Origin of the sequence: Ignatzschineria indica (assembly GCF_003121925.1) — a bacterium.
In the GTDB taxonomy this organism is placed as follows: domain Bacteria; phylum Pseudomonadota; class Gammaproteobacteria; order Cardiobacteriales; family Wohlfahrtiimonadaceae; genus Ignatzschineria; species Ignatzschineria indica.
In genome coordinates this window covers 1-57,671 of the sequence record NZ_QEWR01000004.1, presented here as the reverse complement: position 1 = coordinate 57,671, position 57,671 = coordinate 1, and the positions used below count along the sequence as shown (strand labels likewise).

The 57,671-nt window shown below is 41.4% G+C and carries 45 protein-coding genes, 1 tRNA gene and 1 other RNA gene (1 of these 47 running past the window's edge); 23 read left to right on the top strand and 24 right to left on the bottom strand.

Going from position 1 to position 57,671, the window contains the following annotated elements; all coding sequences use genetic code 11:
- The 3 genes from DC082_RS07675 to DC082_RS07665 all read right to left on the bottom strand — a co-directional run.
- On the bottom strand, window positions 1-928 hold the 5' portion of the coding sequence (locus DC082_RS07675; protein ID WP_109236484.1) for a TAXI family TRAP transporter solute-binding subunit. It extends 8 nt beyond the left edge of the window; only the first 928 of its 936 coding nucleotides appear in the window; it begins with the start codon at window positions 926-928; the stop codon falls past the left edge of the window.
- Window positions 929-1,109: 181 nt separating this feature from the next.
- Window positions 1,110-1,186, bottom strand: a tRNA-Asn gene (locus DC082_RS07670).
- 108 nt (window positions 1,187-1,294) lie between these two features.
- On the bottom strand, window positions 1,295-2,134 hold the full coding sequence (locus tag DC082_RS07665) for a transporter associated domain-containing protein (RefSeq protein WP_109236483.1): 840 nt from the start codon (window positions 2,132-2,134) through the stop codon (window positions 1,295-1,297).
- Window positions 2,135-2,393: 259 nt separating this feature from the next.
- On the opposite strand from DC082_RS07665, the gene mrcB reads away from it, so the two are divergent.
- From mrcB to DC082_RS07645, 4 genes are all read left to right on the top strand, one after another.
- A complete protein-coding gene (mrcB, locus tag DC082_RS07660) occupies window positions 2,394-4,751 on the top strand; it encodes a penicillin-binding protein 1B (protein WP_229821676.1) in 2,358 nt (785 codons plus the stop codon).
- Between the two features lie 120 nt (window positions 4,752-4,871).
- Entirely contained in the window at window positions 4,872-5,585 is a 714-nt protein-coding gene (locus DC082_RS07655) for a tetratricopeptide repeat protein (RefSeq protein WP_157957422.1), read from the top strand.
- A gap of 220 nt (window positions 5,586-5,805) precedes the next feature.
- Window positions 5,806-9,144, top strand: coding sequence for an Rne/Rng family ribonuclease (locus DC082_RS07650; protein WP_109236683.1), 3,339 nt, complete (start codon window positions 5,806-5,808; stop codon window positions 9,142-9,144).
- Between the two features lie 151 nt (window positions 9,145-9,295).
- Window positions 9,296-9,877, top strand: a complete 582-nt coding sequence (locus DC082_RS07645) for a peroxiredoxin (protein ID WP_094567625.1) — start codon at window positions 9,296-9,298, stop codon at window positions 9,875-9,877.
- 183 nt (window positions 9,878-10,060) lie between these two features.
- Here the strand turns inward: DC082_RS07645 and DC082_RS07640 are convergent, their stop codons facing one another.
- The 7 genes from DC082_RS07640 to DC082_RS07610 all read right to left on the bottom strand — a co-directional run bounded on the left by DC082_RS07640 (window position 10,061) and on the right by DC082_RS07610 (window position 16,209).
- Window positions 10,061-11,038 carry a tyrosine recombinase XerC gene (locus DC082_RS07640; protein WP_109236481.1) on the bottom strand — a complete coding sequence of 326 codons (978 nt, stop codon included), beginning with the start codon at window positions 11,036-11,038 and terminating at the stop codon, window positions 10,061-10,063.
- A gap of 74 nt (window positions 11,039-11,112) precedes the next feature.
- On the bottom strand, window positions 11,113-12,516 hold the full coding sequence (locus DC082_RS07635) for an aspartate ammonia-lyase (RefSeq protein ID WP_109236480.1): 1,404 nt from the start codon (window positions 12,514-12,516) through the stop codon (window positions 11,113-11,115).
- A gap of 43 nt (window positions 12,517-12,559) precedes the next feature.
- On the bottom strand, window positions 12,560-12,934 hold the full coding sequence (locus DC082_RS07630; RefSeq protein WP_109236479.1) for an RNA-binding S4 domain-containing protein: 375 nt from the start codon (window positions 12,932-12,934) through the stop codon (window positions 12,560-12,562).
- Window positions 12,935-13,092: 158 nt separating this feature from the next.
- Entirely contained in the window at window positions 13,093-13,356 is a 264-nt protein-coding gene (gene minE / locus DC082_RS07625) for a cell division topological specificity factor MinE (RefSeq protein ID WP_109236478.1), read from the bottom strand.
- 2 nt (window positions 13,357-13,358) lie between these two features.
- On the bottom strand, window positions 13,359-14,168 hold the full coding sequence (gene minD / locus DC082_RS07620; protein ID WP_094567712.1) for a septum site-determining protein MinD: 810 nt from the start codon (window positions 14,166-14,168) through the stop codon (window positions 13,359-13,361).
- A 760-nt stretch (window positions 14,169-14,928) separates the two neighbouring features.
- Window positions 14,929-15,696, bottom strand: coding sequence for a septum site-determining protein MinC (gene minC, locus DC082_RS07615; RefSeq protein ID WP_094567630.1), 768 nt, complete (start codon window positions 15,694-15,696; stop codon window positions 14,929-14,931).
- A gap of 30 nt (window positions 15,697-15,726) precedes the next feature.
- A complete protein-coding gene (locus DC082_RS07610; protein WP_094567631.1) occupies window positions 15,727-16,209 on the bottom strand; it encodes an FKBP-type peptidyl-prolyl cis-trans isomerase in 483 nt (160 codons plus the stop codon).
- A gap of 144 nt (window positions 16,210-16,353) precedes the next feature.
- Between DC082_RS07610 and rpiA the strand changes: the two genes are divergently transcribed.
- From rpiA to ssrS, 8 genes are all read left to right on the top strand, one after another.
- Window positions 16,354-17,019, top strand: coding sequence for a ribose-5-phosphate isomerase RpiA (gene rpiA, locus DC082_RS07605; RefSeq protein WP_109236477.1), 666 nt, complete (start codon window positions 16,354-16,356; stop codon window positions 17,017-17,019).
- Between the two features lie 231 nt (window positions 17,020-17,250).
- The gene (lptC, locus tag DC082_RS07600) at window positions 17,251-17,877 is read left to right on the top strand and encodes an LPS export ABC transporter periplasmic protein LptC (protein ID WP_109236476.1); all 627 of its coding nucleotides are present in this window, start codon (window positions 17,251-17,253) and stop codon (window positions 17,875-17,877) included.
- Window positions 17,867-18,412, top strand: a complete 546-nt coding sequence (gene lptA / locus DC082_RS07595; RefSeq protein ID WP_109236475.1) for a lipopolysaccharide transport periplasmic protein LptA — start codon at window positions 17,867-17,869, stop codon at window positions 18,410-18,412. Before lptC ends, lptA begins: the two co-directional genes overlap by 11 nt.
- Before the next feature lie 102 nt (window positions 18,413-18,514).
- Window positions 18,515-19,237 (top strand): LPS export ABC transporter ATP-binding protein, encoded by a 723-nt coding sequence (gene lptB, locus DC082_RS07590; RefSeq protein WP_094567635.1) that lies wholly within the window; start codon window positions 18,515-18,517, stop codon window positions 19,235-19,237.
- Between the two features lie 261 nt (window positions 19,238-19,498).
- Window positions 19,499-20,911 (top strand): exodeoxyribonuclease I, encoded by a 1,413-nt coding sequence (gene sbcB, locus DC082_RS07585; protein WP_109236474.1) that lies wholly within the window; start codon window positions 19,499-19,501, stop codon window positions 20,909-20,911.
- A 51-nt stretch (window positions 20,912-20,962) separates the two neighbouring features.
- Window positions 20,963-21,832, top strand: a complete 870-nt coding sequence (locus DC082_RS07580) for an endonuclease/exonuclease/phosphatase family protein (protein WP_109236473.1) — start codon at window positions 20,963-20,965, stop codon at window positions 21,830-21,832.
- A 276-nt stretch (window positions 21,833-22,108) separates the two neighbouring features.
- Window positions 22,109-22,831 (top strand): ComF family protein, encoded by a 723-nt coding sequence (locus DC082_RS07575; RefSeq protein ID WP_109236472.1) that lies wholly within the window; start codon window positions 22,109-22,111, stop codon window positions 22,829-22,831.
- A gap of 39 nt (window positions 22,832-22,870) precedes the next feature.
- Window positions 22,871-23,065: non-coding RNA, 6S RNA (ssrS, locus tag DC082_RS07570), on the top strand.
- 470 nt (window positions 23,066-23,535) lie between these two features.
- Here the strand turns inward: ssrS and DC082_RS07565 are convergent.
- From DC082_RS07565 to ubiD, 8 genes are all read right to left on the bottom strand, one after another.
- Window positions 23,536-24,066, bottom strand: a complete 531-nt coding sequence (locus DC082_RS07565; protein WP_094567638.1) for an OmpA family protein — start codon at window positions 24,064-24,066, stop codon at window positions 23,536-23,538.
- Window positions 24,067-24,333: 267 nt separating this feature from the next.
- Window positions 24,334-26,067, bottom strand: a complete 1,734-nt coding sequence (gene msbA / locus DC082_RS07560) for a lipid A export permease/ATP-binding protein MsbA (protein WP_229821674.1) — start codon at window positions 26,065-26,067, stop codon at window positions 24,334-24,336.
- Between the two features lie 96 nt (window positions 26,068-26,163).
- Entirely contained in the window at window positions 26,164-26,676 is a 513-nt protein-coding gene (locus tag DC082_RS07555) for an OmpA family protein (protein WP_109236471.1), read from the bottom strand.
- 47 nt (window positions 26,677-26,723) lie between these two features.
- On the bottom strand, window positions 26,724-27,992 hold the full coding sequence (gene tolB, locus DC082_RS07550; RefSeq protein WP_094567640.1) for a Tol-Pal system beta propeller repeat protein TolB: 1,269 nt from the start codon (window positions 27,990-27,992) through the stop codon (window positions 26,724-26,726).
- A 29-nt stretch (window positions 27,993-28,021) separates the two neighbouring features.
- Window positions 28,022-28,573 carry a hypoxanthine-guanine phosphoribosyltransferase gene (locus tag DC082_RS07545; RefSeq protein WP_094567641.1) on the bottom strand — a complete coding sequence of 184 codons (552 nt, stop codon included), beginning with the start codon at window positions 28,571-28,573 and terminating at the stop codon, window positions 28,022-28,024.
- A gap of 57 nt (window positions 28,574-28,630) precedes the next feature.
- Window positions 28,631-29,881 carry a glutamyl-tRNA reductase gene (hemA, locus tag DC082_RS07540; RefSeq protein ID WP_109236470.1) on the bottom strand — a complete coding sequence of 417 codons (1,251 nt, stop codon included), beginning with the start codon at window positions 29,879-29,881 and terminating at the stop codon, window positions 28,631-28,633.
- A 615-nt stretch (window positions 29,882-30,496) separates the two neighbouring features.
- Entirely contained in the window at window positions 30,497-31,060 is a 564-nt protein-coding gene (locus DC082_RS07535; RefSeq protein ID WP_109236469.1) for a Slp family lipoprotein, read from the bottom strand.
- A gap of 142 nt (window positions 31,061-31,202) precedes the next feature.
- On the bottom strand, window positions 31,203-32,675 hold the full coding sequence (gene ubiD / locus DC082_RS07530; protein WP_109236468.1) for a 4-hydroxy-3-polyprenylbenzoate decarboxylase: 1,473 nt from the start codon (window positions 32,673-32,675) through the stop codon (window positions 31,203-31,205).
- Window positions 32,676-32,941: 266 nt separating this feature from the next.
- Between ubiD and DC082_RS07525 the strand changes: the two genes are divergently transcribed.
- A complete protein-coding gene (locus DC082_RS07525; RefSeq protein ID WP_109236467.1) occupies window positions 32,942-34,633 on the top strand; it encodes a sulfatase-like hydrolase/transferase in 1,692 nt (563 codons plus the stop codon).
- A 213-nt stretch (window positions 34,634-34,846) separates the two neighbouring features.
- Here the strand turns inward: DC082_RS07525 and DC082_RS07520 are convergent, their stop codons facing one another.
- On the bottom strand, window positions 34,847-36,220 hold the full coding sequence (locus tag DC082_RS07520) for an MATE family efflux transporter (RefSeq protein ID WP_109236466.1): 1,374 nt from the start codon (window positions 36,218-36,220) through the stop codon (window positions 34,847-34,849).
- Between the two features lie 192 nt (window positions 36,221-36,412).
- Here DC082_RS07520 and DC082_RS07515 point away from each other — a divergent pair, with 192 nt between their 5' ends.
- A complete protein-coding gene (locus tag DC082_RS07515; RefSeq protein WP_109236465.1) occupies window positions 36,413-37,339 on the top strand; it encodes an HAD-IIA family hydrolase in 927 nt (308 codons plus the stop codon).
- Between the two features lie 136 nt (window positions 37,340-37,475).
- Here DC082_RS07515 and DC082_RS07510 read toward each other — a convergent pair whose 3' ends face one another.
- From DC082_RS07510 to DC082_RS07500, 3 genes are all read right to left on the bottom strand, one after another.
- The gene (locus DC082_RS07510) at window positions 37,476-38,954 is read right to left on the bottom strand and encodes a Ppx/GppA phosphatase family protein (protein WP_109236464.1); all 1,479 of its coding nucleotides are present in this window, start codon (window positions 38,952-38,954) and stop codon (window positions 37,476-37,478) included.
- Window positions 38,955-39,000: 46 nt separating this feature from the next.
- On the bottom strand, window positions 39,001-39,783 hold the full coding sequence (gene rsmA, locus DC082_RS07505) for a 16S rRNA (adenine(1518)-N(6)/adenine(1519)-N(6))-dimethyltransferase RsmA (RefSeq protein ID WP_109236463.1): 783 nt from the start codon (window positions 39,781-39,783) through the stop codon (window positions 39,001-39,003).
- 296 nt (window positions 39,784-40,079) lie between these two features.
- Entirely contained in the window at window positions 40,080-41,072 is a 993-nt protein-coding gene (locus DC082_RS07500; protein ID WP_094567649.1) for a peptidylprolyl isomerase, read from the bottom strand.
- A gap of 170 nt (window positions 41,073-41,242) precedes the next feature.
- Here DC082_RS07500 and DC082_RS07495 point away from each other — a divergent pair, with 170 nt between their 5' ends.
- From DC082_RS07495 to DC082_RS07455, 9 genes are all read left to right on the top strand, one after another.
- Window positions 41,243-41,827, top strand: coding sequence for a ProQ/FINO family protein (locus DC082_RS07495; RefSeq protein ID WP_109236462.1), 585 nt, complete (start codon window positions 41,243-41,245; stop codon window positions 41,825-41,827).
- A 177-nt stretch (window positions 41,828-42,004) separates the two neighbouring features.
- A complete protein-coding gene (gene argS, locus DC082_RS07490; RefSeq protein ID WP_109236461.1) occupies window positions 42,005-43,723 on the top strand; it encodes an arginine--tRNA ligase in 1,719 nt (572 codons plus the stop codon).
- A gap of 53 nt (window positions 43,724-43,776) precedes the next feature.
- Window positions 43,777-44,523, top strand: a complete 747-nt coding sequence (locus tag DC082_RS07485) for an SPOR domain-containing protein (protein ID WP_109236460.1) — start codon at window positions 43,777-43,779, stop codon at window positions 44,521-44,523.
- Between the two features lie 227 nt (window positions 44,524-44,750).
- Complete coding sequence (locus tag DC082_RS07480; RefSeq protein ID WP_109236459.1) at window positions 44,751-45,320, top strand: single-stranded DNA-binding protein; 570 nt, start codon at window positions 44,751-44,753, stop codon at window positions 45,318-45,320.
- Window positions 45,321-45,494: 174 nt separating this feature from the next.
- Window positions 45,495-46,103 (top strand): 5-formyltetrahydrofolate cyclo-ligase, encoded by a 609-nt coding sequence (locus DC082_RS07475; RefSeq protein WP_109236458.1) that lies wholly within the window; start codon window positions 45,495-45,497, stop codon window positions 46,101-46,103.
- Between the two features lie 103 nt (window positions 46,104-46,206).
- Entirely contained in the window at window positions 46,207-48,393 is a 2,187-nt protein-coding gene (gene yccS / locus DC082_RS07470; protein ID WP_109236457.1) for a YccS family putative transporter, read from the top strand.
- A gap of 133 nt (window positions 48,394-48,526) precedes the next feature.
- Window positions 48,527-49,936 carry a nucleotide 5'-monophosphate nucleosidase PpnN gene (gene ppnN / locus DC082_RS07465; protein WP_229821672.1) on the top strand — a complete coding sequence of 470 codons (1,410 nt, stop codon included), beginning with the start codon at window positions 48,527-48,529 and terminating at the stop codon, window positions 49,934-49,936.
- A 427-nt stretch (window positions 49,937-50,363) separates the two neighbouring features.
- A complete protein-coding gene (locus tag DC082_RS07460; RefSeq protein WP_109236456.1) occupies window positions 50,364-52,019 on the top strand; it encodes an MFS transporter in 1,656 nt (551 codons plus the stop codon).
- Between the two features lie 68 nt (window positions 52,020-52,087).
- Window positions 52,088-53,086 carry a linear amide C-N hydrolase gene (locus DC082_RS07455; protein ID WP_109236455.1) on the top strand — a complete coding sequence of 333 codons (999 nt, stop codon included), beginning with the start codon at window positions 52,088-52,090 and terminating at the stop codon, window positions 53,084-53,086.
- A gap of 169 nt (window positions 53,087-53,255) precedes the next feature.
- Here DC082_RS07455 and DC082_RS07450 read toward each other — a convergent pair whose 3' ends face one another.
- Complete coding sequence (locus DC082_RS07450) at window positions 53,256-53,804, bottom strand: hypothetical protein (RefSeq protein WP_109236454.1); 549 nt, start codon at window positions 53,802-53,804, stop codon at window positions 53,256-53,258.
- Between the two features lie 252 nt (window positions 53,805-54,056).
- Window positions 54,057-57,671, bottom strand: a 3,615-nt coding sequence (locus tag DC082_RS10935) for a type I secretion C-terminal target domain-containing protein (protein WP_109236453.1), incomplete at its 5' end; no start/stop codon positions are given.

The window sequence follows — 57,671 nt, the reverse complement described above, 5'->3', positions numbered from 1 at the left end:
GAGCTTCTGCAGCTAATTCCGCTTGAAGCTCCTCTTGTAACTCTTCGATAATATCATCCCCTACTTCATGAAGCGGCGTTTGTAGATTATTATAGTTCAGAAGAATCGAAGCCTCCGTAACAGGCAGTGAGCGATTATATTCAAGCTCATCGATAAAGCTATTCATCAAAGCTTCTAACTCATCACTGTCATATCGATTATTAACAGCTAAGAGATGCCGGATACTGAGCGTCTCTATATCTTCAGGAATACGCCAGTAGAGCTCTTTCGGAACAACTGTTTTATAGAAATAACGATGTTTTTGAAAAAAGTTTTTCGGGAGTGCCGAAACGATTGAGAGTGGTTCACCGCCACAGAGTGTATTGAGCTGTCGCACAATACGGCTCGGATGCGCGCCCGTTACAAAAGCAACGTTGATCTCAAAACTACAGAAGTAATCGATCAACTCTTGAGAAGAGAAGTGCCGAAGCGGTATTTTTTTGCGATTAATATTCATCGCCCTTAACACATCCGCTAAAACTTTTGTCTGCGTCGGCTGATCTAGAACACCAAAACTTTGACCTTCAGTGAAGAGTTCATCACGCGAAATGCCTCTCGAAACCACAGTAAAGGCCTGATGATAGAGGGGTAATACTAACTGAAAATCATTCGCCAATGATTCATTATAGAACTGCTCCGTAGTGATAATAAAATCATACTCTCGTAATGCCTTCTGATCGAGATCACCTTGATCATAGTAACGTTCTAGACAACGATGATAGGGATGAATCACCTCATAACTCATACAGAGATGATCACTAATTGCACGATCGATCTCTGAAGGCGTCTGTCTTAAGATCTTAATCTCTCGGCGATCATTGTTATCTCCTGCAGCCCATTGTAACGCGCAAAAGGATAACATTAGGATCACTATAAAAAATCGTCTCATCGATCCTCTCTTAGCCTCTTATTTAATTGAGGTTGATATCAACATATTTTGGTCCATACTCTACTTTCTCTCTGTCCAATATATCGATACCGCTCTATACAGTCTAAACTTTTGAATATAAAAAATTTGCGTATAAAAATATAAAAAAGCCCGAATCATATGATCCGGGCTTTCCTTAATTTGGCTCCTCGACCTGGGCTCGAACCAGGGACCCCTTGATTAACAGTCAAGTGCTACTACCAACTGAGCTATCGAGGAATTAAGAATTGTTATTCTAGATAAAGTGCCTCTTTCTGTCAAACAAAATTATGCTGTTGTTAATTAATTGAACAAAAAATATAACAACAGATCTTATCAATGGGAAAGTTATTGCGCCTCACGCTCTTTAAAAGAGAGCTCAACCTGACTGATATAGTTGCCGGAGAAAGGTAGAATCTTAAAGCACATATCATCGATGATCACCTGATCATTCTCTGCCGGAAGACTTCCTGCTGTCTTCATGATCAGTCCGCTCAATGTCTCTACATCCTCCTCTTCAATCTCTCTTTGGAAATAGTGATTAAATTCCTCCAAAGGGATTAAAGCATCAATCACGTAGAGATTATCACTCAATATCTTGACCTGCTCTGCCGGCTCTTCTCGACGATCATGTTCATCATCAATATCACCGACAATCTGTTCTAAAAGATCTTCAATGGTAATCAACCCAGAAACTGAGCCAAACTCATCAACGACGAGTGCCATATGAATCCGCTTCATACGAAAGTCATTGATCAGTGCGGTCACAAACTTGCCTTCAGGAACATACTCTACAGGACGGATGAGGGGTTTAATATCTAGCTCTTTCTCACCAATATAGGGAAGCAGGTCTTTTGAGAGAAGCACCCCAGCGATCTCTTCATGGTTATCTGATAAGACGGGAAAACGGGAGTGACCCGATGCAATAATACGCTCTAAGATTGACTCTGGCGATTCATCAATGGCGATCGTGATCATCTTCGCTCTTGGCACCATAATGTCACGCACAATCTGTTGCGAGCCGGCAATGATAGCGCGAATCATCTCTAATGAGTCATCGCTAATTAATCCTTGATTCTTTGCCTCTTCACAATCTCGAATCAAGCCTTCAATACTAATATCTTTATGTTTATCGAACCCTAGTCGTTGCAACCAAGATTCGCCTTTCCTACTACCTTCTTCAGCCATTATCTCTATTCACCTCTATAGAATTTAAATACTAATAGGCTCATTATTTAACACGTTAAGATTATACCGATATTACTAAAAATGCTACTAAGAAAGTTGATATAAACTATTATTTTTCATTAGAGGGCGGATCTTATATAATGCAAAATCGTAAACAAAAAAGTAGATTGTTAAGATCATCTCTCTGAAGATCAAGATATCTATTGAGCCCACTACTTTTTAGACTACTCCCTATTTCAGAGCTGGTATCCGTTATCTCATGAAAAACAAAAAAAACCATCTAACTACTGGTGAACGTGCTAATCGTGCTGTGGCATACCTTATGCGGCTCATCATCTCTATTATTGTGATCGTGGCACTCGTGGCACTTCCAATCTTTGGCTATTTCATTATCAAAGCCGATCACGAGATTACCCCTGAATTCAAAAATCGCCAGTGGGCCCTTCCTGCTCGAGTCTACGCACGCCCCCTAGAACTCTATGCCGGCAAAGAGCTTAAGCCTAAAGAGATGGAGCAAGAGCTAGAGTGGATTCTCTACCGCTCCTCAAAATCTCTTCGTCAGCCAGGAACCTTCTACTTCGATCAAGAGAACAATCGCATCTCCGTTCATACTCGCCCCTTCACCTATAGCGATGGTACGGAAGAGTCACAGCAGATTGAGGTCACTTTTAAAAATAATCGTATTAGTAACATTAAAAATCGTACCACGGGGGAAGAGATCCCTTTGACACGAATTGAACCCCTCTTAATTGCATCGATCTATCCTACCCACAATGAAGATCGAATCCTTCTAAAGCGTGAAGAGATTCCCCCCATGTTGATCGATACTCTTCTTGCCATGGAAGATCGTGCATACTACCAACATTTCGGGATCAACCCGAAAGGGATTATGCGAGCATTAGTGACCAACTTTAAAGCAGGAAAAAATGTCCAAGGAGGGTCGACACTCACCCAGCAGCTGATCAAAAACTACTTCTTAACAAGCGAAAAGACATTAGAACGTAAAATTCAAGAGATGTTCTATGCGATCGTCCTCGATTGGCGCTTCGACAAAGATGAGATCTTGGAGGCTTATATCAATGAGATCTATCTCTCCCAAGATGGCGACCGCGCAATCCACGGTTTTGGTTTAGCGAGCGAATTCTTCTTCGGCAAACCGGTCAATGAACTCTCAATTGGTGAGATTGCAACCCTAGTCGCCGTCATTCCTAGCCCGAGTAGCTATAATCCACGCCGTAATCCTGAGATCGCGATCAAACGTCGTAATTTAATTATTGATGTCCTCGTTGAACAGAATCTCTTAAGCGAAGAGGATGCCATTATTGTTAAGGCGGAACCCCTCAAAATTTTAGAAAATCCCCCACCGGCAAAGACACGCTTTCCGGCATTCATTGAGCTTGTCTATAAACAGCTCAAAGAGCAGTATAGCGCTGATCAACTCAACTCAGGTGGCTTAAGAATCTTCACAACGCTCGACCCTATCGTGCAAAACTATGCTGAGCAGTCTGTGATGAATACATTAACGCGCATCGAAAAAGATCGAGGCCTTACGCCTAATATCTTACAAGGCTCCATTGTTATTGCGAAGAATAATACCGGCGAGATCGCCGCGATAGTAGGGGATCGAAATGTAAGACAAGCAGGGTTTAACCGTGCGCTCAATACCAATCGCCCTATCGGCTCTTTAGTAAAACCTTTTGTCTACCTAAGAGCATTAGAAGAGCCAAGTCGTTACTCTTTAGCAACACCACTCGATGATGCATCACCTATCAATCTTGTTATTGGTGGCAAAACTTGGAGCCCTAATAACTATGACCGTAGATTGCATGGCTGGGTTCCATTAATTACGGCACTTGCAAAATCATACAACTTACCAGTGATTCGGGTAGGAATGGATATTGGAATCGATAATGTCGTCGATACCCTCTATCGTCTTGGCGTCAATCCAATCAAATACAATATTCCTGCCGTTCCGGCATCACTCTTAGGATCGGTCGATCTTCCTCCAATTGAAGTCGCACAGATCTACTCTACAATCGCCAATAATGGTTACTATACACCGCTTCGCTCTATTCGCGAGGTAACAGATAGTGAGAGTAAGCTTCTTGCACAGATTGAGGTTGATCCTATCCAAGCGATTGAACCTGGCCCTAACTATCTCATTACAGATGCGATGATTGATGTTGTTAATCAAGGGACTGCCGGATCACTGCGAAATAGCCTCGGCAAAAATATTCGCGTTGCGGCAAAAACAGGAACAACGAATGATTATCGAGATAGTTGGTTTGCAGGCTTTACCGGCAATTATACAGCAGTCTCCTGGGTAGGACGTGATGATAATAAACCTATCAGACGTCTAACAGGAACTGCCGGAGCCCTTCCTCTCTGGGCCGGTGCTATGAAGAATCTTCACCTCGAAAGCATCGCTCACGATAAGCCGGCAAATATTGTCGATGTCGCAGTCGACCTCTCAACAGGACTGCTTCCTCCGAGAACATCCTGCCCCGATACTAAAATTAGAACGCTTCCTTTCATAGCAGGCTACCAGCCAACCTATGCAAGTGAATGCTTCTATATCCCAGAATCTCCGGAGTCTGGTGGGTTTATATTTGAGTAACATCCCCCTATATCGGGATGTAACTCTCACTGTATTACAGAGATAATCTGTGGTAAATTATAACGACTATTCATCAGTGATTATTCCATGATGCAACAGAATTTGTTTAAGGATATTTTCGTGAAAAGAAATGCCATTTTTTTAATAAGTCTATTAGTCTTAACGGCCTGTGCTGCCACAGCGCCCGAGGGAGCTCGCGTTCGTCCTATCCAAGGACAACCTTATGAGCCTAGCTTCCCTGACAATAGCGGTGCGGTAAAAGCATACGCGCTACAAGATTCACCGGTTCAAGCTCCTCAAAGTAATGAGGTTGGTTTTTTAGGTTCTCAACAACCACAACAAACACCAATGGAGGCACCTGTATTCCCTGCCCCTTCGTCGTCTAACTGGCCTGCAACCACTGCTGGTACTGCAACTCCACAAGCGACATTCCCGGCAACTACAGCTCCCGCCCCTGCTATTCCTGCACCCAACAGTGGTGTTAAGACAGCAGCGGCAACGCCTCCAGCTCCTGCAACACCTGTAGCGCCGACGCCTCCAGCAGCACCGTCTGGCGGTAATGCTGTTAAAGTTCTCCTCGATGATGCACGCAAAGCAGTTCAAGAGAATCGTCTCGATAAAGCGGCTAGTTCGCTTGAAAGAGCTGTTCGCTTAGAGCCGAGAAATGCAAGTATTTGGTACGATCTTGCACAGATTCGTCTTCATCAGAAAAACTATGCAGCAGCCGAACAGATGGCCAATAAATCTATTAGCTTTACTAAGAACGAAGATCTCATTAAACGAAATCGTCAAATTATCGCGGCAGCGCAAAGTGCTCGCTCAGCGGGTAACTAGATCGCCCAGATAGTTTAATAGTTCATTTAAAACGTAAGCTTGATCTAGCCCATTTGACAAAATGTCTCTTGGGCTATATCTGCATTGAAGAATAATAAATAATAATTTTTGAGCAATAGAGATCTTTCTTTCCTGCGCTTTTATCGAGTGCTCTTCTATTTTTCTATAAGAAGAGCCGGAAGTGCTTGTAAGCAACCTCTATTTCTCTACTGGAGAAAAAATGAAGCGGATGCTAATTAATGCAACTCAACAAGAAGAGATGCGAGTTGCCCTCGTTGATGGACAACACCTATATGATTTAGATATTGAAAATGTGGCCACAAAACAGAAAAAGGCCAATATTTACAAAGGTAAAATCACCCGAATCGAGCCCTCTTTAGAGGCTTGCTTTGTCGATTATGGTTCTGAACGCCATGGCTTTTTACCCTTTAAAGAGATCTCTAAAGAGTACTTTAAAAACCCTCAAGATCATCAGATGGCAGTTAAAGATCAGCTCGAAGAGGGTCTTGAGCTTATTATTCAAGTTGAACGTGAAGAGCGCGGCAATAAAGGGGCGGCCCTCACCACTTATATCTCTCTTGCCGGGCGCTATCTTGTATTAATGCCCAATAATCCTCGCGCAGGGGGTGTTTCACGCCGCATTTCAGGAAAGAGCCGTGCCGAGATTAGAGATGCGATGGCTGATTTAGTTGTTCCAGAAGAGATGGGGCTAATCGTGCGCACAGCAGGAATGGGAAGAACCGCAGAAGAGCTACAGTGGGATCTCGATTATCTCATTATGCTGTGGGAAGCGATTCAAGAAGCAGGAACAAAACATCCAGCCCCTCTTCTAATATTCCAAGAGAGTAATATTATTATTCGCGCACTTCGCGACTATTATCGTAGTGACATTGGCGAGATATTGATCGACGATGAGGAGGTCTTTAAAGAGGCCGAAGTCTTTATCAATACCATCATGCCGCAAATTGGCGATAAGATTAAACTCTATGATGATCAGATTCCTCTCTTTACAAGATTTCAGGTGGAGTCACAGATTCAGACGGCTTATGAGCGCAATGTCCGCTTGCCATCAGGAGGCGCCCTCGTATTTGACCATACAGAAGCACTCGTATCGATCGATATTAACTCAGGCCGCTCAACAAAGGGGGCCGACATTGAAGATACCGCTCTCAACACAAACCTTGAAGCAGCGGAAGAGATCGCTCGTCAATTAAAACTTCGTGATCTCGGTGGTCTAGTCGTTATCGATTTTATCGATATGCTCGATAGCAAAAATCAACGTAAAGTTGAGTCAGCACTCCATGACGCACTCGCATCGGATAGAGCCAGAATTCAGGTAGGACAGATCTCACGATTTGGGCTATTAGAGATGTCTCGCCAAAGATTACGCCCATCACTTGATGAAACTTCACATATTGTTTGTCCTCGCTGTGAAGGGCAAGGAACCATTCGAGATACCAAATCTTTAGCATTGGGCATTCTTCGTCTCATTGAAGAAGAGTGTTTAAAAGAGCGCACTTCTGAACTCGTGATTCAAGTTCCCGTAAATGTCGCGGTCTACCTCTTAAATGAGAAGCGATCTGATGTAGAAGATATTGAATCTCGCCTAAAAGTTCGGGTAATTGTGATCCCTGACACAGAACTTGAGACCCCACACTTTAAGATGACTCGTTATCGCATCAACGATGATGAGACAGGTGCAGATAGTGAATCGCATATCATTAAAGAAGAACTTACAATCGATGATATTCGAAATCAGGCCGTCATTGCCAATAAGAAATTGATGGAAAAGCCAGCTGTTTCAGGAATCTCTCCTATGGCTCCTCCACCAAAAGTTGAGGAAGCGGCGCCCGAAGCAACTGAGAAAAACTTTGTTCAAAAAACTGAAGCAGTTTTAAGCTCAATCTTTAACTATGTCAAAGCACTCTTTAATAAGACAACCCAGAGTGATGATAAAGCTGAAAAGAAGAAAAAAGAGGTAAAAAACCCTCGCGAACAACGCAATAATAATCGTAATCGCGATAACCAACAGCGCAACAATCGTGGACGCAACAATCAACAACGTCAACGTAATCAACGCCATAATCACCCTAGTCGCAATACGATCGAGACTGTTGAACGCGAAGTTGATATAAATGCGGAATTTAATCAAACGACTCAACAAAATGAGCCGAAAGAGAATAATCGTCGCAATAATCAGAATCAACAACAGAATCAGCAGCAAGAGCGTAATAGCCAGAATCAACGTCGCAATCAGCAAAATCGAGCCCAACAAGAAGCACAAAATGGGCAAGAGAGACAGCAGAGAAATGAGCGGAATGAGCGCAATAATGCACACAATGAAGCTGATAATGATAAAAATCAGCAAACCGCCCAAACTCAACAAGCGACCGATAGAAACAATCAAGCTCGCGATAATGAGAACTCTCAGCGCAATAAAGAGCGCAATGAACGACAAAATGAGCGTCAAAATCAGCGCCAAAAACGTCGCGATGAGGGGGGTGATGAAGCAAAAAAAGAGCAAGTCACGGAGAGCAAAGAGCATAGCTCTGAAGAGAAATCGGAAGAGAGAGCGCCTCGTCAACGCAATCGTCGCGATCGAGATCAACGATCTGATTCTAAAAAGTCTGGCAACAGAAACAATAGAGTTCAGGAAGAAGAGATCATCGAAGTAAAAGTTGGTGAAGAAGTTAAACAACGCGTTATTAGAACCGGTCGTCCTAGAATCGCTAAAGAGAAGCAAGAGCAACTCAAACAGGTCGAGGAGAAAGCACAAACCCACGATCAACCTGCTGAAAAAGAGGTCCTAACGACAAAATCAGAAGCTACAAAAAAAGCTGAGGCGCCAAAAAACACTGATGCTGATCATATCGCTCGCGAAAAGGAGATGGGTAAAAAACCATCTAAAGAGCAAGCAGATAAAAGAGTGGCTGAAAGCATTGTAGAGAAAGAGAGAGCGACAGCTGATCAACCAGCACCAAAAGATGAAAAAGCTCAACAGATTGCAGTAGAAACAGCATCTAGAGAGGAGCAAGCTACTCAAAAAAATGGTGCTCAAGAGCCGTCTAAAAGTGAAGCTGACACAATGAAAGCAGATATTAAGCTCTCGGCCTCTGATGATAAGATGCCAGCAACACAAGCAGATGCTAAAGATGAAATGCATCTTCCAAAAGAGGAGCATAATCTAGCGCCGGAGAAAGCAGCTGTCACTACAGAGCAAGCAAAAGAGGGGAATAGAGAGATCACCGACAATCATGATTCTCATGATTCGTCTCACTCTATTCCTGCGACGACATCGAAAGAAGTTAAGGCTGAGACGGCTGTAGCGCAAAATGACAAACAACCAGAACAGAAAGCAGCAATACCACAGGTTGAAAAGTCTATTGTGACAGAGGATCAAAAAGCCGTTGAATCAAACGAGAAAATGGCGATCCAATCATCTGATTCAAGAATGGAAGATCCGGAAGAAAAAGCTGCCGAAACAACAGCTGAAGTAGAAGAAAAAGCGATCGAAAAAATCACCGAAAACGAGGTAAATAGAGCCTCGCCACGTGATTAAGATTATCTATAAGAGCCTTTCGATAATTCAATGAGCCTTTTCATTGAATTATCGAATCAAAGCCCCTATTATAAATAGTGTAACGAGATCGAGGAGATTACTTCTCGAACAAAACGAATTCCGAGTCACTTTCAATATAAAGGAGTTTTCAATGACTTTTGATACAGACTTTACTTACCGCATCCCAAAAACTGTGGGTGATACTTTAGAAGCTTTTGAAGTTGTTGCTGCAAAACCTGGTTTTAACAATCCAGAAGAGAATGGTGTTTCTGCATTTGAAACAATCACAGAAAAATCATTCCCAGGCAAATGGAAAATTATCTACTTCTATCCAAAAGACTTTACTTTTGTCTGCCCAACAGAGATCGTTGAGTTTGATAAAATCGCTAAAGAATTTGAAGACCGTGATGCAGTACTCATGGGCGGATCTACAGATAACGAATTCTGTAAATTAGCTTGGAGACGCGCGCATCCAGATTTAGATAAATTAGGTCACTACTCATTTGCTGACCCAGCAGGTGATTTAGTTGATATGCTTGGCGTTCGTGATGAAGAGTCAGGTGTTTGCTTACGTGCAACATTTATCGTAGACCCACACAATGTTATCCAACACGTATCTGTAAACCCAGACAGCGTTGGTCGTAACGTTCCTGAAGTTTTACGTATCCTTGATGCGCTTCAAACTGATGAGCTTTGCCCATGTAACCGTCCAGTAGGCGGTGAAACTCTCTAATTCCTTTTAGGATTGAAGAGACAAAGCTTAAAGGTTATAGCTTTAATTAAGTGATAACCAATTGATAAGAGGGCTACTCAAATTAAGTAGCCCTCTCTTTACTTTCGCCAATCTCTGATCTATGAATCTCGAATCTATCAAGCTATCAAGCTTATTTTGATCAGGCCCTTGTTTATCAAATCCTTATTTGTCTGACTCTTTTTTACGCTTCGCTCGAGGATGAGCGGCATCAAAAACCTTCGCCAAATGGTTAAAATTAAGATGGGTATAGACCTGCGTTGTTGAGATATCAGCATGCCCTAGCAGCTCTTGCACCAAGCGAATATCTTGACTCGATTCTAAAACATGGGTCGCCATTGAATGTCGCAATAGATGGGGATGAAGATTAATATTAACCCCACTCTGCTCTGCATAACGCTTCACACGGCGGCTAATTTGCCGATCTGAGAGCCTTCCCCCTTTTTGAGAGATAAAGAGAGCCTCACTATCTTGATCTAGCACTGTTGCAGCAGATAACTCCTGACGAATCGAAAGCCACTCCTTAATTGCACTCAGTGCGACCTGCCCTACAGGAACAAGTCGATCCTTCCCCCCTTTCCCATCGATCACGCGCACTAGCTGCTCATTAAGATCAAGATGCGATAGATTAAGGGAAGCGATCTCTGCAAGACGAAGTCCACTTGAATAGAGCAATTCTAAAATAGCAAGATCACGCTTCTCGAGCGCATTCTCTGGTGGGCGATCTAAAATCTGCTTTAGTAACTCTGCTTCAACAACCTTAGGTAAACGATCCCCTCTTTTAGGGGGGGAAATGAGACGTGCAGGATTATAAGGAATAATCTCTTGTTCTAATAGAGCCGTAAAGAAGATTCTTAAAGCGGCAAGATGCGTTTCAAGACTTGAAGCACTTAAGCGTTCACGATCATGGCGACGATCCCCTTTAGCTCTAAAAATAAGATACTCACGCAAAAGACGCTCATCACATTGTTGCCAAGTCTCAATATCTCGCGATTGCAGATAGAGAATTAATTGCGTTAAAGCTTGCTGTTTTACTCTAGTGCTATGGGGGGAGTAGACTTTTTGATACTCTCTTAAAAAAAGATTCGCCTCTCTCTTCAAGGGCGAATCAATTTCTCTATTTATCTCAATAATATTTGACATTACTCTTCACAATAATCTCTTTTCATAACAATTGCTCTGCATGAATATGATGTGCGAACTAGATAAGAAGTGGATTAGTGCAATCCTAATGTTTTCCGAAGATTCTCTAATGAGAACATCTCATCAAATTCTTCAGCACCCATTAAACCACGCTCTAAGACAACATCACGAACGCTCTTACCTGTTTTAGCACAGATACGCCCTACAATATCCCCCTCACCATGACCAATAATTGGATTGAGATAGGTGATAATACCGATGGAGTTCAAAATATAGTTGAGGCAGTAACTCTCATTTGCAGTAATCCCCTCAATACAACGATCTTGTAAAGAACGACAAGAGTTCATCAACAACATCATCGACTCAAAAGTCGATTGTGCAATAACAGGCTCCATCGCATTAAGTTGCAATTGCCCTGCTTCAGCAGCAGTTAAAACCGTTGTATCATTTCCAAACACCTTAAAGCAGGCATTATTAACAGCTTCTGGCAATACAGGATTGATCTTTGCCGGCATAATCGAGCTTCCCGCCTGTAATTCAGGGAGATTGATCTCTTTCAATCCTGCTCGAGGACCTGAAGAGAGAAGACGAAGATCATTTGCCATTTTAGACAACTTAACAGCAAAGCCTTTTAATGCTGAATGGAAATAGACAAAATCTGATAAATCTGATGTTGCGGCGATAAGATCATCCGCCGGTTTAAAGGAGAACCCTGTAATCTCCGAGAGATATTGAGCTGCAAGTTGAGCATAACCATCGGGAGTATTGATCCCTGTACCGATAGCCGTTCCCCCTAAGTTAATCGAGAGCAATGTTTGTCGGGCAAGTTTTAAATAATCGATACCCGCCTTAATCTGATATGCAAATGCTCCAAACTCCATTCCTAAAGTCATAGGTACCGCATCTTGTAACTGTGTACGCCCCATTTTTAAGACTTCAGAAAACTCTCTCTCCTTCTCCTTCAACCCTTGGTATAGATAATCTGCCGCTTCAATTAATGCCTCAGATACTTTATAAAAAGCGACTCGCATTCCTGTTGGATACGCATCATTTGTCGACTGAGATTCATTAACATGGTCATTAGGATTAATAACATCATAACGCCCTTTCTCAAGTCCTAGCGTTTCGAGCGCAAGATTGGCAATCACTTCATTCACATTCATGTTAAGTGAAGTTCCTGCGCCACCTTGGAATGCATCAATAGGGAAATGTTGGTAGTAAGTATCATCCTTTAGAAGCAGATCACATGCCGCAACAATGGCATTCCCTACTTCAGGTTTGATAGCTCCTAGATCCATATTTGCCTTTGCTGCTGCTTTTTTTACTGCTGCTAAGCCATAAATAAATTGTGGATTATCTCGGTTCTTCTGGGTTGAAATGGTGAAGTTATTGATTGCTCGCTGGGTGTGAATGCCGTAGTAAGCATCACTTGGTACTAATAATTCCCCTAACAAATCAACTTCTGACCGATAACCCATTTTCTTTCTCTCCACTTGATATACGTCACTCGACGTATTGATATTACGATTTAAAATATTTTCCTTGTTTCACGTCTCTTAAACGTTTTTTATCTCGACTGCTCCTCGTTTCAGAGTGAGGCTGCGGAGATAACTTGCGAAGCTCACGCTCGTGCTCTCGTCGAGCAATACTCGCCTCTGTCTCTTGATACATTGTCGTTGCTACAGATGCTGGACCGCGTTGCTCGATAAGCAAGCACACTTTGACTTCGTAGATCATTTGTAACTTCCTTATCGTTACTAAATCACCTACGATGATAGTTCTGGAAGGCTTGGCCTCAATGCCGTTGACTTTTACGCGCCCCTTATTAATCTCCTCCGTAGCCAGACGGCGAGTCTTATAAAATCGGGCAGCCCATAACCATTTATCTAGACGCATAAGTTTTCTTCACACTATTTTGTTATATTAGATCAAAAAAAAAATTGCAAGCTTTAACGAAAAAATAGCCGCATTTTGCAATACGGCTACTTTATTATCAATGAGTTATCGTTCTTTTTGCTTAGATAATGATCTACCACAGTAGGACAAAATATCACCTATTTTTCATCATCCGATAAAACGATATTTAACTCTAAAACGTCACAGTCTCCGTCACGCTCCATCGCTATATTGATCTGCTCAGATTCTACCGGCAAATAACGACGGACGACCTCCAAAATATCTCGTTGAAGATCTTGCATAAAATCTGGATTTCCATCCATATTCTTTACACGCTCATGCGCAACAATAATTTGTAAGCGCTCTTTTGCAATCGATGCCGTATTTGATTTACGACGCTTGCCGAATAACAGCTGAAACATCTCTAACCTCCAAAAATACGTCCAAAGAAGCCTCTCTTAGGCGCTTCAATAAAACGATGAGGGAGATCTTTTCCAAGAAAACGCTCAACAATGTCATTAAAGGCTTGTCCTGCATCTGACTCCTCGTTCATAATCACAGGCTCCCCTGAGTTAGAACATTGCAATACGGCCTGAGACTCTGGAACCACTCCTAAAAGGGGAATACCAAGAATGTCTAAAATATCATTCACAGAGAGCATATCGCCATTTGCGGCACGGGTTGGATTATAACGGTTAATAACAAGATGCTGATTAACCTCTTTTCCCTCTTCTGCTCTCTTTGTCTTACTAGCAAGAATCCCTAAGATACGATCGGAATCTCGAACAGATGAGACCTCTGGATTGGTCGTTACAATAGCATCATCTGCAAAGTACATCGCAAGCTGTGCACCTTTCTCAATCCCCGCGGGCGAATCACAGATAATAAACTCAAAGCCCATCCCATCGAGTTCTTTCATCACCTTTTCAACACCCTCTTTCGTTAGAGCATCTTTATCACGTGTTTGGGAAGCGGGAAGAATGTAGAGATTCTCAAGACGACGATCCTTAATCAAGGTCTGTGCCAATGATGCTTCATCATTCACAACATTAACAAAATCGTACACAACACGACGCTCACATCCCATGATAAGGTCTAAATTACGTAAACCCACATCGAAGTCGATCACAGCGGTCTTATGTCCATTTTTTGCAAGCCCAGCTGCAATGCTCGCACTCGTCGTCGTTTTACCTACACCACCCTTTCCGGATGTTACAACTATGATTCTAGCCACTCGTGCCCCCACATACTAATTCTATCTAATTTAGACTATCTAACTTAAACTCTTTACCAATTTTGTTGATCCTTTAAGAGATCAAGTACTAAAGTGCTTTTAAAACATTGTCTTTTAAAACATCGTTTTTAAAACATCTGAGAAGCATAAATTCTAAAATTCACACATCTCATCACACTGCACTATCTTTATCTAATTCCATACGGAATAGATTCAAAGATAATATTTCAACAATCGATTTTAATCGATCGCTCTATTAATAGAGCCTTCATATTGCATCATCCTGCTATTAACCACAATATAAATTGCATTTTAAAGTACATTTAACTTATATCCTGATTTTATATTCAGATAATACAAGCTATACAACACTCTGTAATCTCTACAATTCCTATAATCTCTATAACATACCGCCTCTTATTCTTATCCTATCAAGAGGTGCATATCAACAGATAAGGATCTGCGCAGGCTTATTAAAATAATTCTTAACATCTATTTCTTAACATCTAATTTTAGCATCTTATTGACGCTACCTACTCTATAATGAACTACTTCTACAACTATTCTAATATAGAGCTTACATAGCATGTTGCAACTGATTCCTTAATGCATCTGATTAATATCACAATTAATCCGCTAAAATTAATCTGCTATTTAATAATATAATGGGTTACGCCATCATTGATTGCACTTAATGCGTTACGCTAAATCTAAAAGAGAGGAAATAACAGCTCCTGCCTCTTTATGCCATCGCTTAGAACTACTTTACTAACTGCTCAATCTTAAGCTCATCTTGATCAAGATAGATCTGAACCGTTTTCCCTCTAAGCTCAGCGGGAATATCCTCTTGCATCCGATAGAAACCAGCTATTGCAACTAACTCCGCTTCTAATGATTGGCAGAAGATTCTTGCAGATCGATTGCCATGAATACCAGCTAGAGCACGACCTCTTAAAGCACCATAGACATGAATATTACCATCGACTAGTAACTCAGCCCCTTCATTGACAGAATTGATCACCACCAGATCCCCTTGAGGAACAGATAGTTGCTGTCCTGAACGAACTTGTTGGACATGCATCATTGTCTCGATGGGTTCAGCAGGTTCTACAACCTCTTGAGGTGTCACCTCTTCTGCTACCTCTTCATGCGATATTTCACGCTGCTCTTTCGCAACAATTTCAGCGCTATTGAGCTCAATTTCACGCGAACGACCACCGTTACCAGCCAAAAGAGCCCATCCAGCATTGCCCGCCTTAACAGCTAAATCTTCATTAGCATTTCTTAAACCTACCGGAATAAGATCTCTATTGAGTAGCAGATTCTTCAACCACTTAAGATCTAAACTATTACCCACTTTAATCGCAGATAGATCAACAATTATTGGAATACCTCTAAATAATTGAGGAGAGCTATCAATCTGTCTTGATAGCTCATCCTCTAATAATTTTAGATCTATTCCTCTCAAATAGAGAACCATCATCGTTGATAGCTCTCCCTTCAATTGATAAATTTTACTTTGAGACATAGATTCTTTTATAAATCAAAAATTTAAAAATTAATGATCATGACCATCGGCATGAACGTGACCATGTGCAAGCTCTTGCTCAGTTGCATCACGCAAGCCTACTACCTCAACTTCAAAGTTAAGATTTTTACCTGCTAATGGGTGATTTGCATCCAATTTGATTGTCTCATCAGATACAGCAAGAACTCTAAATGCTTGCATTTGACCATCGGGTGTTGTGCCCGTTACTTGCCAGCCTACTTGAACTTCTTCATCTTCAGGGAATGCTGTACGGGGAACTTCAATAATGAAATCATCGTTTGACTCGCCATAGCCTTCAGCTGGAGAAACAGTAAATGAGAGGGTTTGTCCTTCGGTTGCACCTTCTAATGCTTTTTCAAATCCAGGGATCATCATTCCGTGCCCTTGAATAAAATCCAAAGCCTCTTGACCTTTATTTGTATCAAGGAGCGCGCCTTGATCATCGGTGAGGGTGTAAATTACGCTAACTACTTTATCTTTTGCTACTGTCATTGAATGTTCCCTTTATCGATTTTACGGGTATAATTAGTCCGTACACTATACAGCAAAGCACGTAGTATATAAACGATTAAATCCTTATAATTTGAGCGTCTAGACTACTTTCCACTTTTATTTCAATTATTGTGACACTTTATTATGAACGCACAACAACAAAAAGAAGCAGTCGCAAAAGCGGCGCTACAATATATCCCTGAAGATCAGATTTTAGGTCTAGGAACAGGCTCTACCGTCGATTGCTTAATTGCTCTTCTCCCAACACTTCCTTTCAAAATCAAAGGGGTCGCATCGAGTTCAGAGAGAACATCTAAACAGGTAGAAGCGCTAGGTATCCCTATCGTTGATCTTATGGAGATCACAACAATCGATACCTATATCGACGGCGCTGATGAGATTAATCATCATCTAGCGATGATCAAAGGTGGCGGCGGCGCTTTAACACGCGAAAAGATCGTCGCAGCCCACGCTAACCGCTTTGTCTGTATTGCCGATCAGTCAAAATTGGTCAAAACCTTAGGGAAATTCCCACTCCCGATCGAAGTCATCCCTATGGCAGCCCACTATGTGATACGCAAAATGGAACAGATGGGGGGAAAAGCAAAGGTTAGAGAAGGTTTTATCACTGACAACCACAATCTTATTGTCGATGTTTCCGGTCTTAAAATCACAAGTCCCATTCAATTAGAGGCATCCATTAATCAAATTACTGGTGTTGTCACAAATGGTCTATTTGCAGCACGCGGTGCAGATATTCTTTTAATGGCAGATGAGGCGCTTAATATTCAGACCATTACTAAAAAATAGTAAGAAGTAGTGGCAAAAAGTAGCTGCAATAAGCAGTAAAAAGACCACTACAGAGAATGACTCGCGGTAGAGCAATAGAGTAAAATAGTGAGACCATTAAGATATCCATGAGAAGCCCTATACAAAGGGGCTCTCGATCTCATCTGATCTAGCCCCTGATACCAATAATTGATAGCTCATATTCACCTTCCTCATAACCCTTCATTCCACCGACCTTTTTAAGGAGCCATTATGACAACTGCAGAGATCTTTAAACGTCTCCTCCAGCTCTTTATATTAGGCATCCTGCTCTATTTTGCTTGGGTCATCTATCAAGATAGTCGTAGCCAAGAGAAAGTAGAATCAACAGATCCACAACTTTCACTCAATGACTTTGAGGTCTTTCGTTATAACAGAGAGGGTATTCTTGAGTACCGCCTTATTGGGGAGACACTTGTACATTATGATAATGAGGAGGGAGGCTATTTAACGGCCCCCTTCCTAAAGCATTATGACTTAAGCCATGATCAACATGAGACGCAAGAACTTAGTAATCTTGTTGAATGGACCGCCAAAAGTGATTTTGCCCGCTATACGCAGGATAAGTCCCTTTTAACATTGATCAAAAATGTCAATCTCCATAAGCCGAACCTAGAAAAACCTCAAGATGATATGGTTATTACAACCGATCTTCTCTATATCCATGATGAGGGGGAGAAAGTAACGACCGATCTCTTTGTGGAACTTGAGATGCCAACGCGACAACTCTCTGGATATGGGTTGATCGGCTATCCTCATAAAGAACTATTTACACTCCATAGAGATGTAAAATCGACCTATATAACTGAATCTGATACAGGGCAACACGATGAAAAATAATCTCTTACCCTCCCTCTCTCCTCTTTTTAAACAGGGTATCTCACTTCTTCTCCTCTCTCTTTGCTTCAGTGCTATCAGTAATATTGCACTAGCACTGCCCGAGGATCGTAAATTACCCCTCCATATCGATGCTGATTGGTCTGAATTTCAGAGTAATTCGCCAACCGAACCTACCGGTATCTATCGTGGAAATGTTGTTATGGTCCAGGGTAACCTCACGATCTATGCCGATGAAGCCCACTTCCTTCTCGAAGATGGAGAGTTGGAGTATATTATTGCTACTGGCAATCCCGTGAAGATTAAAGATCTTCCAAAGCCTGATGAACCCTGGGTTTTTGGCGAGGGAAAAACGCTTCGCTACTATCCTAAGCGCGCTATTTTAGAGCTAGAAACCAATGCACAGGTAGAACAGAGCAATGATATCGCAACGGCCAATAAGATTATCTATGATCTCGATACGCGCACAATCAACGCAGAGCGAAGCCCTAAAGAGCGAGTCCACTTTACAATTCAGATGGATAATCGTGATAAATAGTGCCCACATCGCTCTTCTCCCTATCACACTTAGAGAGAGTAAGAGTGATAGAATCAAAATGACTTCTCAAGAATCTCATACCAGTAAAAGGTAAAGCAAACGATGCTACTAACTGCACAAAATCTTATTAAGCGTTTTAAGAATCGTACTGTTGTTAATGGTGCCTCATTCCATATCGAGCAGGGCGAAGTTGTAGGACTGTTAGGACCCAATGGTGCCGGAAAAACAACGAGCTTCTATATGACGGTTGGTCTAATCACTCCCGATGAAGGCGAGGTCTTTATCGATGATAATGAGATCACCCAAAGCCCAATGCATATCCGTGCCCAACTCGGCATCGGCTATCTTCCCCAAGAGGCATCGATTTTTAGAAAAATGAGTAGCCGCGATAATATTCTTGCGATCTGTCAAACCCGAAAAGATCTCTCCCCACAAGAGCAACAAGCCCTAACAGATGAGCTATTAGAAGATTTTAAGATTACACATATCGCCAACTCTTTGGGAATCTCGCTCTCAGGGGGAGAACGTCGCCGTGTTGAGATTGCCCGGAGTCTTGCTCTTAACCCTAAATTCCTACTACTCGATGAACCTTTTGCTGGTGTTGATCCCCTTTCAGTATCAGATATTCAATCGATTATCTTACAGCTCTCTAAGCGCAATATTGGTATCTTAATTACCGATCACAATATTCGTGAAACACTCTCGATCTGTGAGCGCTCCTATATCTTAAGTGCCGGCACCGTCATTGCAGAGGGCGATACCGAATATCTCCTCAACCATGAGGATGTCCGCCGTGTCTATTTAGGAGAAAACTTCTCTTTATAAACAATTCTCTCAATCTCTCAACTCTCCAAGAATCCTAATACTCTCTCTAGAGATGTTCTCTCTAAAGATCTGTTAAAGAGTAGATGTCAAAAATGTGTTTCGAAGAATAAACTTCAAAGAATGAAAGGCAAAAGAGAGATTAAAACATAAAGAGAGTAAGGGATTCAGCGCTGGCGATCACATTTTGTTATCATGCTCTCTAATCGCCGTGAGGCATACTTTAAATAGTTATTTTAAATAGTAGTGGATAGAGGAGATATCATGAAACCGAGCTTCTTTTTTTATGATCTTGAGACCTTTGGCATTAACCCTAAAGAGGATCGTATTGCCCAATTTGCCGGCATTAGGACAGATGAAGAGTTCAATATCATTGAAGAGCCGATCAATATCTACTGCCAACCACCGAAAGATTATATTCCCGATCCTAATGCAATTCTTATTACCGGCATCACGCTTGAAGAAGCGCAAGAGAAAGGGATGCCTGAAGCGCAATTTGCAGCTCAAATTGAAGAGGCCTTCTCTAGACCTAATAGCTGTATTTTAGGATATAACAATATCCGCTTTGATGATGAGATGATCCGATATCTCTTCTATCGTAACTTTATCGATCCCTATGCCTATAGCTGGCAAAATGGGAATTCTCGCTGGGATCTACTCGATGTTGTCCGTGCAACTTATACTTTTCGCCCTGAAGGAATAGCATGGCCACAAGATGAGATGGGAAATATTAGCTTCAAACTAGAAAATCTCTCTAAAGCCAACGATCTACTTCATGAAAAAGCACATGATGCGTTAAGTGATGTCTATGCCACAATCGGTATGGCGAAGCTGATCAAAGAGAAGCAGCCTCGGCTCTTCTCCTACTACTTTAACCATCGACGCGCGCGCGACCTACAACAATTGATCGATCTTCGATCGCTCAAACCACTTCTCCATATCTCCGGCATGTTTGGCTTAGAGCGCAATAATATCTCTATGATGGCGCCGATCCTCTTCAGCCCACAAAATCGTAATGAGCTTATCTCTATCGATCTTATGGGAGATGTTGAGCCACTACTTCATCTCTCGGCAGAAGAGGTTCGAGAAAAGCTCTATACTCCTAGCGCAGAACTTCCTGAAGGCGAAGCACGGATACCTCTAAAGGGGATTCATCTCAATCGTTGCCCCATTTTAGCGCCCACCGCTCTACTCTCAACGCTTCCTAAAGAGATCCTCGATCAACAACAATGTCAGAAAAATCATCAACTTATTCTCAACAATCGAGAGCTGATCGAAACAAAATTGATGGAGATCTATCAAACCCCTCGTATCTTTGATAATGACCCACATAGTGAGCCGGTCGAAACACTTCTATATCAAGGATTTTTTGAGCGAAAAGATCGGCACCAGATGGATCTTGTTCCTAAGATGAGTGGTGAAGAGCTGAAATATCATGAGTTCTATTTTGATGATCCACGTCTCGAGCCTCTACTCTTTATCTACCGTGCTCGCAACTATTTTGAGACACTCTTTGAGGATGAACAAGATGAGTGGCAACGCTATACTCTTCTCAAAAAAGAGTATTACCGCAGTCGCTACCAACCGATCTATAAAGCATTATTGGAAGAAGCTGAAACAGATGAAGATCAAAATAAGATCGCTTTACTTCAATCGATCCAACACTACTACCAATAAGTTACTCTATCGACCCACCTCTCTTAAACCTGATCATAAGCGATAAAATTGATGCCCCCTCTTTTCGATCTCTCTATTGCCTCCTGTAATGTTCAAAATCTCTATGAACACTCCTCTTTGCAGAAGCTCTTCAATTTTATTATTGCACTCGATGATCCTCTCAATCTTCCTGACATCATCGCCCTGCAGGAGATAGGTGCAGAGACAGACGGGCAGAAGGATTACGCTCAAGCGATTATTGGCGAGCGAATTTGTACAATCGTTAAAAATATGACTGGAGTGAACTACCGTTATTACGATCTTCCCCCAACCAATGAAAGTTCAGGCGGCGCACTTAATTTAAATATTCGCCCTGCATTTCTGATTAAAGATTCAATCACAGTCACAGAACTACAAACATTACCGCCGATGGCCTGCTTTTCCGGCGATGAGAGCAGCTTCTTTTCAGCATCACGTTATCCGCTTGTTCTCACTATCGATTATCAAAAACAGGCCATTACCCTCATTAACTGCCATTTAAAATCACAAAATGCAAGGACCAATCAGGATAAAAAGCGAGCACGAAAGCAGAGAAATGAACAAGCTCGCGCAATTTACAACTTCTACAATAAATTGCTGCCTACCCACTATATTATTCTCTTAGGGGACTTTAACGATACACCCAATAGCCAAACGCTAGAGATTTTACAAGGAGGAGAGCTACTCTCAATCTGGAAAGATTATCCCGGTCGACTCTACACAACAAAGCACCGAAATCGACCTGTTGTACTCGACTATATTTTAGTAGACAAGCGCCTTTCATTTCACACGCCACAAGCACACCATATCAACACCCAGCTAGAATATACCTTTCGTTATTCCGATCACGACCCTATCAGCGTCGAAATCACCTCTCTTTCAGAGGATCAAATAGTCAGATAGCCCCACCAATTAGTGCTCAAAATGGCGTGTTGAGTTGAGACAAGCAACAATACTCTTTAAACAAACACCATCTTTAATATAGCTTTCATATACTTTCATATACGTTCATATAAGCTCATGTAAAAGCTCATATAAACTCAATACGGGTTCAATATAGGGTCATTCAAGATAAATTCATGCAATATGGGTGCATTGTGAAATATAGAAATTTAAAAAGAGACTAAAAGAGAGTTTAAAAGATCTAGCTCAAAGGAAATAAATAAGGAGGGTGTTACGATGAAAAGAAGAAGGGTAATCGATCATACTAAAAATCTTCTTAAGAGTCTTTTTCCCCCTTTCTGTACCCTCTGCCAACAAAAAATTGTGAACGAGGAGTATGAAAATCTCTGTCAAAAGTGCTGCCTCGATATTATTTTAGCGGATCGAAAGTGTATCTTTTGTGATACACCCGGTGCGTTTTTGTGTCATTTATGCAAAAAAGAATCGCCAAAATTACAAAATATCTTTGTCTGTTTCAATTATGAGAGCACTATCCGCAAAATTATTCAGCAATTTAAATACTCCCTACGCCCCTATTTAGCACGAACACTCAACCAACTTATCTGGCAACGATCCCTCAATTTCTTTGCTCAATTACCCATCGATACAACAATTATTCCAATGCCGAGTGGCCGCTTACGTGTCGCTAAAAGAGGGTACAACCCCGTTAGTGAAGTTGCTCGCCATCTCTCACAACGTAGTGAGCTCCCCTATTGTGATAACTACTTAAAAAAACGAGCTTTTTCAATTCCCCAGACAGATCTAAAAAGAGCCGACCGCCTTACCAATCTTCAGAATCACTTTCTTAAAAACCATCAAATACTCCCACCCTTACAACAGAGATCACTTCTCATTATTGATGATGTTGTTACAACGGGGCGCTCTTTTAAACAACTCCTTGAAAGTGTGGATAATCCTCATACAGAGGAGCTTTACGGCCTCTTTATTGCCCAATCTTAAGTTGATAATTAATGGTGATTATGTCAAACTGTCGTTGATGCGTTTCTGTTATGTACGAGTGTTTTTATCACCATACACCTCTTGATCCTAATTTTAATACTTTGGATCGCCGATATTAGGGCTCGGTGTGCAAGCTGATTTAGTTCAGAAGCCTAAAGAACCCTGTTAGGTATCCACTTGAACGTACGCGTTCAAGAGTCTTGGTGATTTGCAACCGACTACTACGGAGGCGCATCCTTTTTTTGCCTTAAAAAAGTATCTCTCTAGCGAAGGTTATATAGCATCAATGCTTAAAATCAGAGCGTATCTAATACCTTCCTCTATTAGCACCTTATAAATAGAGCTATTGTCGCCGATAGATCGCCAATAATGGCGCTCAGTAAGCATTAGAGATGCTTGCTTATAGACACTTAACTCAATAACTACTTAAAGGAGCGGTTAATAAGGCTATTTTGCCTCTCCACTCTTTTATCATTCATCTATATCAACATCTTTCTAGGTTGAAGCAGCTGAAAGCTCAAAGAGATACCTTTGGATCTGATACCTCTGGATCTACTCAATTCCCTAAACAATAAAAAAGCACTCTATAAAATAGAGTGCTCTGAACATAAGCCTTTACAACCTAATAGATACTAATATTTCTAATAGTTAATACTACTCAAGGTAAAAGAGACTTAGTTACTCAACAATAGAGAAACGTTCAATTAGTTAACGTTTACTTCTCTTACTGCTTCAATTTTAACATCTACACGACGGTTTTTCGCACGGCCTTCAGCTGTTGCGTTGTCAAATGTGTAGCTGATACCTTCACCCTTAGCAGTAATGATTGCTGGGTTAACACCTTTCTCAACTAAGTAGTTGCGCACTGCATCTGCACGACGTTGTGAAAGACCAAGGTTGTATTGCTCGCTACCGATTGCGTCAGTGTGACCTGTAAGAACGATTGATTTTACATCGTTTGCATTCTTAACAAGCTCAGCTGCTACTTTATCAAGTAACTCACGGCCTTGTGGACGAAGTTCTGCTTTATCAAAAGCAAAGAATGTATCTGCTGAGAAAGTTAAATCTTGCACAACAACACCACATCCAGGAACGCCATCTTTAACTAAGACACACTCGCCTTGACGATCTTTTACAAACTCACCTTGTCTATCGATTAACGAATCTGTCGCTGCTACAGCTGTAGAAGTCGCGAATAGACCTGCTAATGCAGCAATAGTTAATTGCTTTTTCATATAAGTCTCCACTTAATTACTAATTATAAAATAAATGTATTACAGACAGTTGTAACAAGTTACCTTCAGATAATACAAACTAACGGTTCAATCATATCTCATTTTTATTAGAATTGATACATATTTGCATCAAAAATCCAAATTTGTGGGATTTTTAATACAAATATCTTTTTTGATACAACCCTCAATATCGCTAGAGCGATCGCGAAAGAGATAAATTTTATTTATAAACTTGATAAATTTATAAAATAACAATTACTTTGTAGGTTATTTCTTATCAACTCGGTACAATTTTGCGTAGTATCCATCTCTCTCGAGAAGGCTCTGATGTGTTCCTACTTCAACAATTCTTCCTTGATCAAAGACAACAATTTTATCAGCATGCTCAATGGTAGAGAGGCGATGTGCAATAATAATAGTCGTCTTCTCTCGACTAAGCTCTTTTAATGCCTGTTGAATAGCATACTCACTCTCATTATCTAAACTACTAGTTGCTTCATCAAAAATAAGAATTGGAGCATCTTTTAAGATTGCGCGGGCAATTGCAATCCGCTGACGCTGCCCACCTGATAATTTTGCGCCATTTTCACCAATAACAGTCTCATATTTTTCTGGCAATTTTTCGATAAACCCACTCGCATTTGCAAATTGCGCCGCCTTTTCAATCGCATCTTCTGAAGAGGCCTCATTACCAAAACTGATATTTTTAGCAATTGTATCGGCAAAAAGGATAACGTGTTGCCCTACATAACCGATTGCAGAGCGATAAGCTTCTAACTCAATCTCATCAATATTTTTACCATCTAATGAAATAGAGCCTGATGTGGGGTTATAAAAACGGGAAAGGAGATTTGCAAAGGTGCTCTTACCACTTCCTGAAGCACCTACAAGCGCGACTGTTTCATAAGGTTGAATCTCTAAGGAGATCTCCTTGAGGGCCGCTACATCACTCCCCTCATATTGGAAAGTAACCTCTTTAAATTCGATATGCCCCTTCACTTGGGGGAGTTGAGTACTGCCCTGATCCTTCTCTCCTTCCGCATCTAAGATACTAAAGACCCCTTCCGCACCGGCAGCGCCCCGTTGCAACGCCTCGTTCATGCTGACTAAACGCTTAATGGGCGTCAACATCCCGACCATCGCAGCTAAAAGAGAGATAAAGCTACCAATGGTCACCTGATCTGCAGAAGCTTGATTAGAGGCATACCAGATAACAAACGCAATAAAGATCACCAGAAAGACTTGAGAAACAGGGCTTGCTAACTGACTCGCAACCAGACTCTTCATACTCAAATGACGAAGATGTTTATTTACTTGAGAGAAGCGTCCATTCATCTGATCATAAGCGGCAAAAAGCTTGATCTCTTTTTGACCTCGAATCCCCTCTTCCAAGATATGGTTAAACTCACCCATCTGCCCCTGCATTCTACGAGAGATACCCCGCAGACGCTTAGAGACATAACGTAATACAAGGTAGAGAAATGGCGCCATAAAAAAGACTAATAGCGTAATTTGCCAATTATTGATAAACATCACGGTAATTAAACCGATAATCATCGCACTATCTTTAATGATTGAAACCAGCGTTAAAGAGCTCACCGCCATCAACTGAGCAACATCAAAAGTCAGCTTTGACATAAAATAACCGGTCGAGTGCTTATCATAAGCTGTTTGCGGAAGATGGAGCAATTTATCAAACATCTGTACCCGCAAAGTTGTAATTACTCGCTGAGAGATCCATTGCATACCGAAACTGCCGGCAAAGTTGAGAGCACTCGTTAAGATAAAGGCGCCTACAACAAGCCACGGCATCAGCTCAATAAAGAGCCTATTCTTATCCACAAACCCCTCATCTAAAATTGGTTTTAATAACCAAAATAGACCTGCCTCTGCAAAGCCACCTAATACAACACAGACCAGTGAAGTGATTAAGATCAGTGGATATTTGAAAGAGTAAGATAAAATTCGTTTATATAAACCCAAACTCTCTTTTTTAATCACAAAGTTTCCTTCTTAAAAGTAGAAGAGCACCTATGCTATTTTCGCACAGGCGCTCTCTTGATATCGATCCTAATTCGCAATATTGAACCTCTACTATTAGTAGACAATCTCTACACGGCGGTTTTGTGCCCATGCACGCTCATCATATCCTGAGACTGCCGGCATCTCTTTCCCGTAACTACGTACTTTAATCTGATTGGGGTTCGCTCCCGATTGAAGTAGAAGATCTCTTACGCTCAATGCGCGACGCTCACCTAATCCCATATTATATTCATGAGATCCTCGGTCATCGGTATGCCCCTCTAACCAGACACCACGATTAGGATTTGCTTTTAACTCTTGTCCATGCGCTCGAACAACATCATAAGATTCACGACGTAGACGATCTGAATCGAAATCAAAGTAGATAATTCTATCTGCCGTTCCACGCTTACCATAGTCGGCATCATAATAGGTACTTGCAGGCCCTTCACCATAACCATAGCCATAACCTACGCCTCCAGGGCCACCTGTCCCCCCGACACCGCCAGCACCACCAGTAGAGCTACAAGCTGCAACCACAACCCCCAATAGCGCTATGGAGATACCTCTCATCATTAACTTACGCATTTTAAACCCTCTTGAAATCTATGTAGTAGTAAATCTTTTATTGTTATCTATCGAACATTAGGCGACCAGCTTGGCTTGCGAACATCGGTTCCAATTCCATAGAATCGTTGCTCAACATTACCATCTGTCGAGATAATTTTGAGTCCGCCACGGCCATCTGAATAGAGAATCATATGACTATTACCAGAAAAGCTAGGCGCCTCATCCTTACCACCATTTGTTAATCGTTTAACATTACCCGTTGTTAAATCCATCACCGCAATCCCAAAGCCTTGCCCAGGATTACGCTGCATCATCGCTAAATGTTTACCATCTGCTGAAATTGTCGCATTAGCATTATAGTTTCCTGTATTAGAGATGCGTACGGGTGTACCACCATTTTCAGGCATTCTATAAATTTGGGGAGTGCCCCCACGATCAGAGGTAAAGTAGATCATTCTATCTGGACCCCATGCCGGCTCTGTATCGATACTTGGACTATTTGTTAAACGGGTCAAATTACTACCATCAATATTAGCCGTATAGATCTCTGGATTACCATCTCGCGAAAGTGTAAATGCTAGACGAGTACCATCCGGTGACCAAGTCGGTGCTGAGTTAATTCCCGGCTCACTAATCACCACATGGCGCTTCCCACTATAGAGATCTTGCACCATAATCTGATTACGCTTCTTCTCAAAAGAAGCATAAGCAATCTTACGCCCATCGGGAGACCATGTTGGCGATAAAATCGGTTCATTCGACTCTAAAATCACCTGTGGATAAGCACCATCGGCATCAGCAACCACAAGAGAAAAGTTACGGTTATTGCGTGAAACATAAGCAACTTTTGAACTAAAAGATCCAGGAACGCCCGTAATCGCTTCATAAATAAAGTCAGCGACTTTATGTGCTACGGCTCGCTGCCCCTTCTCATCATTCACATATTGAAAATCACGACTTGCACGAACACTCTTTGTAAAAGTATCGCCAACCTCAACATGCAACATATTTCCTTTCGGTGTTAAGATCGCAATAAAGTTGATGCCGGCAGCGCGCCAAATCCCGCTATCTGCCTGACCAACATTATTGAGCTGTTCCGGCACAGCAAGCCCTACTTTAGGGATAAAGCGTCCAGAGCGATGAAGGTCATTGATCACCACCTCTAAAAATTTTTGATTATTTGTTGCATGATCGACAATCGCAATAGGATAAGCCTGACTTGAGGCCTTAACAATCTCTAACTTCACTTGCGCATGAAGCGGAGCTATTGCCACTAATGAGAAAACCATCAGCAATAGTAACTGTCGCGCTCTTATAATTAAGTTTTTACTCATCTCACACCTCTGTTATCTTTTTGTTAGCTCTACTCTTTCAGCGCCCAAATACCTGGAAGATTACGCCAATATTCATGATAATCCATACCGCAGCCAAAGATATAGCGATCGGGGACATCAACACCGATATAATTAACTTTAAAATCTTTCGGTTTACGTTCGTGAACCTTATTCACCAGTGCTGCCGTATAAACTACTTGCGCACCCATATTTTCAATCACAGAAACAATCTCTTTTAGAGTTGTTCCTTCATCAAAAATATCCTCAATTAATAACACAACACGATCTTTCACATCAACGGATGGTTTAACTTTCCACTCAAGTGTCGCGCCTTCAATATCACCGTTATATCTTGTTGCATGAAGATAACCGATCTGAAAGGGAAAATTTAAACGCGTTAAAAGTTGTCCTGCGGGAATAAGTGCCCCATTCATCACCACTAACACTAAGGGATCTGAAAGCTCTAAATCATAGGTGATCGCACGACCCATCGCATCATAAGCGTCCTGAATTTCTGAAGCTAAGATAATCTCTTCCGATTTAGCAATAATATCTTGCGCCTCTTCAAACGTAATTGACATACCAATCCTTGAGTAAATAAAAAATGAATGACGTAATTATACCAAATTACCTCTTTTTTAAATCTTAAATTGTGTTAAAAGCTCGGTAATGGTTGACTCATCCTCAGCCACCTCTAATGACTTGAGATGTTCGATCATCGGATGAAGAAGTCGGTTAGTCAGCTGAATTGCCATCTTCTCAATTAACTCAGCATCAAATTCATTATCTAATTGATTAAAGAGTCGATGAATTGCTTCATCTCGTTCTCTATTTGCGTAAGTGACTATTGATTGTACAGAGTGACCTATTTCTGCGATTTTATACCATTCACACCAACGTACAAGCCCTTTCTCAATATATTGTTCAGCAAGTATTGCTGCCTCTTCCCTAGCTCGTTGATTACTCTCAACTATCTCGTTAAGATCATCAACTGTATAGAGATAAGTATTGGAAAATTTATCAATTTCAGGAGAGATATCACGCGGCACCGCTAGATCAATCAACAAAATTGGGCGATTTTTCCGCGCTTTCAATGCTGCTTTTGTCATCTCTTTTGTAATTAAAGCCTCTTGTGCCGCCGTTGAAGCAACAACAATATCTGCTGCCGGCAAAAGCTCCGGCAATCGATCTAAACCGTGTGCTTTCGCTTCAACACCAAGCTCTTCTATCATCAGCTCTGCTCTCTCAACACGGCGATTAGCGATCGTAATCTTGCGTACACCTGCTTCAATAAGGTGCCGCGCTACTAACTCTATCGTCTCCCCTGCCCCTACAAGAAGGACATGGTGATGCTCTAACCCATCAAAGATATTTCGCGCTAACTGCACAGCAGAGAAGGCAACAGAAACTGCAAATGCGCCAATATTGGTCTCAGTTCGAATCTCTTTTGCTACATTAAAACTCATCTGTAGAGCTCGCTGAAGATACTTTTTAGCCATCCCATATCTGCTTGCCAAGGTGAGCGCATCTTTTAACTGCCCCATAATTTGAGGCTCACCTAGAATAAGAGATTCTAAACCTGCTGCAACTCGAAAAATATAAGCCGCAGCATCATCCCCTTCAATTTGATAGAGATGTGATTTTGCTGTTTTAGCATCTAGCTCTGAGTACTTTGCCCAGATCTCACAAAATGCCTCTACCGATATAGAGAGCTGATAAAAATAGAACTCAGTTCGATTGCACGTCGACAACACAACAACTTCACTTGCTAATCGGCTACTCTTCGCCATCTCTAAAAATGCCCTAATATTTTCCGGCACTAATGTTGCGCGCTCTCGAATTTCTACCGAAGCAGTCTTATGTCCTATCCCTAATACTAATAAACTCATGAGCTATTAAAATCCAATCTATCCTCAAATGTAATAATCGCCCAAATCATACCAAAATTCAGGAGATTACGCATTGAGATCTACCCTTTATAAATAGCGTCTCTGCTCTTAATCTCTATTTTTTAAAATAATTATTTCGATGTGCAAAGACCCTTCCAAGCCATCTACTGCTCTAATTTCTGCAAGAGTAAGAAAGAACAAAACTCGACAAGTCCAACTGATGCCTTGCGAGTTTTGATAACTAACTTTCTCTTTTTCTGCTCTAGATCAACGTTATCTCATCTGATAACTCTCTAACCTATCTTAACTTACCCTAACTTATCCCAAATTATCCCAATTTATCGATTCAAATCACTCTATCGATCAATTATTTCAAACTATTTAAGATGTTCGAGTTACTCGAGTTATTGGAGTTATTGAAGTTATTCGAGTTATTTAAGATCACATCAATCTAATATCGTTCTATCTGTTTCATCTATTCTATTAATCGCCCACTAATAGCTATCTCCACAACATATCCCTACCGTGGGGAAATGTGCCTTAATGGTTTGATTCAATTTTTACTGTTTACTATTCTATCACTTCAATCGCCTAAATTTTATCACTTAATCAGCCTCAATAGTAATAGGGGGCATAAGGTCCAAATCCAAAACCCCAATTAGGACGATAAAAGCCGAAACCGATTGCGGGGCTATTGAAGAAGGGTTCGTCGTAATAGATCTCCCTTTTAGGATCTCGCCAAAACTGATAATCGATGGCCTCCATCGTAATCACTCGAACACGCTCACCCGCTAGAGAGATCTCTTCTGCCGATTTAATCACACCTACAGCGGTAAGATAATCACCAGGAGAGTAACCTCGTACAGAGATACCACCGGGGATATCCACAATCAAACGATTATTATCCATCTCCCCATTTCGAAGAGGATAACCATCTCTATTGAGCTCATAACGTACTAACTCTATACGGGTCCCTAGTGCAGGCTGATTCATTGTAATGATCATCCCACCTAAAATGGCCTCTTTCCCAATCAGCTCGCGATCACTCATCATATCCACTTGATAATCACCATAAGCATTGGGATTATTAGTAGAGATATTCCCTCCACTTAATGAAGCACAACCTACAACAACAAGAGCCACCACAGAGAGAATGCTCATTTCTAGTAACTTCTTCATCTTCACTCCTTCGCTCCCATTCGATTATAAGGAAGCACTCCATCGATAACTTAGATAACTGATGACAACTGATCTATTACCTTACCTATTATCTTGCCTATTCTCTTCCTATTGATACCTTCAAAATATCGCATAAAGATCATTACTCAAAGATCTTAAGCTGATCCCACTTCGCATCAACCTTCGCTACAATTTCAGGATCTTGAACAATGGGGATTCCCCACTCTCTGTCGGTCTCTCCTTCCCATTTATTGGTAGCATCGAGCCCCATCTTCGAACCCAATCCAGAAATGGGAGAGGCAAAATCGAGATAATCGATCGGCGTATTATCCACCATAACAGTGTCACGAGATGGATCCATTCGGGTCGTGATCGCCCAGATAACATCTTGCCAATTACGGCAATTGACATCCTCATCCACAATCACAATAAATTTGGTATACATAAATTGGCGCAGATAAGACCAGATCCCTAGCATGATCCGTTTTGCATGCCCAGGGTACTGCTTTTTAATAGAGACAACTGCCATACGGTAAGAGCAGCCCTCTGGAGGAAGATAGAAATCGACAATCTCTGGAAATTGTTTACGTAAAATAGGGACAAAGACCTCATTGAGTGCAACCCCCAAAACTGCCGGCTCATCGGGTGGTCTTCCCGTATAGGTCGAATGGTAGATCGGGTTGACTCTCGTTGTCATTCTCTCAACAGTAAAGACAGGGAAAAAATCGGTCTCATTATAGTAGCCCGTATGATCTCCATAAGGTCCCTCTTCCGCCATATCATCTGGATAGATATAACCCTCTAAGATAATCTCTGCTGAGGCCGGCACAGAGAGTTCAGGGTGAAGTGTTGCACGCGCAATAGCAGTTCTTTTTCCGCGCAAAAGTCCAGCAAAAGCATATTCTGAAAGAGCGTCAGGAACCGGTGTCACTGCACCTAAAATCGTTGCAGGATCTGCCCCTAAGGCCACGACAACAGGGAAGGGTTTTCCAGGATTTTTGAGCTGAAAATCACGATAATCAAGGGCACCACCACGATGAGCTAGCCAGCGCATAATAAGTCGATTTTTGCCAATCACCTGTTGACGATAGATTCCTAAGTTTTGTCTTCGCTTCGAGGGGCCTTTAGTAATGGTTAATCCCCAAGTGACTAAGGGAGCTGCATCCCCTGGCCAACAGTGCTGAATCGGCATTGCTGTCAGATCGATCTCCTCTTTTTCATAAATGACCTCCTGACAGAGTGGTTTTTTCACCCGCTTAGGCCGCATCGACAAGATCTGTTTAAATTGTGGTAGTTTCTGCCAAGCATCTTTGAGATTTTCCGGTGCTTCTGGTTCTTTAAGAAAAGCCAAGAACTCTCCAACTTCCCGCAACTTCTCTACCGATTCTTGTCCCATACCAAAAGCAACACGCTCCGGTGTTCCAAAAAGGTTGGTTAAGACAGGCATATCAAAACCCTTAGGATTTTCAAACAGAAGCGCCGGACCCTCTCTCCTTAAGGTCCGATCACTGATTTCGGTCATCTCTAAGTAGGGATCGATCTCTTCTGTAATTCGCTTAAGCTCACCACGCGCCTCTAAAAAAGCAATAAATTCCCGCAGATCCTGAAATTGCATGCACTGTTCCTATTCTTAAGTTATCGAAAGAGGCTCTATTTTAACATAGACGGCGGTGATATCCCGCTACAATCCTCTTAATACGCTTCTCGTAAGAGTCTTTCATCTCTACTTGCGCCCCTGACTTTATACTGACCTTTGCATTATATCCCTATTTCAAATGATCTTTGAGATGTTTGAAGAGCGCCTCAAAAAAAATCGGTATAATGCAAAATTCCATTCATCCCTGATTTCCATTCATTCCTGAAATAGGAGCAAGAGTATCTATGCGCCTTCTGAGTAAAATTATCTTAATTGCCCTCGGCTTTATTCTAATTAACTACCCCTTTATTGAGGGAAAAGCTTACTACTATATCTCAATTGAACGCCCAGATCGGCTCATTCGCCATCTCTTAACAGCGCTCTTTGCACTCACAATTGTTGAGCTCTTTGCTTTTACCAAAATGCGCTATCGCATCCCCCTCTACCTCCTCTTTCTCTTTGGCTCTATGACCTATCTGATCTACTATTTTTCAGCAGGGAGTGAGCCGGATTATGAGGATTTTCGTACTCTAATGGATGCCCGCGTCATGATTAAAGATGCTGCTTTAGGCTATCAGAATGCTATATTTATGGCGATTCTCTACCATCTTCCTATCACGATCGGCATCTTTCTCTTTCCAAAGCTCTATATGGGTTGGAAGGGAACAACAACAGCCATCGCACTCTATCTTATCGCGCTTGCCGGCATGTTAATGATCATCTACAACAAAAGTGGAAAAGGAACCAATGGACGCGCTTCCTACATTACACCTGTAGCCCAAGTAGTAACTTTCACCTACCTTAACTATCTGCGTGCAGATGGTGCCAGTTTCGATTTCTATCCCCGAGAAGCACCTACAACAGCTGATATTACACACCCTAAAGCACGCAACATTATTGTCGTGATGGATGAATCGATCCGTGGTGATATGGTCTCTCTTGAAAATCGTGCCGGCACAACACCCGCGCTGACCACTTTTCCCCCCGACACTGTTTATGACTTTGGCCTAATCGCTTCCTTTTCAAACTGTAGCGATACCTCCAATCTTGCCGCCCGAAAACTTCCCCGCCTCAATAAAGAGCCGAGTGATCTCTTTTTAGATAATACGACCGTTTGGGATCTTGCTGAAATTGCCGGCTTTAAGCCTTATGTTATCGATGCACAACATAATGCCTCTGGACATAACTTTTATACCGATAAAGAGCTAGAGAATGTCGTTAATATTCCTGCATCTCAACTGAAGAACGATGGTGAAGTGATCGATATCATTGCTGATATCTTTGCAGAGAGCGAAACACCAACCTTTATTTATGCTGGACTTAAAGGCTCACACTTTCCTTTTCAAAACACTGGTTTTCCAACACCCTTTGAGCCGGCAATGAAGAATACTGTGCTTGCAGATGCCACCTCCGAGGAGGCACTCAACTCTTACAAAAATCTTATTTTGGCAAACACAAATCAATTTTTTGTAAAGCTAAAAGCACTACTCGAAACATACCCCGATACCATTGTGATCTACACATCTGATCATGGACAAGATCTCTCCGACCCTAAAAATAAGAAGACCCATTGCGATGCAAAAACAACCTCAATGGAGGAAGGAATCGTTCCACTACTCCTCTTTGCTGATCAATCTGTCATAGAGAGCCCTTTTATTGAGCAATTTAAGGAGAATCCCGGCATTACCAATCAGATGATTATGGCACCAATGGTGATGGATTTTATGGGATATCAACCTGCCGTCATCGAACAATTTACAGAGTATCCAACACTACTCAACCGTAAAGGAAAAGAGATCGGCTTTATCTATAAACGGCCGATTCCCCACTTTAGAAGTGAGATTGAACGCTTCGATATTACGCCGGAAGATCTCCAATATTTCCGAGAACATGGGCGATCTGATAAGCAACTAGAATATAACTTCTTTGCAGATTAATAATAGGGAGCAATAAAACGATCTATCAAAGAAATCAGTCAAAATGAAGCCAATGTAATTCATCATACAATTCATAATAGAATTCATAATAGAATTAGAATTTGTAAGATATGATGCGTTACATTGGCTTTTTGGTAGCTATCAATAGCTATCAATAGCTATCAATAGCTAAATTCAACAATAAAACTTCCTATAGAGAGCTGTTCTCTTTCACTACCCGCCTAGCTCATCTTCAAACTCTTCATCCGTTATTCGCTGATAACGACGATAAAACATAATACTGACAGGAATTGCCAAAAGGACTGTAGCGATAGGCATCGTTAACCAGACGCCATCTAATCCCCAATACTTTGGAAGAATATAAAGGAATGGGACTTGGAGTATCAAGTTCCCAATGGAGATAACCAGCGCCTTCTGCCCTTCACCAATTGCTTGGAAAAACATTGTTGCTGTCACAAAAAGCCCATCTAAAAAGAGGACAGCAAGATGCAATCTTAAAGCGTAAGCTGTCACCTCTGTCAATTGTGGGTCATCGGTAAACCAGCTTGTAAAAAAATGGGGAAAGATAAGCAAAAATGCGGTGATAATAATCCCAATGCCTAAACCCACATAGATCATTAATCTTGTAACATAGCGGGTCGACATTACCCGCTCTTCTCCATAAAATCGACTAATTAAGGGTTGGGCTCCATTGGCAACTCCCTCAACAGCAAAATAGTAGATCGTCAAAAGATAGCCAGCGATCGTATAGGCAGAAACAGCAACAGTCCCACCATAAAGAACTAATGCTTTATGATGCAACGTCATAATAAAGCCGATATAGATAAAGGTGAAAAAAGCGGAACTACCTGTTAAAAGGATGCGCCCTAATAATTTAAAATCGGGCTTAAAATCAGAAAGGCATAATCTCTCTTCGCTCTGCTTTAAGATATAGTAGCCACCTAAAGTCATCGCCACTAATTCCCCACCAATACTCGCTAAAGCAGCACCTAATATGCCGATCTTAAAGTAGGAGATAAGGAGAAATGAGAGAAGAATATTGACGGCCACCCCAGCTGCAATATAACCCGTTGCTCGTAGAGGAGTTCCCACGTTTCGAACAATAAAGGGCATCGCTAAACTACCGATAACAAAAGGCGCCGCAAAAGAGAAGGTACGAATAAAGAGGATCGACATCTCTGCCGTATCTCCAGAAACACCTAAAACACTCACTAGCCAGGGAGCGAGCGTATAGAGCGTCACTCCAATTAAGATGCCGGGAACAAATTGTAGAAAAAGAGCTTGCCCCAATATTTTACGGGCTTTTTGATCCTCCTCTTCCCCCTTGGCAATAGAGTAGAGGCTTCCGATCCCGACCCCAACTAAAAAACCAAATCCCAAGAGGAGGGTGATATATGACCAACCAATATTGACAGCAGCTAACCCATCAACACCGATAAAATGTCCTACAAAGAAACCATCAACTATCTGATAGGTTCCACTAATAAACATCGCAAGCACAGTAGGAATCACATAACTTGCAAAAAGTTTAATTACAAGAAGATTATAACGGCGCACAAAAACCTCAAGGTAGCTGATAATAGCCATAGTTTACTCTGCTTTTTGAGGAAAAGGATAGTGAAAATTAAAATATAATTTAAAGAGGATTTCCAACCAATATGATCTCAAATAATTATCTGCTAATCACTTAAAACAACATGTTAAAACATTGCCATAAAGGTATGATATGGTAGAGCTCTAATTTTTTGACAACCCGACTTCTTGCAATAAAGGTGTAAAATGCTTGATTTTGATAAAGTTTGGTCACTCTATGATACTCATTACAATCATGACCGACTCTTTCCTGAAAGTGATGCTCCCATCAAAGCAGCGGAGCAAGTCGACTCCCTTCTTGCGATCAAAGAGCAGTTTGATATCTTGTTACTCGATGGTTTTGGAGTACTCAACGTGGGAGGCACTGCCGTTCCTCACATGCCCGATACTATCAAAGCCTTACAGAGTGAAGGAAAAGAGGCTTTTATCCTCACAAATGGTGCATCTTATCCCACCGATGTGCGAGCTAAAATGTATCCCCCTTTAGGATATGATATTCCGGCATCCCACATTATCTCCTCTCGAGATGCTGTAGAGCTTGAACTTCCCCACTTTGAATTAACACGTGCCGGTGGCACTTGGGGTGTGATTGTGGGCGATGGTGCCTTTATTGAGCGAATGCCGGCAAATACTGTACTTCTCTCAAAAGAAAATATCGATCGTGTGGATGGCTTTATCTTTCTTGCAACGAGCTATTGGAATCAAAAATGGCAAGATCTTCTCACCATCTCTCTCATTAAGCGTCGACGTCCAGTGATCATTGGGAATCCTGATATTAGCGCACCGCTAGAGACCTCATTTTCAGTGGAGCCGGGTTATTACGCGATTGAACTTCTTAAGATGATTCCTGATCTTGAGATCACCTATTGTGGCAAACCGTTCCAGAATAGCTATAGAGCCGCTTTTAATAAAATTGAAGAGGTGGTTGGAGCATTTGAGGCAAATCGCATCTTAATGGTGGGAGATACACTCCATACCGATATCTTAGGTGGAAATGAAGCAGGATGTAAAACCCTGCTCAAAGCAGATTGGGGCTTTCTTCGAGGGCGTGATCCCAAACCCTATATTGAAGCATCCAAAATTTATCCCGATTTCATCATCAAAAATAGATAGTCGAAAGAAAAGGCTTCTCGATTTAAATATCGGGAAGCCCTTTAACATCTTTAAATTCTTTAAAGTCTTTAAAGTCTTTGAACTCTTTAAAATTCCAACAGAGCTAATATCGCTAACATCTTTAAAAGTGCGCTCACTACCAGGTAAGATCAATGCCCGCTTGACGCAAGAAGCGTCGCTCACTTGAGAGATCTTCTTGAAAGAGGGGATGCTCTTTTAACCAATTCTCCTCAAAATGGAGTTCTATCTCCTTATCTGACACAATAATCTCTACCGTCGGTGATTCTTGTAAATAACGACCGCGATTAAAGAGGACCGAAACACGCAGCAGAAGTGTCACCTTCAATAGATATTCGGGAAGGCCAGTAAAGTCATCAAGATCTATTTTTCGTTGATGATTGCGAATAATAGTGGCTAAAATTCGCTGATCCTGCTTACTAAAACCATCTAAATCGGCATGCTCAACAAGATAGGCAGAGTGACGAAAGTGACGATGATGGGAGATCGACAAACCGATCTCATGAAGATAAGAGGCCCACTTAAGGTAACGGAGCGCCTCCTCATTGAGGGTGATCTTCTCCCCTTCTCGATTCTTCAACATCTTTGCTAATTTGAGACTGCTGATAGCAACCCGGCGCGCCTGCCCTTCATCAGCCCCCAATCGAGTAATAAGACTATTGATGGTCTCATCTCGGCGATCTTTCTGTTGGACTCGTCCTAAAAGATCAAAAAGAATCCCTTCTCGCAATGCCACATTTGTCACGGCCATCTGCTTAATCGAAAGAATTTTAAAAGCCGCCTGTAAAATCACTAAACCGGCACCGATTACATCTGCCCGCAATTCACTAATATCGAAAAATTTAGCAATCTTCTTAACAGATCCTAAAGCGATAAACTTACGCACAAGCCTTTTAAGAGCTTCTCTCGTAATCACCTCATCCTCAAAACCTAAATAGGTGATCAAGGTCCCAATTGTTTTAATCGTGCCAGATGTTCCAATAAAATAAGCATCTTTGTACGGTATAAGGTAACGGAGCGATTGCAATTCCGACTCAATATAGATCAGCGCCTGCTCATATCCCTGCTGAGTAAAAGCTCTGTCAGGAAAGAAACGGCGAGTCATATTGACACAGCCCACATCACGGCTATAAGCCGATTTAATACTATTCTGATGACCTAAGATAAATTCGGTACTTCCCCCACCAATATCCATCACAAAAAGATCTTGATTCTCAACATGCACATATTGAGAAACGCCTAGATAGATCAGACGCGCCTCTTCTCGACCAGAAATGATATCAATAGGTAGACCTAAAGCCGCTTCCGCTTCTTTAATAAAATGAGGATCTTTCATCTTTCGAAGCGTTAACGTCCCCACAGCCCGGCAATTTTGAGGGGCAATATTGACTAAACGCTCTCGAAACATCCGTAGACAGTGGAGTGCCCGCTCTCTGACAACAGGATCAATGCCACCACCATCGAGTAGACCATATCCTAACTGCACCATCTCCTTAATGCGATCGACCACCATGATTCTGCCATGATCTTCCTGCATTACTGCCATATGAAAACTATTCGAGCCTAAATCAATAACAGCATAGATATTCTCTTTCATGCCTACTCCATTAATCCATTAGCGATATATTTTAGAGCGCTATCCTCTAACTTCGTTCAGCTAAATAGTTACTTAAACGGACAAAATCTTCGATCTCTAAATTTTCTGCCCGAATTTTGGGATCAATATCGAGTGCTTCAATCTCTGCCTCACTCATCAATCCTTTTAAGTTATTTCGTAACATCTTTCTTTTCATGGCAAAAGCAGCCTTTACTACATCAAAAAAGAGCGCATCACTCTTAATGCCGTAAGGATTTCCCTGATAAGGAATCAATCGTACAAATTGACTCATCACCTTCGGTGCAGGATCAAATGCATGAGGTGGGATCTCCAAAAGTGGGACGACCTCACAATAACGTTGTACCATTATAGAGAGCCGGCCAAATGCTGATTCTCCCGGCTGAGCCGCCATGCGGTCAATCACCTCTTTTTGAAGCATAAAGTGCATATCTTCGATCAACTCAACATGGGCAAGTAGATGAAAGATAATAGGTGTTGAGATGTTATAGGGAAGATTTCCAACAACACGAAGTTTCTTTCCTTCGTCACACAACTGAGCTAAATCAACCTGCAACACATCTTGGTTAATAACCGTCAAACCTCGTAATGACTCTAAATAAGCGATGAGATCACGATCTAGCTCAATCACGGTCATCTCTTTTGCGGCGGCAAGAAGTGGACGCGTCATCGCACCAAGACCAGGCCCTATCTCAACCACTCTGTCGCCAGGCAGTGGCATGATGGCATCTACAATTTGAAAGATAATGCTCTCATCTACCAAAAAGTTTTGGCCAAATCGTTTCCGGGCTTTGTGTTGTGGTTTATTCATCTCTTATAACCTTTATTTTATCTCTACTATCAATCTCAATCTTGAGCATGATGTTAACTTTTATAATACTTACCAAAGCTGAGAGCGCTTACGATTCTTACAATTTAAAAAAGAAGATTTTACAAAACAAATAGCGCCCTTACTCGCCCCTTGCCTCTCCTATTGTATCCTACTCTCTCGCTCTATTTTAAAGGGTTATCCCTATTCTGACTATAAAAAAGAGCTCCGCTACCCTTCTCTGGATTATCGGAGCTCTCTCTTATGATCTTTTTTATGATCTTTTTTATGATTTTTGTCTATTGCTTTGTTGGCGTTCCCACATGCTTCTCAATATGGACATCCGACAACATTCTATTGAGCCACTCATCAAAAGTATCGCCCGCTTTCTTACGGAAATAGAATTCACGCGCAACATTACGAATGGTCTCATCATCTTGGAAACCTTTACGACGCTCTTCTACCTTAATAAGGTGGTAACCATATGGCGTTCTTACAGGTTGACTAATTTCACCAATCGGAAGCGTCATCATTGTCTTCTCAAAAGTAGGTGCTAATTGCCCAACACCCACCCAACCTAAATCACCATCTTGCGCTGCAGAGAAGGGATCTTGTGAATTTGCACGAGCGATATCTTCAAATGTCCCATCTCCAGAGATAATACGATCTCTAAGACGATTCGCTTCCTGTAACGCTTTCTCTTCCGACTTATCTTTATTCACAGCAACTAAAATATGACTCACTTTATGTTGAGGCACATCCGCACGCATCATCTCCTCTTTAAGACGCTTAAATTCCGCTGTCTTCATATAGAGATCGAGCTCTTTTTCTGTAATATTGACCCCTTGGATAACCTGATTTTGTAACCGAGAGGCCAACATCTGCCCACGAATATTTTCACGATACTGATTAAAGTCCATTCCTTGATAAGCAATATACTCTTTTAAGGTTGCAACATCTGTACCATTTCGCGCGGCAATATCCATAATTGCGGCATCAACTTCATTATTTTGAACATAAAGTCCGAGTTGTTTTGCAAATTGATCCTGAAATTTGCTCGTAATTAAGACACGAGCAACATGATCTTCGAGCTCTGTTCCACTCATTCTTTGATTCGGTGGCAGATAGGCCATCTCTTGCTTTGCAAGATCTAATTCCCGCTGCCAATCAGATAATGTGATAATGTCATTGTTGATCACTATCGCGATACCATCAACGGTTCCAAGACGCGCCATCGCACTTGGAAGGGATATAAACAATAAAGCTATCAAAGATAAAATACGCAGTTTCATAAAGGCTCACTTCTGAAAAATTCAATGAGTTATATCGATCTATTGCCTCTCTAAAGAGTCATCTCAACACTTGTGTAAACAGAAGAATTTTACCACCTTAATGCAATTATCGCTAAGATATAATAAAATTAGCCTTAGCAAAAATTTTATAGATCTAGGTTTTGGAAATAATGTCAAACGAAAATAATACACAACTAGAAGCATCGGCTCCACAAGAAGAGGTTCACCTCTCGCCGCAAGAAGCTCGTCAAAAACGTATCGAAATCTCACAACAGCTTCTCCAGAAGTTATCAGAAGAGTTTCCGAATATCTTTCCTAAGCCCAAGGATGGTCGTCCTGTAGCATTAGCGATCGGTATTCACAAGCAACTCATTCCGATCGTCACTGAATGGGGTTTTAGTGCGGTTAATCTTCGCTCTGCTCTCTCTTGGTATACCAAGCAGCTTCGTTATCAACAAGCAGTTGTCCATGCACCTCATAGAACGAATCTTGATGGTACAGAAGCAGAAGCAATTGATGATGAACATCGTGCTCTTGCTAAAGAGAACGTTGAAAAAATTCAAGCGCTTCTTGCCAAGAAAAACCCTGAAAGAGCCAAAAAACGAGCTGAAAAACAGGCGCAAAAAGCACCTAAAAACCGTAAGCCCAGAGCGGCCAAACCACATGCTTCAGCTCCCAAAAAGGCGGTTGAAAAAGCACCTCAGCAGACGCTCGACGAGAAGATGCAATCACTCCTCAATAAATTCAATCAATAACACGAAGATTGCAAGAGTAGTATTCAAGAGTAGTATTAGATTCATCACGATTCTATTGATTACATATCCTATCAATATGATATGTACTCAAGATCGAAGGACTAATGACTACTCTCTCTTTTTTCTCTCGTATCTATCTCTCGTGTCTATTTTAATAGAGTAAACGTAAAATAACGTATGAAACAGATTCCTATCCGCATTATTAAACAGGCCCTTCAACAGGTTGCAGAAAATGAGCAGGTCGAGATCGATCTCGCACTCGCTGATAAGAGCGTTGAGAGAACTCGCGATCTTAGCCATGGTGACTTTGCAAGTAATATTGCAATGATGTCTGCTCGCGCCTTTAAGAGCAATCCTCGTGCATTAGCTGAAAAAATAGTCGATGCAATCGGAGAGCAGCCTGAAATTGAAAAGATTGAGATCGCAGGTCCTGGCTTTCTTAACTTTACCTTCAAACCCGATGTCTACCATCACGAGCTACAAAATGTTCTTACCAAAAGAGCTCAATATGGGCACAACGAGAGTGGCGATCGGGAAAAAGTACAGATTGAATTTGTTTCTGCAAATCCCACAGGCCCCCTCCATGTCGGCCATGGTCGGGGAGCGGCAGTAGGCGACTCTATCGCCCGCTTACTTGAGGCAAATGGCTTCGATGTTACGCGTGAATTTTACTACAACGATGCCGGCGCTCAGATCGATAATCTTGCCGCTTCAGTCAAAGCGCGCATTGATGGTAAAACCCCTGAAGATAAGGGCTGGCCTGAAGATGGTTATCGCGGGGAATATATTATCGATATCGCAAAGAGCTATCTAGCAAAAGAGAGCGTTGCAGCGGATGATCGCGAAATCACGGCATCGGGTGATCCTGAAGATCTAGAGAATATCCGTAACTTTGCCGTTGCCTATCTTCGCCGGGAGCAAGATCTAGACCTTAAAGCGTTCGACATCAATTTCGATGTCTACTACCTAGAGTCCTCTCTCTATAAAGATGGCTCTGTTGATCGCGTTGTTGAGCGATTAATTGAGAAAGGGGTCACTTATGAGGAAGAGGGCGCGCTCTGGTTAAAGACAACAGAATATGGCGATGATAAAGATCGCGTTATGCGTAAAAAAGAGGGTGGATATACCTATTTTGTCCCTGATGTTGCTTACCATGAGAAAAAATGGGAACGTGGCTTTCGCTTTGTCATTAATGAACAAGGCGCAGATCATCACGGCACAATCTCCCGTGTAAGAGCGGGGCTTCAAGCACTTGATATCGGTATTCCTCAAGGATGGCCGGAATATATCCTTCACCAAATGGTGATGGTATTGAGAGATGGCAAAGAGGTAAAAATCTCCAAACGTGCTGGATCTTACGTCACATTACGTGATCTGATCGATGAGGTCGGAAAAGATGCAACGCGCTACTTCTTAGCGGCACGTAATCCTGATTCTCAACTTCAATTTGATATCGATCTTGCGCTCTCTCAGTCGAGCGATAATCCGGTCTACTATATTCAATATGCACATGCTCGTATCTGCTCAATCTTGGCAGAAAGAGAGAAGCGCGATCACAATTTTGATGCAGAATTTGCGGCAAAACATCTCTCTCTACTAACAGCTACCGCTGAATATCGCTTAATGCGTACCCTTTCTAGCTTTGGAGAGATGGTTGCAACTGCCGGTAGAAATCGAGCACCTCATCTGATCGCAAATTATCTCCAAGAGCTCGCGGCAGATGTTCATAGCTATTACAATGCAAAAGATGAATCTGGAAATGCCATTCGTATCTTAACTGATAATGAGTCAGAAAAAGGGCTACAAGATGCCAAGCTCTATCTCTTGATGGCTGCGAAACAAGTTCTTGCAAATGGATTAACACTATTAGGTCTCTCGGCACCAACAAAGATGTAATAATAAAGATGTAATATAACGTTGTAACTTCAATCCTAAGTGATGCGCAAAGTATGCCAAAAATAGATCAAGTACAGATAAAAGGACAATGGAGAAGAGTTAAATCTTTTCTCCGCTTCTTCCGTAGAACTCCCACTCGAGGGGAGTTCATTGTCTATGTGATCATTGTTGCTGCAGTGATCGCGATCTCCCTCTTTTTTGCCCATCATGCAGAAAAAAAAGCAGCAGAGAAAGAGGCGCGACGCATCGCACAAGAAGAGCGAGCATTAGCGCGGGAGCTTGAGAAGCAAAAGCCCTTCTCTCCTGAAGAGATTCAGATTCCAGAATCGGAGTTCTCTTTCTATGAGCAACTCGCTAATCGCTCCTTCCATATGGCAGGAGAAGAGACTATTGGCGGGCGCAACCTTAGTGAAGTGCCGATGATCCCCAAAGAGGAGAAAAAGCCTCTTAAATTTGAATTGATCAGCCAACCCTCCGGATATGAATCGGTGGATAAAGAGATCAAAAATGAGTTAGCGCTTGAGTTACTCTCTGTCTCCGAATATGTTGCTCCTGAGCCAGATCGCGATCAAGGCATTCAGAAAAAGCTACAAACCGGCAGCTTCTCCTCTACTTTTGAAGCAAATATTCATAAGTCACAGTTGGAGTCGATGGGGTATACGCCAACGGTCAATAAAGTCACCGTTAATGGGAAAACAGTTTACCGCGTTCAAATTGGTCCATTTAGCCCGAGAGATTTAGCACAGACAAAGCGGAACCTCGATGAACAGAGAATCCCCTTTATTGAGGTTAGACCCTAATTAATCTTCTCTCTACTACGCTTATCGCTGACAAACGATATCGATTATAAGAGGGGATTCTTATCAAATATCAAAATATTATCAAACTGTTATCAAATCATTACACTCTGATAATAGTTGATGATCTAATCATATTCATTGTCATCCAATAAATTTAAAATAACGCACAAATAGCGTATAGTGTAGCAATACTATTTATACTCATTACATGATTTAAGGTTTTTACTATGTCTCGTGGAATTAATAAAGTTATTCTTGTTGGTCGTCTCGGTAATGACCCTGATGTTCGTTACACTGCTGCAGGTAGCGCTGTTACCACCATCTCTGTTGCAACATCAGAGAGTTGGAAAGATCGTAATACTGGACAACAGCAAGAGCGCACCGAATGGCACCGCGTTGTCTTTTTCGGTCGCTTAGCAGAAATTGCTGGGCAATATCTTAAAAAAGGAAGCCAAGTCTATGTAGAGGGTTCTCTTCGGACTAATAAATATACCGATAAAAATGGTATTGAGCGCTACTCTACCGACATCAATGCAAATGAGCTACAGATGTTAGGCGGTGGTGGTGGCGGTGGCAATAACTTTGGAGGTCCTGCCGCATCTTCTGGTTACCAAGACTTTAATCAAGCACCGCAACAAGATTCTTATGGCGGATCACAACAAGCACCTCGTCCACAACAAAACCAAGGCTATAATCAGAGCCAAAATCAAGGACAGAATCAAGGATTTAATCAGCCTAAACAGCAAGAAAGTGGAATGGCTGACTTTGATGACTTCGATGATGATATCCCATTCTAGGCGAGACCGAAAAATAAGTAATGCAATAATAAGCTTTAAACAGCCTAGCCCTCATATGCTAGGCTTTTTCTTGTCCTTTCTTATCTACTTTATCATCTCTCTTATCCTCCCCTTTCTAGATTCTTTCTAGATTCTTTCTAGATTCTTCCTAAGTCTTAAAAGGAGCAACCTATCATGCAGATCGATCCTCCCCGCAGCGCAGAGAAAGCAGAACTGAGAGATTATTTCAGCAATGCAAGAAGAGCTCTTTCAGATGATCAATATCGGCAATATTCGCAAGAGATTTGCCGGCAACTTTTGAGCTACTTAATCGATCTAAAAAGAGAGCAACCCTCAGCAATGCATCTCCATCTCTTCCTGCCGATAGAAGCTCAAAGAGAGGTCGATCTGCGTCCTCTACTCCCACACCTTTGGCACTACAATATTAGAGTTGCCGTTCCAAGAGTCAGACAAGGAGCGCTTGAACATATCCCATTAACAGCAGAAACTAAACTAAAAACTAGTCGTTGGGGTATTCCTGAGCCGACTGAGGATTATAGCCCCTTAACCGAGGAAGAGATCAGCTCTATTACAACAGTTATTACCCCTCTTTTAGCTTGTGACATAAAGGGACATCGCGTCGGTTATGGGGGCGGTTTTTATGATCAATTTTTTAAAACCTATCCCCATCTTATTAAGATTGGAGTCGGCTTCTTCCCACCTATTGAAAAGATATTGGATAGTTACTCAGGGGATATGCCTCTCGATTACTATCTCTACCCCAAAGAGCTGATCCGTTTCTAAGACAGAAGAGCAGGAGTAAAAGGCTGAAAGAAGAGAGATGAAAGACACGACCGGACAATAGAGTGGTAAAATAGCCACTTCCCCTCGCTATGGAGATTATGAGATGAATAGAATGTTAGCGCTCACAAAAATTATGGCTCCTTTTTATAATAATTATCTTCTCTATAGTCTCAAAATATTGATCATTATGGTGGGCGTTGTACTGATCCCTATGGCACTGACCGGCGATCTTCAACTCGCCCCTATCTTAGGCGCTGTAGCGGCAGCACTCTCTGATCTGGATGACCATATTAAAGGCAGAATTAAAAATATTGGCTTAATTCTGCTCATCTTCTTTCTGGTAGCTACAACCGTCGAGCTCTTCTTTCCCTACCCACCACTCTTTCTTCTCCTCTGTACTTTAGGAACAAGCGCCTTGATTATGTTAGGCGCATTAGGAGAGCGTTACGCAACAACCGCCTTTGGAACTTTAGTCTTAATGGTCTATGCTATGCTCACTCTGGAACCAGATCGAGCTTGGTATATTCAACCATTAACACTGCTAACTGGCGCACTCTGGTATCATCTTATTTCCCTACTTTTTCATATTATCTGGCCCGCTCGCCCTATCACAGAATCATTAGGTGAGGCCTATCGAGATCTTGCTCACTTTTTAGAGCTTAAAGCACGTTTCTTCGATCCTGATGAGGGGGAAAGCATTCAAAAACTCAAATTAAAACTCTCTATTGCCGGCAAAACATTAACAACGCGCCTCAATAGTATTAAGGGTGCTTTAATACGAAGATTACAGAATGAGCAATCTAATCAGCCCTATTCAGAACTTCTCAATTACTACCTTGTAGCACAAGCGATCTACGAGCGCGCATCATCTATCCATGTAGAATATGAGATCCTGCATAAAGAGTTTCTCTATAGTGATCTGCTCTTTCGCTATCAGCGTGTCATGATGCAGCAAGGCAATGCGGCTCAAAAGGTGGCCGAAGCTCTACTTCATAAAAAAGAGTATCTCTATCCACAATATCTCTCACGCATCACGAGCCGTCTTGAAGAGACCACATTAAGACTCAAAAAAGATCATGCCGCATCGCTTGAAATTATTATCTCGATCGAAAATATCCTTCATAACCTCAAACAGATCAATACTCTCCTTCTTAAGATGGAGAGCGGTTTAACAGATTCAGAGCTTTTTCAAAGGGAGATTAAAGCGCTACTTCCCACGAAGAAGAGCAGCAAAATAGCATCTCTGAAAGACTCACTTCTCAATATCTATCAAACTATCAATGCCCATTTAACTAAAGAGTCAGAAATTTTTCGTCATGCCGTCAGAATGGGCTTTGTCATGGGGGTAGGTTACCTCATAATCTGGGGAATTAATCTCGCTAATACCCATCTACTCGGGAATGGTCCTGTCACCAATCGCATCTATTGGATTGTCTTAACAGCTATTTTTGTCTGCCAGCCTAATGTAATTGTCACCAAAAGTCGTATCTTAAAACGGCTCTCCGGCACCTTTATTGGTGTCTTATTCACACTACTTTTTCTTCAGTTTTCACCCTCAACGTCATTGCAGGTCCTAATTGTCATTGCAAGTAGCACACTCTTTTTTAGCTTGAGTGCTCTAGGCTACTCCTTTACAACAGCCCTGATTACGATTATGGTCTTGATCAGTTTTAACCTCAATGATTATGCATTTATTGCTCCAGAGCGCTTAATTGATACCATTATTGGCTGTGCAATTGCTTGGTTTGCTGCACGCTTCATTCTTCCAGATTGGCGCTATCATAATATTCAACATGCCTATGAGAAAGTCGCCGAAAAAAATAGTGAATACTTAAGGGAGATTCAAGAGCAATATCATCAGGAGCGACATGATAGTTTAAGTTATCTCTCAACACGCGCTCGAGCCAATGAGGCTGATAGTGAATTAGCCGCGCTCTTTGCTTCCTTATCAGAAACTAAAGGGAAAGATGAAGCTGCGCTCTCAGAGCTCTTTCACAATCTCTGCCTCAACAATACCTTTTTAGGATACCTCTCCGCCCTTGGCGCTCACCGAACAACCATTGAGAATCAACAAGTCCTACAGCTTTTAGATAAAACTTCAAACTTTATTATTCAAACATTACAACAACGACAATTTGATCAGCCAACCTATAGCCAATTGAAGAGGGAGATCGTTGAGCAACAACAAAATCAAGATCAGACAGATCTTGCCTCATCCCTACTATTACAACAACTAACATTACTACTTCGAACGCTTCCCTCTTATCTCAAAGCGCTCTTTAAGGTTTAGATCCTAAAAATGGGTGAGAAGGCGTTAATGATACGCTACTTAATGATACAATAAATGGCTAAAATCATTATTAAAAGGTCGCTCAATCCACGACGTTAAGTTAAAAGAGCTATTTCTAAAGGAGTTTGCAGATATGCCAAACCGCATTCGATACGATATCTATCCTCCCAAAGGATCGATGGATCTGATCTCACATACAGAGAGTGCTATCTTAAAAAAGACAGCTAAAGGGGAGCTCTATCCTCTCTTTAGAAACTGTACGCTCGCTGTTCTCAATACCGGTAGCAAAACCGATGATCCTCAACTCATTGCCAGTCAATATAAAGATTATGATATCGAATTAATTCGCACAGAACGGGGAATCAAACTACGTCTTTTCAATCCGCCACAAGAGGTCTTTGTGGATGGCAAATTAACTAACGTTATTCGACGCAATCTCTTTTCTGTCTTAAGAGACACGCTTTTTATCGATTCTGTCTCATCGCTCTATCATGAGTATAAAAATGGTAATGGAACTGGTTCACTCATTAAGGTTTCAGAAAATCAACGCAACTCTTTAACCACTGACTTTGTCTTTGCTATTTTGCGAAATGCAAATGCGCTACTAACAGATCAAGATCCTAATATTATCGTCTGTTGGGGTGGGCACTCAATTAATGAAACAGAATATGAATATGGCTATGCCGTAGGCCAGGAACTAGGCGTACGCCATCTTAATATCTGTACAGGATGTGGCCCGGGCGCCATGGAAGCCCCTATGCGTGGAGCTGCGGTCGGCCATGCGCGACAATCAAATAAAGAGAGTCGTTTTATCGGTATTACCGAAACCTCTATTATCGCAGCAGAACCACCCAATCCTCTCGTCAATGAATTGATTGTTATGTCCGATATTGAGAAGCGCCTTGAAGCCTTTGTTCGTCTTGGTCATGGCATTATTATCTTCCCTGGTGGTGTCGGAACTGCGGAAGAGTTCTTCTATATCTTAGGCCTATTACTTCATCCTAAAAATAGAGATATCTGTCTCCCTCTTGTTTTAACAGGTCCTAAAGAGAGTGAAAATTACTTTAGAACTCTCGATGCCTTCATTGGTAAAACTTTAGGAGAAGAAGCACAAAAACTATATGAAATAATTATCGATGACCCCGCCGCAGTTGCTCGCAAAATGAAGCGATCCATGCCACAGGTTAAGGAGTGCCGAGAATTACGGGGTGATGCCTACTGCTTTAATTGGTTACTCACTATTCCTAAAGATTTTCAGCAACCTTTTATCCCAACGCATGAAAATATGGCAAAGCTCGATCTTCATCTCGATCAACCTAAAGCACAATTAGCCGCTAACCTACGTAAAGCTTTCTCCGGTATTGTTGCAGGAAACGTTAAAGAATTTGGTATTCAAGCAATTCAGGAACATGGCCCCTTTGAGTTATCGGGAGATCCTGAACTAATGGAGATGATCGATCAACTATTAAGAGAGTTTGTTCAGCAGCAACGAATGAAACTCCCAGGGTCTGAATATACACCTTGCTATACCATTCGAAGATAGAAAATAGGTAAGAGGCGATTTTTATACTGCCGACCAATTGATAAGATTTCTAAATAACGAAACCTCAAAGTGATATCTACCTTTGAGGTTTTTTTTAATCTCTACTTTATCTCTACTTCAACTTCACAGCCACCTAAACTCAATGAGTTTAATAAGCTTAATGAGTTCAATTTGATAAAAATTCATATTTAAATTTGCAAAATATTAAACACAACTATTCATAATAGTATGCATTGTCCAATCAATAAATATATTTCAAATAAAATCATAGTGTTAATGTTGCAAATCAAATTGATATACCCCTAAAAATAAACTTATTGCAATAATGATATAATGAAAAAATAACATATTAATTTTATTTATAAAAATATCAGGTTTTCTATTTTCCTTAAAATATAGATCTGTTTTTTGATAAAAAGAGGGGTTTATGAAAGATATCACTTCACAAGCACCGCCTACTAACACGCTTCCAAAAGTGAGTGGCTTAGTGCTTATTGTCCTTGTTTTAACCCAAATTGGCACAACGGGAGATAATAGCATCTTAAGTGTTGCGACATCTGCACTGATAGAGGGTTTAGGTGCTGATATGAGCGAAATATCTCTCGCTAATACAATCTACTCTCTTTGTGCTGGCGCCCTAATGATTGTAGGAGGATTATTAGGAATTATTATCGGTTGGAAACTCAATTTTAGAATCGGTTTGATCTTAGCTATTGCCGGAGAGCTTGCCGTATCGTTATCACCGAATATGCTTATCTTTTCTTGGGTGGGTCGTGTACTTGTAGGTGTCGGCGCGAGTTTAATGATCCCATCTGTATTGGGAATTATTCCGGCACTCTACCAAGGAAAAGCTCGAGTCGTAGCCTTTGGTGCAATTGGTGCTGCCACCGGGATTGCCTCTATTATTGCTCCTATTGCTGCTGGATTTTTGATAGATACTGTCGGCTGGCGTATCAGTTTTGCCAGTCTTGCCGCCTATTTTGCTTTAATATTCTTAGGCACCTTTACCATTCCCACACTCCCTAAAAACAATCTAAAAATTCATTTCGATTCAAAAGGAAGTATCTTAGCTATTTTAGGTCTCTTTGCTCTTATCATTGGCCTTTCCAAAATTAGCAATTGGGGCCTATTCACCGCTCTTCCAGATGCGCCCTTTGATATTGCAGGTTACTCCCCGGCAATCCCTCTTATCTTCCTCGGCGCCATTATTCTCTATATTCTGCTGAGAGTCGAAGGCAAAGAAGAAGATCGCTATGGTACGGTCCTCATTCCTCGCTCATTTATTAAAAATAAGAGTGCATTTTCTGGAATATTAGCAAGTGCCATGACCTTCTTAGCATTCGCTGCAATCGTTATTGTTATCAACCCTTACTTCCTTGAGGTCGCCGATTATAGTGCGGCAGATACTGGGATCGCAATGTCCTCTATGGGAATTGCTATGGTAATCTTCTCAATGGGAATTCCTAAACTTTATCCCAATATCAATCGCCGTGCGACGGTACAAGTCGGTTATCTTGCAATCTTAATATCCGCATTTCCTATGGCGATGGGGCTAACACCTACAGGAACAAACTACCTTCTCTATGTAGGCCTTGGAATTTTAGGAACAGGTCTTGGATTAGTCGCCTCCCAGGCTTCGATTATTGTGGCTGAAGCAATTAGTAATAAGGATGCGCAACAATCGGGTGGTATTCAAGCCGCGGCACGAAATGTTGGTCAAGCATTTGGTGTTGCTCTTCTAGGAACCTACCTAACCTTTGGTAATCCAGCAAATGTCATGCAACATGCTAAAGCAGACAAGAGCATTTCTCCCGTTGCTGCTGAATTTGTTACGGAAAATAGAATTACTTTTATGAGCAACAACAACCTAGAAAAACTCTTAAAAGAACATCAGCTTCCACAAACAGATATCAATGAGTTATTAAAAATCAATGCGAATGCTCGATTAGAGACTTCAAGAAATGCTCTCTATATCCTTGCCGGAATCGCTCTACTCTTTCTACTCTTTACAACCCGACACATTAGTCGCCATAAAGAGGAAGAGGTACCCACAACAAAGACTCAATCATCAATTCAATCCTAATCCTAATCCTAATCCTAATCCTAATCCTAATCCTATTCATAATCGATAATTTTATAAGGAGATACAATATGTGTACAGCTATCAGCGTTAGATCTAAAGAAGGCCTTATCGCCGGCAGAACCATGGAATTTGGTTTTGACCTTAACTTCACCACAATTTTTCTCCCTCGCCAATATGAGATTGTAAAAAATAGTGGAACTGAAGGAGATAAGCTCACAACGCAGTATGCTTTTATGGGATCTAACTTCCTAGATCTTAATGGTGTCAATGATGGTATTAATGAGCATGGTCTGATGGGAAGTATCAACTACTTTCCTGGTTATGCTAGCTACCAAGAGAAAGCATCTGGGACTAAAAAATATAGTCTAGGTCCTGAGAATCTCCTCTCATTTATTCTGGGTAACTGTAAAGATATCGATGAGGTAAAGGAGCTTATTAAAGATGTAGAATTAATTGAATCTGTACAGGAAGCATTAGGCTTTACCCTTCCGCTTCACTATGCGCTCTTTGATAAGGCGGGCAATGCTATTGTTATTGAACCTCAAGATAAAACGCTTTATATCCACGATAATCCTGTGGGCGTGATGACAAACTCCCCTGATTTTCAATGGCACTTAACTAATTTACGTAATTATGTGAATAATTCACCCGTTAATAGTGATTCTGTAACATTACGTGACACAACATTTACTAAGTTTGGTCAAGGAACTGGACTTGTGGGCATTCCGGGAGACTTCACTCCGCCAGCACGATTCGTTCGAGCTGCATTTTTTGCCGGGAATATGCCAGAACAAGAGACGAGTGCAATGGCAGTCAATCAAGCATTTCATATCCTCAATAACTTTGATCTTCCACTAGGCTCTACAGTTGATCACAATGCGCCTAAAGAGAGCCAATGTGAAATCACATTCTATACAGCAGTAATGGATAGCAATACCTTAGAGTATTACATCAAATCACACTTAGAACTCAACATTCATCGCTATCGTTTAACCGATTTTGATTTCGATTCTAAAGAGAAGATTATTCATCCACTAGATAAACACACAACCTTTATTGAGGCATAAATCAGGCCTCTCATAATGGTATTACCTGTATATCTATCTGTATACTTTACAATCTGATTGATATAGATAATTAAAAAGCTCACATCAAATTGAAGTGAGCTTTTTTCTATCCCTTAAATAGCCATCAGGCTACTCTACAAATTAGATTGTTTAATTGCTAGATGATTGGCTATCGAATATTTGCTTTTTTGAGAGCTTCTAACAATTGACGAATATTTTGCTGTGCAGTTAAATTACGAGCATCGATCGCTCTTGCCGTTCCAAGATAGGAGACTTTTAAAGGTGCTTCCGCCTCAGTTCTAATATCTTGATTAAATAGAACTCGTCCTGTCATCGCATCAACGAGTTGATAATTGACTTCCATAATTGTTGGGAAATGTAATCCAATACTTAATTGACTAAATTTTAACACCGTCGCTTTTAAGTTCGCTTCTCGCTTCGTACCATTAAAGAGCTGTGATTGATCAAGGCTCTCTTGAAGCGCTTTTGCAAACGTCGATTTAAATTCTGCCTCAAAATGATTTTTATTCTCTAAATTAAAGAAGAAGTCATCACTCGGCGCATTTGATGCAATATTGACAGAGACATCTCCTAAGTGCATTGGGATTCTCTCTGCTTCTGTAACAGCGATCGATTCACCCTCTGGTGTATATTGAAAGTTGGCGACAGTACAACCTGTCATCAACAGTGCAAGGGATAATAGAGCGAGTTTCTTCATTACTAATTCTCCTAATGTTAATAAAATGATGTAGCCATAGTTACTATCGATAGACTCATTGTAACGCAAAAATTAACTGACAATTCATTAAAACTAACAATAAATTCCCATGTTTTTATAAAAAAAATTACAAAATTAGATCTTATACCTCTTTATTAAAAAATACCCTCAATAGCATTGACACTATTAAGGGTATTCTCATCTTCTATTTAAGTTCTTTTGTTGTAGCTTTATTAACAGCTGAATCGAAAATTAACCAATAACAACTTGCTTGTTAATAAGGTCATCTAACTCATCCAATGTCTTATTTTCAATGACTAATAGATCAGCCCATTGATGACTATCTCCTTGAGCGCCATCTCGATCAACCTTTAGAACCGCATTTCCTTCATCATCTTCTTCTAGTTTAATGTAATCTCCGATATTACTCTTATCTTCTAATAAGCCAACAAAGAAATCCTCACTAAACTCGATCTTATCGTTATCTGCATAATCGATCCAAGTATCAGTACCATTTCCGCCAGTTGCATCCGCAGCCTGTAGCAAAGTATAGACTATCGTATCATCGCCACTACCAGTCGAGATAATATCATTTCCGGCACCACCGTAGATTCTATCGTCACCAGCACCCGCAATAATAATGTCATCGCCGTCACCACCATAGATAATATCATCCCCACCTTTGATAGTAGGATCTTCAGCATCTGCATCCACAAACTTTCTATAATTCTCCTTAATAAAATTATAGATCTGCTCATTAGATGGATCTTCACCATTTGTTACTTCTGCTTTAAGATGTGAAATCAATACCTGATAGCCTGAATTCTTAGGATAAATACTATCAATCCAATTCGTATTAATCACATCTCCGAAAATAATATCATCTCCAGCTCCACCTTTAATCGTATCGCCCCCAATATCCATGGGCTCAAAATTCTTAGCTCCCCCTATAAGATAAGAGATAAACTCATCTCCGGTTGTAAAGACTTGTGACACCCCATGATTATAGAGAGGATTCCACTCTCCTGGAATTTTATTTCCTTCCTTGTCTGTATTATCATAACGCTCAACATTTTTTAACGCTACATCTCGCGAAATTCCTACAGCATAGACGGCACTCTTCTCAGCAACTAGAGCAAAGGCTTTATCAATCAAATCAAGCTCGACGGATGGATCACCATCAGAGATGAAGTATGTTTGATTATTAAAACCATTAGGAGAAACCTCTTCTAACCACTTATTAGCAGCATCAAATCCAACATTAGGCTGTGTATTAGCACCCACTTCAATTGGCGCTAATGAATCAATATAATCCTGTATAGCTCCCATATTATCTAAGGTTACTGGCTCAGTAAAAGCCTTTACAACTGCCTGATCACTTGAAAAGCCAGCAATTTGGAGATTAATGATTCCTTTATGATTAGCCATCTCTTCAATAAATGCTTTAAGTCCCGTCTTCACTATATCCAGACGCTTCGTATAATCGAAACCATGATCTACCGCATACTCCATGCTATAAGAAAGATCAATGACTATAGAAATGTTGTAATTATCTCCATCGTTAAAATTTGTATTAAATCCTCCCTTATCACCAATTAAAAGATCATTGCCAGAAGTTCCCACTAAAGTATCTGAATCATTAGTGCCGATTTCAATAACTGGATCTTGATAATCATCACGAATGACTTCTAGCTCATAACTATCATGATCATTAATGCTATAACCATTTCTATCAACAGTTTCAGCTTTTACCACGACGGTACCATCAGCATCTACAGGATATTCAGTTTCATAACTGCCATCCTCTTTAACAACCGCTGTAGTAGTAATCTCGAACTCTTCTCCTTCACCACTCTGGCCAGTGATCGTTAATTTAACAGTACTACCAGGAGCAACATCTTTAGTTGTTCCGGTAATTTTGCCATCTTCAGTCGCTGAAACAGAAATATTACTCTCAATGCGATCTAAACCACCCTGCACTGGCGTTTCAGGATTCTCATCATGATCGATTTTCGTTAAATCATCTTGATCAGTCACCTGATTACCGTTGCGATCAAAAGTCGTTGCCGTCACTTCAAGCTCACCATCGACAAAATCTACCGGCACTTCGGCATTGTAACTACCATCTTCATTAACGGTCGTCGTAATCTCTTGTGTTAATGGCTCACCATCTTTGCCGGTACCTTGAATGGTTAAAGTCACTTGACTACCAGGCTCAACATCTGTGGTCGTTCCCGTAATTTTACCTTTAACATCAACTTCAACTTCGATATCACCAGGAGTACGATCTAAACCACCTTGCACTGGCGTTTCAGGATTCTCATCATGATCGATTTTCGTTAAATCATCTTGATCAGTCACTAAATTACCATTGCGATCAAATGTCGTTGCCGTCACTTCAAGCTCACCATCGACAAAATCTGCCGGCACTTCGGCATTGTAACTGCCATCTTTATTAACAGTCGTCGTAATCTCTTGCGTTAATGGCTCGCCATCTTTGCCGGTACCTTGAATGGTTAAGGTCACTTGACTACCAGGCTCAACATCTGTTGTTGTTCCCGTGATTTTACCTTTAGCATCAACTTCAACTTCGATATCACCAGGAGTACGATCTAATCCACCTTGCACTGGCGTTTCAGGATTCTCATCATGATCGATTTTTGTTAAATCATCTTGATCAGTCACCTGATTACCGTTGCGATCAAAGGTCGTTGCCGTCACTTCAAGATCACCATCGACAAAATCTGCCGGCACTTCGGCATTGTAACTACCATCTTCATTAACGGTCGTCGTAATCTCTTGCGTTAATGGCTCGCCATCTTTGCCGGTACCTTGAATGGTTAAGGTCACTTGACTACCAGGTTCAACATCTATGGTCGTTCCCGTAATTTTACCTTTAGCATCAACTTTAACTTCGATATCACCAGGAGTACGATCTAAACCACCTTGCACTGGCGTTTCAGGATTCTCATCATAATCGATTTTCGTTAAATCATCTTGATCAGTCACCTGATTACCGTTGCGATCAAAGGTCGTTGCCGTCACTTCAAGATCACCATCGACAAAATCTACCGGCACTTCGGCATTGTAACTACCATCTTCATTAACAGTCGTCGTAATCTCTTGCGTTAATGGCTCACCATCTTTACCGGTGCCTTCGATAGTTAAAGTCACTTGACTGCCAGGCTCAACATCTGTGGTCGTTCCCGTGATTTTACCTTTAGCATCAACTTCAACTTCGATATCACCAGGAGTACGATCTAAACCACCTTGCACTGGCGTTTCAGGATTCTCATCATGATCGATTTTTGTTAAATCATCTTGATCAGTCACTAAATTACCGTTGCGATCAAAAGTCGTTGCCGTCACTTCAAGATCACCATCGACAAAATCTACCGGCACTTCGGCATTGTAACTACCATCTTTATTAACGGTCGTCGTAATCTCTTGCGTTAATGGCTCACCATCTTTGCCGGTGCCTTGAATGGTTAAGGTCACTTGACTGCCAGGCTCAACATCTATGGTCGTTCCCGTAATTTTACCTTTAGCATCAACTCCAACTTCGATATCACCAGGAGTACGATCTAAACTACCTTGCACTGGCGTTTCAGGATTCTCATCATGATCGATTTTTGTTAAATCATCTTGATCAGTCACTAAATTACCGTTGCGATCAAAAGTCGTTGCCGTCACTTCAAGATCACCATCGACAAAATCTACCGGCACTTCGGCATTGTAACTACCATCTTTATTAACGGTCGTCGTAATCTCTTGCGTTAATGGCTCACCATCTTTGCCGGTGCCTTGAATGGTTAAGGTCACTTGACTGCCAGGCTCAACATCTATGGTCGTTCCCGTAATTTTACC

Coding starts and splice junctions, on each gene's coding strand:
- DC082_RS07665 (WP_109236483.1), bottom strand. CDS start 2,134: ATGGCTGAAGAAGGTAGTAGGAAAGGCGAATCTTGGTTGCAACGACTA.
- mrcB (WP_229821676.1), top strand. CDS start 2,394: ATGAAAAACAAAAAAAACCATCTAACTACTGGTGAACGTGCTAATCGT.
- DC082_RS07650 (WP_109236683.1), top strand. CDS start 5,806: ATGAAGCGGATGCTAATTAATGCAACTCAACAAGAAGAGATGCGAGTT.
- DC082_RS07645 (WP_094567625.1), top strand. CDS start 9,296: ATGACTTTTGATACAGACTTTACTTACCGCATCCCAAAAACTGTGGGT.
- DC082_RS07640 (WP_109236481.1), bottom strand. CDS start 11,038: ATGTCAAATATTATTGAGATAAATAGAGAAATTGATTCGCCCTTGAAG.
- DC082_RS07635 (WP_109236480.1), bottom strand. CDS start 12,516: ATGGGTTATCGGTCAGAAGTTGATTTGTTAGGGGAATTATTAGTACCA.
- DC082_RS07630 (WP_109236479.1), bottom strand. CDS start 12,934: ATGCGTCTAGATAAATGGTTATGGGCTGCCCGATTTTATAAGACTCGC.
- minE (WP_109236478.1), bottom strand. CDS start 13,356: ATGTTTCAGCTGTTATTCGGCAAGCGTCGTAAATCAAATACGGCATCG.
- minC (WP_094567630.1), bottom strand. CDS start 15,696: ATGTCTCAAAGTAAAATTTATCAATTGAAGGGAGAGCTATCAACGATG.
- DC082_RS07610 (WP_094567631.1), bottom strand. CDS start 16,209: ATGACAGTAGCAAAAGATAAAGTAGTTAGCGTAATTTACACCCTCACC.
- rpiA (WP_109236477.1), top strand. CDS start 16,354: ATGAACGCACAACAACAAAAAGAAGCAGTCGCAAAAGCGGCGCTACAA.
- lptC (WP_109236476.1), top strand. CDS start 17,251: ATGACAACTGCAGAGATCTTTAAACGTCTCCTCCAGCTCTTTATATTA.
- lptA (WP_109236475.1), top strand. CDS start 17,867: ATGAAAAATAATCTCTTACCCTCCCTCTCTCCTCTTTTTAAACAGGGT.
- lptB (WP_094567635.1), top strand. CDS start 18,515: ATGCTACTAACTGCACAAAATCTTATTAAGCGTTTTAAGAATCGTACT.
- sbcB (WP_109236474.1), top strand. CDS start 19,499: ATGAAACCGAGCTTCTTTTTTTATGATCTTGAGACCTTTGGCATTAAC.
- DC082_RS07580 (WP_109236473.1), top strand. CDS start 20,963: ATGCCCCCTCTTTTCGATCTCTCTATTGCCTCCTGTAATGTTCAAAAT.
- DC082_RS07575 (WP_109236472.1), top strand. CDS start 22,109: ATGAAAAGAAGAAGGGTAATCGATCATACTAAAAATCTTCTTAAGAGT.
- DC082_RS07565 (WP_094567638.1), bottom strand. CDS start 24,066: ATGAAAAAGCAATTAACTATTGCTGCATTAGCAGGTCTATTCGCGACT.
- DC082_RS07555 (WP_109236471.1), bottom strand. CDS start 26,676: ATGCGTAAGTTAATGATGAGAGGTATCTCCATAGCGCTATTGGGGGTT.
- tolB (WP_094567640.1), bottom strand. CDS start 27,992: ATGAGTAAAAACTTAATTATAAGAGCGCGACAGTTACTATTGCTGATG.
- DC082_RS07545 (WP_094567641.1), bottom strand. CDS start 28,573: ATGTCAATTACGTTTGAAGAGGCGCAAGATATTATTGCTAAATCGGAA.
- hemA (WP_109236470.1), bottom strand. CDS start 29,881: ATGAGTTTATTAGTATTAGGGATAGGACATAAGACTGCTTCGGTAGAA.
- DC082_RS07535 (WP_109236469.1), bottom strand. CDS start 31,060: ATGAAGAAGTTACTAGAAATGAGCATTCTCTCTGTGGTGGCTCTTGTT.
- ubiD (WP_109236468.1), bottom strand. CDS start 32,675: ATGCAATTTCAGGATCTGCGGGAATTTATTGCTTTTTTAGAGGCGCGT.
- DC082_RS07525 (WP_109236467.1), top strand. CDS start 32,942: ATGCGCCTTCTGAGTAAAATTATCTTAATTGCCCTCGGCTTTATTCTA.
- DC082_RS07520 (WP_109236466.1), bottom strand. CDS start 36,220: ATGGCTATTATCAGCTACCTTGAGGTTTTTGTGCGCCGTTATAATCTT.
- DC082_RS07515 (WP_109236465.1), top strand. CDS start 36,413: ATGCTTGATTTTGATAAAGTTTGGTCACTCTATGATACTCATTACAAT.
- DC082_RS07510 (WP_109236464.1), bottom strand. CDS start 38,954: ATGAAAGAGAATATCTATGCTGTTATTGATTTAGGCTCGAATAGTTTT.
- rsmA (WP_109236463.1), bottom strand. CDS start 39,783: ATGAATAAACCACAACACAAAGCCCGGAAACGATTTGGCCAAAACTTT.
- DC082_RS07500 (WP_094567649.1), bottom strand. CDS start 41,072: ATGAAACTGCGTATTTTATCTTTGATAGCTTTATTGTTTATATCCCTT.
- DC082_RS07495 (WP_109236462.1), top strand. CDS start 41,243: ATGTCAAACGAAAATAATACACAACTAGAAGCATCGGCTCCACAAGAA.
- argS (WP_109236461.1), top strand. CDS start 42,005: ATGAAACAGATTCCTATCCGCATTATTAAACAGGCCCTTCAACAGGTT.
- DC082_RS07485 (WP_109236460.1), top strand. CDS start 43,777: ATGCCAAAAATAGATCAAGTACAGATAAAAGGACAATGGAGAAGAGTT.
- DC082_RS07480 (WP_109236459.1), top strand. CDS start 44,751: ATGTCTCGTGGAATTAATAAAGTTATTCTTGTTGGTCGTCTCGGTAAT.
- DC082_RS07475 (WP_109236458.1), top strand. CDS start 45,495: ATGCAGATCGATCCTCCCCGCAGCGCAGAGAAAGCAGAACTGAGAGAT.
- yccS (WP_109236457.1), top strand. CDS start 46,207: ATGAATAGAATGTTAGCGCTCACAAAAATTATGGCTCCTTTTTATAAT.
- ppnN (WP_229821672.1), top strand. CDS start 48,527: ATGCCAAACCGCATTCGATACGATATCTATCCTCCCAAAGGATCGATG.
- DC082_RS07460 (WP_109236456.1), top strand. CDS start 50,364: ATGAAAGATATCACTTCACAAGCACCGCCTACTAACACGCTTCCAAAA.
- DC082_RS07455 (WP_109236455.1), top strand. CDS start 52,088: ATGTGTACAGCTATCAGCGTTAGATCTAAAGAAGGCCTTATCGCCGGC.
- DC082_RS07450 (WP_109236454.1), bottom strand. CDS start 53,804: ATGAAGAAACTCGCTCTATTATCCCTTGCACTGTTGATGACAGGTTGT.